The sequence below is a fragment of the Cellulosimicrobium sp. I38E genome (assembly GCF_001647255.1).
In the GTDB taxonomy this organism is placed as follows: domain Bacteria; phylum Actinomycetota; class Actinomycetes; order Actinomycetales; family Cellulomonadaceae; genus Cellulosimicrobium; species Cellulosimicrobium cellulans_E.
Window position 1 is genome coordinate 57672 of the sequence record NZ_LUAZ01000050.1, and the last position, 55800, is coordinate 113471.

At 74.5% G+C, this 55800-nt stretch carries 53 protein-coding genes and 1 pseudogene (2 of these 54 running past the window's edge); 36 read left to right on the forward strand and 18 right to left on the reverse strand.

The window, feature by feature from the left end:
• From A0J59_RS15640 to A0J59_RS15665, 6 genes are all read left to right on the forward strand, one after another.
• Positions 1–348 carry the final stretch of an amidohydrolase family protein gene (locus A0J59_RS15640; protein ID WP_064316720.1) on the forward strand. It extends 702 nt beyond the left edge of the window, so only the last 348 of its 1050 coding nucleotides appear in the window; its start codon lies beyond the left edge, outside the window; it ends in the stop codon at positions 346–348.
• A 125-nt stretch (positions 349–473) separates the two neighbouring features.
• Complete coding sequence (locus A0J59_RS15645) at positions 474–2024, forward strand: ABC transporter substrate-binding protein (protein ID WP_064316721.1); 1551 nt, start codon at positions 474–476, stop codon at positions 2022–2024.
• Between the two features lie 33 nt (positions 2025–2057).
• Complete coding sequence (locus tag A0J59_RS15650; RefSeq protein ID WP_064316722.1) at positions 2058–3002, forward strand: ABC transporter permease; 945 nt, start codon at positions 2058–2060, stop codon at positions 3000–3002.
• The gene (locus A0J59_RS15655) at positions 2999–4876 is read left to right on the forward strand and encodes a dipeptide/oligopeptide/nickel ABC transporter permease/ATP-binding protein (protein ID WP_064316723.1); all 1878 of its coding nucleotides are present in this window, start codon (positions 2999–3001) and stop codon (positions 4874–4876) included. The genes A0J59_RS15650 and A0J59_RS15655 overlap by 4 nt, the downstream gene beginning before the upstream one ends.
• A 7-nt stretch (positions 4877–4883) precedes the next feature.
• A complete protein-coding gene (locus A0J59_RS15660) occupies positions 4884–5738 on the forward strand; it encodes an ATP-binding cassette domain-containing protein (protein ID WP_064316724.1) in 855 nt (284 codons plus the stop codon).
• Positions 5739–5768: 30 nt separating this feature from the next.
• Complete coding sequence (locus A0J59_RS15665; RefSeq protein WP_082919085.1) at positions 5769–7082, forward strand: DUF3500 domain-containing protein; 1314 nt, start codon at positions 5769–5771, stop codon at positions 7080–7082.
• Here A0J59_RS15665 and A0J59_RS15670 read toward each other — a convergent pair.
• Positions 7053–8027: a YafY family protein gene (locus A0J59_RS15670; protein WP_255365263.1), complete on the reverse strand. Its 975-nt coding sequence runs from the start codon at positions 8025–8027 to the stop codon at positions 7053–7055. The two genes, A0J59_RS15665 and A0J59_RS15670, sit on opposite strands and share 30 nt — an antisense overlap.
• 148 nt (positions 8028–8175) lie before the next feature.
• Between A0J59_RS15670 and A0J59_RS15675 the strand changes: the two genes are divergently transcribed.
• A complete protein-coding gene (locus A0J59_RS15675; protein WP_064316726.1) occupies positions 8176–8577 on the forward strand; it encodes a RidA family protein in 402 nt (133 codons plus the stop codon).
• 10 nt (positions 8578–8587) lie between these two features.
• On the opposite strand, the gene A0J59_RS15680 is transcribed toward A0J59_RS15675, so the two are convergent.
• Both A0J59_RS15680 and A0J59_RS15685 read right to left on the reverse strand, forming a co-directional pair.
• Complete coding sequence (locus A0J59_RS15680) at positions 8588–9262, reverse strand: GntR family transcriptional regulator (protein ID WP_064316727.1); 675 nt, start codon at positions 9260–9262, stop codon at positions 8588–8590.
• 112 nt (positions 9263–9374) lie between these two features.
• A complete protein-coding gene (locus tag A0J59_RS15685; RefSeq protein WP_064316728.1) occupies positions 9375–10277 on the reverse strand; it encodes a LysR family transcriptional regulator in 903 nt (300 codons plus the stop codon).
• A gap of 155 nt (positions 10278–10432) precedes the next feature.
• Here A0J59_RS15685 and hpaD point away from each other — a divergent pair, with 155 nt between their 5' ends.
• From hpaD to A0J59_RS15710, 5 genes and pseudogenes are all read left to right on the forward strand, one after another.
• Complete coding sequence (hpaD, locus tag A0J59_RS15690; protein ID WP_064316729.1) at positions 10433–11428, forward strand: 3,4-dihydroxyphenylacetate 2,3-dioxygenase; 996 nt, start codon at positions 10433–10435, stop codon at positions 11426–11428.
• Positions 11429–11556: 128 nt separating this feature from the next.
• Positions 11557–12252, forward strand: a pseudogene (locus tag A0J59_RS15695) (hypothetical protein); the annotation flags it as partial.
• Positions 12234–12956 (forward strand): GntR family transcriptional regulator, encoded by a 723-nt coding sequence (locus A0J59_RS15700; protein WP_369799787.1) that lies wholly within the window; start codon positions 12234–12236, stop codon positions 12954–12956. The pseudogene A0J59_RS15695 and the gene A0J59_RS15700, both read left to right, overlap by 19 nt.
• Entirely contained in the window at positions 12956–13741 is a 786-nt protein-coding gene (gene hpaH, locus A0J59_RS15705; RefSeq protein WP_064316730.1) for a 2-oxo-hept-4-ene-1,7-dioate hydratase, read from the forward strand. The genes A0J59_RS15700 and hpaH overlap by 1 nt, the downstream gene beginning before the upstream one ends.
• A complete protein-coding gene (locus tag A0J59_RS15710) occupies positions 13726–14526 on the forward strand; it encodes an HpcH/HpaI aldolase/citrate lyase family protein (RefSeq protein ID WP_064316731.1) in 801 nt (266 codons plus the stop codon). Before hpaH ends, A0J59_RS15710 begins: the two co-directional genes overlap by 16 nt.
• A 62-nt stretch (positions 14527–14588) precedes the next feature.
• On the opposite strand, the gene A0J59_RS15715 is transcribed toward A0J59_RS15710, so the two are convergent.
• Genes A0J59_RS15715 through A0J59_RS15725 form a run of 3 tightly spaced genes read right to left on the reverse strand, consistent with a single transcriptional unit; the run spans position 14589 to position 17049 of the window.
• A complete protein-coding gene (locus A0J59_RS15715) occupies positions 14589–15038 on the reverse strand; it encodes a DUF6389 family protein (RefSeq protein WP_064316732.1) in 450 nt (149 codons plus the stop codon).
• Positions 15039–15042: 4 nt separating this feature from the next.
• Positions 15043–16326: a glycosyltransferase gene (locus A0J59_RS15720; protein WP_064316733.1), complete on the reverse strand. Its 1284-nt coding sequence runs from the start codon at positions 16324–16326 to the stop codon at positions 15043–15045.
• A 57-nt stretch (positions 16327–16383) separates the two neighbouring features.
• The gene (locus tag A0J59_RS15725; protein ID WP_156533091.1) at positions 16384–17049 is read right to left on the reverse strand and encodes a hypothetical protein; all 666 of its coding nucleotides are present in this window, start codon (positions 17047–17049) and stop codon (positions 16384–16386) included.
• A gap of 86 nt (positions 17050–17135) precedes the next feature.
• Between A0J59_RS15725 and A0J59_RS15730 the strand changes: the two genes are divergently transcribed.
• The 4 genes from A0J59_RS15730 (at position 17136) to A0J59_RS15745 (ending at position 21845) form a co-directional block, all read left to right on the forward strand.
• Positions 17136–17510, forward strand: a complete 375-nt coding sequence (locus tag A0J59_RS15730; RefSeq protein ID WP_064316735.1) for a PadR family transcriptional regulator — start codon at positions 17136–17138, stop codon at positions 17508–17510.
• Positions 17510–18886 carry a permease prefix domain 1-containing protein gene (locus A0J59_RS15735; RefSeq protein ID WP_064316772.1) on the forward strand — a complete coding sequence of 459 codons (1377 nt, stop codon included), beginning with the start codon at positions 17510–17512 and terminating at the stop codon, positions 18884–18886. The genes A0J59_RS15730 and A0J59_RS15735 overlap by 1 nt, the downstream gene beginning before the upstream one ends.
• A 40-nt stretch (positions 18887–18926) precedes the next feature.
• The gene (locus tag A0J59_RS15740; RefSeq protein ID WP_064316736.1) at positions 18927–20027 is read left to right on the forward strand and encodes a hypothetical protein; all 1101 of its coding nucleotides are present in this window, start codon (positions 18927–18929) and stop codon (positions 20025–20027) included.
• Positions 20028–20159: 132 nt separating this feature from the next.
• Positions 20160–21845 carry a carboxylesterase/lipase family protein gene (locus A0J59_RS15745; RefSeq protein WP_064316737.1) on the forward strand — a complete coding sequence of 562 codons (1686 nt, stop codon included), beginning with the start codon at positions 20160–20162 and terminating at the stop codon, positions 21843–21845.
• Between the two features lie 10 nt (positions 21846–21855).
• Here the strand turns inward: A0J59_RS15745 and A0J59_RS22555 are convergent, their stop codons facing one another.
• Complete coding sequence (locus A0J59_RS22555; protein WP_064316738.1) at positions 21856–24630, reverse strand: AAA family ATPase; 2775 nt, start codon at positions 24628–24630, stop codon at positions 21856–21858.
• 64 nt (positions 24631–24694) lie between these two features.
• Positions 24695–25153 (reverse strand): hypothetical protein, encoded by a 459-nt coding sequence (locus A0J59_RS15755; RefSeq protein ID WP_064316739.1) that lies wholly within the window; start codon positions 25151–25153, stop codon positions 24695–24697.
• A 212-nt stretch (positions 25154–25365) separates the two neighbouring features.
• Between A0J59_RS15755 and A0J59_RS15760 the strand changes: the two genes are divergently transcribed.
• From A0J59_RS15760 to A0J59_RS15770, 3 genes are read left to right on the forward strand one after another with little or no spacing between them, the layout of a single operon-like run.
• Positions 25366–26253, forward strand: a complete 888-nt coding sequence (locus A0J59_RS15760) for an SDR family NAD(P)-dependent oxidoreductase (RefSeq protein WP_064316740.1) — start codon at positions 25366–25368, stop codon at positions 26251–26253.
• A gap of 10 nt (positions 26254–26263) precedes the next feature.
• Entirely contained in the window at positions 26264–27121 is an 858-nt protein-coding gene (locus tag A0J59_RS15765; RefSeq protein WP_064316741.1) for an SDR family NAD(P)-dependent oxidoreductase, read from the forward strand.
• Positions 27118–28368 carry a low temperature requirement protein A gene (locus tag A0J59_RS15770; RefSeq protein ID WP_064316742.1) on the forward strand — a complete coding sequence of 417 codons (1251 nt, stop codon included), beginning with the start codon at positions 27118–27120 and terminating at the stop codon, positions 28366–28368. The genes A0J59_RS15765 and A0J59_RS15770 overlap by 4 nt, the downstream gene beginning before the upstream one ends.
• A 30-nt stretch (positions 28369–28398) precedes the next feature.
• Here A0J59_RS15770 and A0J59_RS15775 read toward each other — a convergent pair whose 3' ends face one another.
• On the reverse strand, positions 28399–29337 hold the full coding sequence (locus tag A0J59_RS15775) for a universal stress protein (RefSeq protein WP_064316743.1): 939 nt from the start codon (positions 29335–29337) through the stop codon (positions 28399–28401).
• 252 nt (positions 29338–29589) lie between these two features.
• Here A0J59_RS15775 and A0J59_RS15785 point away from each other — a divergent pair, with 252 nt between their 5' ends.
• From A0J59_RS15785 to A0J59_RS15805, 6 genes are all read left to right on the forward strand, one after another.
• The gene (locus A0J59_RS15785; protein WP_082919087.1) at positions 29590–30096 is read left to right on the forward strand and encodes a VOC family protein; all 507 of its coding nucleotides are present in this window, start codon (positions 29590–29592) and stop codon (positions 30094–30096) included.
• Positions 30097–30140: 44 nt separating this feature from the next.
• Positions 30141–30308: a hypothetical protein gene (locus A0J59_RS21690; protein ID WP_156533095.1), complete on the forward strand. Its 168-nt coding sequence runs from the start codon at positions 30141–30143 to the stop codon at positions 30306–30308.
• Entirely contained in the window at positions 30305–31642 is a 1338-nt protein-coding gene (locus A0J59_RS15790; protein WP_064316745.1) for an NAD(P)/FAD-dependent oxidoreductase, read from the forward strand. The genes A0J59_RS21690 and A0J59_RS15790 overlap by 4 nt, the downstream gene beginning before the upstream one ends.
• A gap of 77 nt (positions 31643–31719) precedes the next feature.
• Positions 31720–32442, forward strand: coding sequence for an alpha/beta fold hydrolase (locus A0J59_RS15795; RefSeq protein WP_064316746.1), 723 nt, complete (start codon positions 31720–31722; stop codon positions 32440–32442).
• Positions 32443–32568: 126 nt separating this feature from the next.
• Positions 32569–33222, forward strand: coding sequence for a response regulator transcription factor (locus A0J59_RS15800; RefSeq protein WP_082919088.1), 654 nt, complete (start codon positions 32569–32571; stop codon positions 33220–33222).
• A 38-nt stretch (positions 33223–33260) separates the two neighbouring features.
• Positions 33261–34829, forward strand: coding sequence for a histidine kinase (locus A0J59_RS15805; RefSeq protein WP_156533097.1), 1569 nt, complete (start codon positions 33261–33263; stop codon positions 34827–34829).
• Here A0J59_RS15805 and A0J59_RS15810 read toward each other — a convergent pair.
• Positions 34810–35169 carry a response regulator gene (locus tag A0J59_RS15810; protein ID WP_064316749.1) on the reverse strand — a complete coding sequence of 120 codons (360 nt, stop codon included), beginning with the start codon at positions 35167–35169 and terminating at the stop codon, positions 34810–34812. The genes A0J59_RS15805 and A0J59_RS15810 overlap by 20 nt on opposite strands.
• Before the next feature lie 214 nt (positions 35170–35383).
• Between A0J59_RS15810 and A0J59_RS15815 the strand changes: the two genes are divergently transcribed.
• Entirely contained in the window at positions 35384–38164 is a 2781-nt protein-coding gene (locus A0J59_RS15815; protein WP_064316750.1) for an AAA family ATPase, read from the forward strand.
• A 13-nt stretch (positions 38165–38177) separates the two neighbouring features.
• Here A0J59_RS15815 and A0J59_RS15820 read toward each other — a convergent pair whose 3' ends face one another.
• From A0J59_RS15820 to A0J59_RS15830, 3 genes are all read right to left on the reverse strand, one after another.
• A complete protein-coding gene (locus A0J59_RS15820; protein WP_064316774.1) occupies positions 38178–38960 on the reverse strand; it encodes an ABC transporter ATP-binding protein in 783 nt (260 codons plus the stop codon).
• Positions 38961–39082: 122 nt separating this feature from the next.
• Positions 39083–40132, reverse strand: coding sequence for an iron-enterobactin ABC transporter permease (gene fepG, locus A0J59_RS15825; protein ID WP_082140880.1), 1050 nt, complete (start codon positions 40130–40132; stop codon positions 39083–39085).
• Between the two features lie 53 nt (positions 40133–40185).
• Positions 40186–41280, reverse strand: a complete 1095-nt coding sequence (locus A0J59_RS15830; protein WP_064316751.1) for an iron chelate uptake ABC transporter family permease subunit — start codon at positions 41278–41280, stop codon at positions 40186–40188.
• A 232-nt stretch (positions 41281–41512) separates the two neighbouring features.
• Here A0J59_RS15830 and idi point away from each other — a divergent pair, with 232 nt between their 5' ends.
• A complete protein-coding gene (gene idi / locus A0J59_RS15835; RefSeq protein WP_047230875.1) occupies positions 41513–42109 on the forward strand; it encodes an isopentenyl-diphosphate Delta-isomerase in 597 nt (198 codons plus the stop codon).
• Positions 42110–42137: 28 nt separating this feature from the next.
• Here the strand turns inward: idi and A0J59_RS15840 are convergent, their stop codons facing one another.
• Genes A0J59_RS15840 through A0J59_RS15850 form a run of 3 tightly spaced genes read right to left on the reverse strand, consistent with a single transcriptional unit; the run spans position 42138 to position 44721 of the window.
• The gene (locus A0J59_RS15840) at positions 42138–42908 is read right to left on the reverse strand and encodes a hypothetical protein (RefSeq protein ID WP_220084499.1); all 771 of its coding nucleotides are present in this window, start codon (positions 42906–42908) and stop codon (positions 42138–42140) included.
• Positions 42905–43720 (reverse strand): hypothetical protein, encoded by an 816-nt coding sequence (locus A0J59_RS15845; RefSeq protein WP_064316753.1) that lies wholly within the window; start codon positions 43718–43720, stop codon positions 42905–42907. Before A0J59_RS15845 ends, A0J59_RS15840 begins: the two co-directional genes overlap by 4 nt.
• Positions 43717–44721, reverse strand: a complete 1005-nt coding sequence (locus A0J59_RS15850) for a hypothetical protein (protein ID WP_144425538.1) — start codon at positions 44719–44721, stop codon at positions 43717–43719. Before A0J59_RS15850 ends, A0J59_RS15845 begins: the two co-directional genes overlap by 4 nt.
• Positions 44722–44912: 191 nt before the next feature.
• Between A0J59_RS15850 and A0J59_RS15855 the strand changes: the two genes are divergently transcribed.
• A complete protein-coding gene (locus A0J59_RS15855; RefSeq protein WP_082919090.1) occupies positions 44913–45761 on the forward strand; it encodes a class I SAM-dependent methyltransferase in 849 nt (282 codons plus the stop codon).
• Positions 45762–45768: 7 nt separating this feature from the next.
• Here the strand turns inward: A0J59_RS15855 and A0J59_RS15860 are convergent, their stop codons facing one another.
• Positions 45769–46836: a LacI family DNA-binding transcriptional regulator gene (locus A0J59_RS15860; protein ID WP_047230872.1), complete on the reverse strand. Its 1068-nt coding sequence runs from the start codon at positions 46834–46836 to the stop codon at positions 45769–45771.
• Positions 46837–47053: 217 nt separating this feature from the next.
• Here A0J59_RS15860 and A0J59_RS15865 point away from each other — a divergent pair, with 217 nt between their 5' ends.
• Genes A0J59_RS15865 through A0J59_RS15900 form a run of 8 tightly spaced genes read left to right on the forward strand, consistent with a single transcriptional unit; the run spans position 47054 to position 55407 of the window.
• The gene (locus tag A0J59_RS15865) at positions 47054–48292 is read left to right on the forward strand and encodes an amino acid ABC transporter substrate-binding protein (RefSeq protein WP_172820070.1); all 1239 of its coding nucleotides are present in this window, start codon (positions 47054–47056) and stop codon (positions 48290–48292) included.
• Between the two features lie 7 nt (positions 48293–48299).
• On the forward strand, positions 48300–49184 hold the full coding sequence (locus A0J59_RS15870) for a branched-chain amino acid ABC transporter permease (protein ID WP_047230871.1): 885 nt from the start codon (positions 48300–48302) through the stop codon (positions 49182–49184).
• A complete protein-coding gene (locus tag A0J59_RS15875; RefSeq protein WP_231581645.1) occupies positions 49168–50391 on the forward strand; it encodes a branched-chain amino acid ABC transporter permease in 1224 nt (407 codons plus the stop codon). Before A0J59_RS15870 ends, A0J59_RS15875 begins: the two co-directional genes overlap by 17 nt.
• Positions 50388–51146, forward strand: coding sequence for an ABC transporter ATP-binding protein (locus A0J59_RS15880; RefSeq protein WP_047230870.1), 759 nt, complete (start codon positions 50388–50390; stop codon positions 51144–51146). The genes A0J59_RS15875 and A0J59_RS15880 overlap by 4 nt, the downstream gene beginning before the upstream one ends.
• Positions 51139–51921, forward strand: coding sequence for an ABC transporter ATP-binding protein (locus A0J59_RS15885; protein ID WP_237841047.1), 783 nt, complete (start codon positions 51139–51141; stop codon positions 51919–51921). The genes A0J59_RS15880 and A0J59_RS15885 overlap by 8 nt, the downstream gene beginning before the upstream one ends.
• Positions 51922–51929: 8 nt before the next feature.
• Positions 51930–53138 (forward strand): Gfo/Idh/MocA family protein, encoded by a 1209-nt coding sequence (locus A0J59_RS15890; RefSeq protein ID WP_197088703.1) that lies wholly within the window; start codon positions 51930–51932, stop codon positions 53136–53138.
• Positions 53135–54391: a dihydrodipicolinate synthase family protein gene (locus tag A0J59_RS15895; protein ID WP_082919091.1), complete on the forward strand. Its 1257-nt coding sequence runs from the start codon at positions 53135–53137 to the stop codon at positions 54389–54391. The genes A0J59_RS15890 and A0J59_RS15895 overlap by 4 nt, the downstream gene beginning before the upstream one ends.
• Positions 54388–55407, forward strand: coding sequence for a sugar phosphate isomerase/epimerase (locus tag A0J59_RS15900; RefSeq protein WP_082919092.1), 1020 nt, complete (start codon positions 54388–54390; stop codon positions 55405–55407). The genes A0J59_RS15895 and A0J59_RS15900 overlap by 4 nt, the downstream gene beginning before the upstream one ends.
• An 81-nt stretch (positions 55408–55488) precedes the next feature.
• Here the strand turns inward: A0J59_RS15900 and A0J59_RS21305 are convergent, their stop codons facing one another.
• Positions 55489–55800, reverse strand: partial view of a helix-turn-helix domain-containing protein gene (locus A0J59_RS21305; protein WP_255365269.1) — the 3' portion only. It continues 174 nt past the right edge of the window; 312 of the gene's 486 nt are visible here — the last part of the coding sequence; its start codon lies beyond the right edge, outside the window; the stop codon is at positions 55489–55491.

Consider the following 55800-nt stretch of genomic DNA (forward strand, 5'->3'; position numbering starts at 1 on the left):
GGCGGCAACTGGTTCGCGAACACGGCGCTCCTCACCCCGCACGCGTCGAACAAGGACGAGTCCCTCACGCGACTCGACCCGACGGGCGGCGAGAAGATCAAGAGCTACCTCGAGAACAACATCTTCTTCGACATGACCCACCCGCACTCGTGGGGCAAGGAGCAGGTGGAGGCGGCGCTGCGGATCAACGGTGCCGACCACTACCTCTTCGGCTCCTCGTTCCCCGTCTTCTACGGGTGGATGAGCCAGGGCGTCGACTTCGTGAAGAACGAGCTCGACATCAGCGACGAGGACCGCGAGCTCGTGCTCTCGGGGAACGCCGCCCGCCTCTTCAACCTCCCGATCTAGGGGCCTCCGGGTGCGCCCCGGACGCCTCGGCTCTCCCCCTCCGCACGGAGCACCCACCACCCGCCGGGCTCCTCCGTGCCCTCTCCCCTTCCCATGTGTTCGCCGGCGCAAGGAGGCGCCCCACCATGAAGAAGTCAACTCTCCTCGTCCGGAGCCTCGTCTCCGTGACGACCCTCGGGCTGGTCCTCGGAGCCTGCACGAGCACGAGCGGCGAGACGGACGACCCCGCCGCCACGCAGGCCGGGGACGTGAGCAGCGGCACAGTGCCCGGCTCGGTCCTGCGCGTCAACTGGGGCGGGTTCCCCGAGAGCTGGGCGCCCGGCGCCGAGATGGAGGCCGGCTTCCTGCGCGTGCCGTACGAGAACCTCGTGGCGTCCGGCCCGGACGGCGAGATCGTGGGTGTCCTCGCGACCTCCTGGGAGGAGACGGACGAGGCGCTCACCCTCACGTTGCGGGAGGGCGTCACGTTCCACGACGGCACGCCGTTCGACGCCGAGGCCGTGAAGGTCAACATCGAGACCATCAAGAACACGCCGGGGCCGTACGCGGGTCCGTTCCAGGTGGTCGAGTCGATCGACGTCGTCGACCCGCAGACCGTCCGGCTCAACCTGTCGGAGCCGACGCCGTCGCTCCTCACGACCCTGACGACGCGCGCCGCGCCGATGGCGAGCCCCGCCGCGATCGAGGCGGGCACGATCGCGCAGACCCCGGTCGGCACCGGACCGTGGGCGTACGACGCCACCGCCTCGATCCCCGGGACGCGCCTCGTGTTCGGTCCCGCCGACGGGTACTGGGGCGAGCCGGTCGGGTTCGAGACCGTCCAGCTCGTCTCGATCCCGGAGGACAACGCCGCGACCGCCGCGCTCGTCAACGGCGAGATCGACCTCACCGACACCGAGGTCAACCAGTTCAGCACGCTCGACGCCGCGGGCACCATCGAACGACTGTCGTACCCCGCGATCCGGAACAACCCGATCTTCTTCGACCGTGGGCCCGGGGGGATGTTCGAGGACGTCCGCGTGCGTCAGGCGGCGTGCTCCGCGATCGACACGGAGGTTCTCGCCGAGCTCGAGCCCGACTGGCAGGTGCGCACGCAGCACTTCGCCGAGGGCGAGCAGGGCTTCAACCCGGACCTCCAGGGCTACCCGCACGACCTCGCGAAGGCCCAGGACCTCTACGACGAGGCGGGCAACCCGCCCGTCGACGCCGAGATGCTCGCGACGGTGTTCAACGAGAACCAGATGAAGATCTACGCCGAGCAGATGGGTGAGATCGGCATGAACGTCACCGTCCAGAGCGCGCCGCCGCCGCAGTACTTCACGGAGTGGAACAGCGGCCGCTACCCGCTGGGCCTCGGCGGCAACGACGAGCTCACGCCGTTCGACTGGTACAAGGCGTGGTTCGCTGCCGACGCCCCGGGCAACCCGTCCGGCGTCGAGAGCCCGGAGCTCAAGGCCGCGGCCGACGCCGCGATCGCGGCGGGCAGCACCGAGCAGGCCGACCTCCTGTGGTCCGTGGTCACGAAGGTCATCCAGGACGAGGCGCTGACGTGCGCCCACGTCGCCGGCGAGGAGCTGCTCGCCTGGAACGCGGAGACCGTGACCGGCGTGGCGGAGCCCAGCGAGCGCTGGGAGACGAACCTCGTCAACTACCGCGACCTGCGCCCCGCCTCCTGACGCGCGCACCCCTCTCGAGACGAGGAGAACCCGATGGGCAAGCTCATCGCCTACCGCCTGCTCTTCGCCGTCCCGCAGCTCCTGATCATCTCGGTCGTCGTCTTCTCGCTGACGTACCTGATCCCGGGCAGCCCGGCGGCGGCGATCCTCGGCACCTCCGCGACGCCGGAGGCGATCGCGCAGCTCGAAGCCCAGATGGGTCTCGACCGGCCGCCGGTGGAACGCTTCGTGGAGTGGTTCGGTGGTCTGCTGCACGGTGACCTCGGCACGTCCTACCGTGCTGGGATCCCCGTGACGGACATGCTCGCCCAGCGGGTGCCCGCCACCGTCTCGATCGTCCTCGGCGGCATGGTCGTCGCGCTCCTGCTCGGGGTGGGTGCCGGTGTCTTCACCGGCACCCGCCCGGGCACGGTCGCCGACCGCGTCGTCACCGGGGGCACGGTGCTCGGTCTCGCGATCCCCGAGTTCTGGCTGGGTCTGCTGCTGACGACGGTCTTCGCGGTCAAGCTCGGCTGGGTGCCGATCCTCGCGTGGACGCCGTTCACGGACGACCCCCTCGGGTGGCTCCGCGGCATCGTCCTGCCGTCCCTCGCCCTCGGCGTGACCGGCGGGGCGATCATCGCCCGCCAGACGAGGGCGGCCACGGTCTCCTCGCTCGCCTCCCCCTACATCGACACCCTGACCGCCGCCGGCGTCCCGCGACGCGTCCTCGTCACGCGGTACGGCGTCAAGAACGCGCTCGTGCCGGTGCTCGCCTCGGCGGGCGTCACGTTCGCCATCCTCATCGGCGTGAGCTTCGTCGTCGAGAAGGTCTTCGCTCTTCCCGGACTAGGGAGCCTCATGCTCACCAGCGTCATCGGACAGGACTTCCCCGTCGTGCAGGGGATCGTCATGATCACGGCACTCATGGTCATCGCCGTGAACCTGCTCCTCGACATCGGCTACGGCCTCATCAACCCCCAGGCGAGGCCCCAGTGAGCGCCCCCGTCACGGTCGGCGCACCGGCCTCCTCGACGCCCACCCGCCGGCAGGCCACGAGCGCCGGCCAGACCTGGCAGCGCCTGCGCCGGCAGCCGTCGACCGTCTTCGCGCTCGTCGTGCTGGCCGTGCTCGCCGTCGTCGCGCTCGCGGCCCCGGTCCTCGCGCCCTACGCACCGGACGCCACCGACTTCGGCGCCCCGCTCTCGGGCCCGACGGCGGAGCACCCCCTGGGGACCGACGACCTCGGCGGCGACCTGCTCAGCCAGCTGATCTACGGCGCGCGGACCGCGCTGGTCGTCGCTGCCGGCTCGGTGCTCGTCGCGATGCTCATCGGCGTGCCGCTCGGGCTCGTCCTCGGGTACAAGGGCGGCTGGTACGACCGCATCGGGTCGCGCGGCCTCGACATCGCCGACGCCCTTCCCGGCCTCATGGTCGGGTTCGTGGTCATCGCGATCCTCGGCCGCGGCATGGCGGTGCTCATCCTGGCCATCGGCCTCGTGTTCTGCATGAACTTCGCGCGCATGACCCGTGCGATCACCCTCACCGAGCGCAAGAAGCTCTACGTCGAGTCGGCGCGGGTCTCCGGGCTGAGCAGCCGCCAGGTCCTGTTCGGCCAGGTGCTCCCGAACCTCGCCGGGCCGCTCGCCGTGCAGGGAGCGGTCTTCCTCGGGTCCGCGATCAAGGTGGAGGCGGCGCTGTCGTTCCTCGGCCTCGGGCTCGGCGACGACCAGCCGTCGTGGGGCGGCATGCTGGGCGTCGCCGCGCAGCACCAGGCGGACCGTCCGTTCATGGCGCTGGCGCCGGGCATCGCGATCGTCCTGACGGTGCTCGCGTTCAACCTCCTGGGCGACGGCATCAACGACGCGCTCTCCGGACGGCGCACCCGCGTGCGCCGCACGAAGGTCCTCGGTCGGGTGCGCCCCGCCACGGACGACGCCGTCCCGACGCTCGCGGCCGTGCGCGAGGCGGAGGCCGCCGCGGCTCGCGCGGGCGACGTCGTGCTCGACGTCCGTGGCGTCGAGATCGTCGCTGACCGGCCCGACGGCACGACGGTCACGCTCGTGCGCGACGTCTCGCTCACCGTGGGGCGCGGCGAGATCCTCGGCCTGCTCGGCGAGTCCGGCTCCGGGAAGTCCATGCTCGCCAAGTCCGTCCTCGGGATGCTCCCGCCCGGGGTGCGCGTCGCGGCCGGGTCGATCACGCTCGACGGCACCGACCTGACGGCGTGCTCCGAGCGCGAGCTGCGGGCGCTGCGCGGCTCGGCGCTCGGCGTCGTGTTCCAGAACCCGCAGGCGAACCTCTCCCCCGTGCACACCGTGGGACGCCAGCTCACCGACGTCCTGCGCGCCCACCACCGACTCACGCGCCGCCAGGCCCAGGACCGCGCGGCCGAGCTCCTCGACCTCGTCGGCGTGCACGACGCGCGGCGCCGCCTCGGCCAGTACCCGTACCAGTTCTCGGGCGGCATGGCGCAGCGCGTGGCGATCGCGATCGCGCTCGCCGGAGAACCTCGCCTCCTCATCCTCGACGAGGCGACGTCCGCCCTCGACGTCACGACGCAGAGCCAGGTGCTCGACCTCGTCCTCGACCTGCGCGAGCGGCTCGACATGTCGATCGTCAACATCACGCACGACCTCGGCGTCGCCGCCGAGACGTGCGACCGGGTGGCCGTCATGTACCGGGGCGACCTCGTCGAGGTCGACGACGTCACGGCACTCTTCGACCGGCCGGCCCATCCGTACACCGCGGCGCTGCTCGCCGCCCACCCGACGGCGGACCACGACCTCGGTCGGCTGGCCCCGGTCCTGGCCCCCTCCGACACCGAGGTCACCGACGCGGTCGCCGCCGACGGCGCGCTGACGGGGAAGTGAGGCACGCATGAACGACACCAAGCCCCTGCTCGACGTCCGCGACCTCCGCGTCGACTACGACGTGGCGGGCGCCGCGTCGTGGCGGCGGCGGACCCTGACCGTGGTCAAGGGCATCAGCTTCTCCATCGCACCGGGCGAGACCTACGGGCTCGTCGGCGAGTCGGGGTCCGGGAAGAGCACGACCGGCCGCGCCGTCCTGCGCCTCGCGGACGTGAGCGGAGGATCGGTGCGCTTCCGGGGGCGGGACCTCGCCGAGATGGGTCGTCGCACGCCGCTGTCCTACCGGCGTCAGGTCCAGGCCGTCTACCAGGACCCGGTGGCGTCGCTCAACCCGCGCCACCACGTGGGCCGCGCGGTGACGGAGACGCTCGAACGGCACAGCGTGGGCGACCGGCGCGAGCGGTACCGCAAGGCGGTGGAGTCGTTCGAGCAGGTCGGCCTCACCGAGGCGCACCTCGGACGATTCCCCGCCGAGATGTCGGGCGGCCAGCTCCAGCGTGTCGCCATCGCCCGGGCCCTCGTGCTCGACCCGCGGCTCGTGGTGTGCGACGAGGCGGTGAGCGCGCTCGACCTGTCCACGCAGAGCCAGATCATCAACCTCCTCATGGACCTGCAGGCGGCGCGCGGCGTCAGCTACCTGTTCATCACGCACGACCTGGGCGTCGTGCGCCACATCTCGCACCACGTCGGTGTGCTGCGGCACGGGGAGCTCGTGGAGCAGGGCCGCACGCGCGACCTCTTCGCCGCCCCGCAGCACGAGTACACGCGCAGCCTGCTCGCGGCGAGCCCCGCCTCGCACCCGGCGGGCCGCGAGCAGCGCCGGGCCGAGCGGCTCGCGCGGCGGCAGGACACGGCTGCCTGAGCGGTCGCCCCTCACGGAAGGAGTCCGCGCATGAGCGCCGACCAGGACATCGACGGGTTCTTCTCGACCGCCCGGGTCACCGGGCGCGAGGAGGTCGTCACCCTCACGGGCGAGGACTACCGCGCCCACGTGCCGGACCGCGACGACCCCGACGTCGCGCAGTGGCGGGGCCTCGACTACGAGGAGTTCTCCGCGCGCAAGCGCGAACCGGGCTTCGTGCAGCAGCTCCTCGCGTCGTGGCAGGAGCTGTACGACGAGCCGTTCGTCGGGGTCACGTCGGACGGGGTCGTGCGCGACGACGTCCACCGGCTCGTCCCCGTCGCGGCCCCGGACCCGGCACCGGCTCGTGCGGCCACGCGGGCGCTGGAGCTCCTCACGACGGCCGAGCGCGACGCCGTGCGCCACCCGGTCGACTCGCCGCTGTGGCGCGCGTGGAGCAACCCGGAGTTCGTGATCCACCGCGCGGGCCTCCGGCTCGAGGACGTCGCGCCCGCCGTGGCGGAGGCGCTGCTCGCCGTGGTCGAGGCGTCCCTCAGTGCCGAGGGCTACGAGCGCGTGCGCGAGGCCATGGCGCTCAACGGCTTCCTCGGCGAGCTCGTCGGGCTGCCGGAGGTCATGAACGACCGCAGCTACTGGTTCTCCCTCTTCGGGGAGCCGTCCCCGGACGGGGCCTGGGGGTGGCAGCTCTTCGGCCACCACGTCGCGGTGAGCTTCGTGTCCGTCGCCGGCCGGCACGTCGTCGCCCCCGTGTTCCTCGGCGCCGAGCCGGCGCTCACCGACGAGCGGCCCCCGCTCTTCGCCGCGCGGGAGGAGGTCGCGCTCGCGCTCGCGACGTCGCTCGACGCTGTACAGCGTGAGAGTGCCGTGGTGTACGCATCGGTTCTCGACCCCTCCATGCCCCCGGGGCGGCTGCATCCTGCGGACGAGCGGCACGTCGCCGGGGCGTTCCGCGACAACCGCGTCGTGCCGTACGAGGGGATCCGCGGCGCGTCCCTGACCGACGACCAATGGGCGCTGCTGCTCGCCGTCGTCGAGGACTTCCTCCTCCTGCTCCACGAGCCGCAGCGCCGCGCGCTGCTCGGGGAGGTCGACGCGCACCGCGACGAGACCTGGTTCGCCTGGTACGGCGCGACCGACGGTTCGCAGCCGTTCTACCTCCGGGTCCACAGCCCGGTCGTGCTCGCCGAGCTCGACCACCATGCCGGCGTCTGGCTCACGAACCGGCTGCCCGCGCGCTTCCACGTGCACACCACGCTGCGGCTGCCGAACGGGAACGACTACGGCCGCGCCTACGTCGCCCAGCAGCGAGGCGGGTCACGCGCGGGGAGCCACGTCCTGGACTGAACCCGCGTACCGGGACGCGACCGCGACGGCACGCTCCCGCAACGCTGCGCGCAGCGCGGGTGGGTGGAGCGCCTCGGCGTGCGCGCCGAGCTGCCAGACCGCCCAGACGGCGTGCCTCAGGTCCTGGAAGGTGACTGTCAGGACCAGCGCCCCGTCCGAGAGCTCCTCGGCGAGCACCGCGACCGCGGTGCCCACGAGCTCCTCCCGGCGGGCCGGGACGACCTCCACCCGCGCGGTGACCTGGGCGTCCCCCGCGCGGAACCGGGCGCTCCGCTCGCGCCACAGCTGCTCGAGGTCGACGCCGTCCGGCCGCAGCGCCGCGTCCGGGAGCGCCTCGGCCGCGTCGATCCGGGACAGGCGGTACGTCCGGTCCGCCCCGGCGACGGAAGCCAGGAGGTAGCCCGTGCCCCGGACGGTGACCAGGCCGACCGGGTCCACCGTCCGCCACGCGGGCGTCTTCCCGACCGCCGCGTAGCGGATCCGGAGCCGGCGCCCGTCGAGCACCGCGATGCGCACCTCGCGCAGGACCGCACCCGGGATCTGCTCTGTCACCCGCCGGCGCGAGAGCAGGTCCGCCTCCGGCTCGACGAGGATCCGTCGCGCGGCGTCCGTCGCGGTCGAACGATGGCCGTCCGGCAGCGCGTCGACGACCTTGCGCACGGCCGACGCGAGGGCCGGACCGAGCCCGAGCAGCTCCCCCGCGTGCCCGGAGGCGGCCGCGAGCACGGCGAGCGTCTCGTCGTGGTTGAGGCCCGTGAGCTCGGTCCGGAACCCGGGCAGGAGCGCGAACCCGCCGTGCCGCCCGCGCTCGGCGTAGACGGGGACGCCTGCGGCGGACAGTGCCTCGACGTCGCGCAGCACGGTCCGGGTGGACACCTCGAGCTCATGGGCGAGGGTCGTGGCCGACAGCCGGCCGCGCTGGCGCAGCAGGAGGACGAGGGACACCAACCGATCGGCGCGCACCCGAGCAACGTATCCGGATACCTGTCACAGGGTGTCGTGATTGATCGCCAGGCTCGTCCGGACGGGGGTGGAGGACGTCGGCAGAAGGTCGGCGCGCTCCCGTGCACGACGAGAAGGACGGAGACCGGACGTGGCAGCACGACGAACGGCGATCAACCCGGTGGCATGGTCGCAGGAGCTCGGCTTCGACCAGGGGGTGCTCGTCTCCGGGCATACCCGGACCGTGTACTGCTCGGGGCAGACGGCGACGGGCAGCGACGGCCTGCCCCGGCACGAGGGGGACATGGCGGCGCAGCTGGCGCTGAGCCTGGACAACCTGGAGGCGGTGCTGCGCGACGCGGGCATGACGCTGGCGGACGTGGTCCGGCTGACGGTCTGCTCGACCGACGTGGACCTGCTCCTGCGGCACTACTCCGTGCTGGGAGCGCGCCTGGCAGGGGCGGGTGCGTCGCCGGCGTCGACGATGCTCGGGGTGACGCGCCTGGCGGTGCCGGGACTGCTGGTGGAGCTGGAGGCGACGGCGGTCGCGTAGCGCGGAGCGGTCAGCGGGCGCGGGCGGCGTCGACCTCGGAGAGCTGCCGCTCGTGCTCGTGGATCGCCCCGACGGTGTTGAGCTCGTGCCGTCGCGCCGCGGTCTCGATGACGTCCGGGTCCGCGCCGCCCTCGATGAGGTCGATCAGGCCGTCGTGCTCGGCGAGGGACGCGAGCGCGCGGCCCGGTGCGTACCAGAAGGCGGACCGGCGGATGAGCTCGAGCCGCGTCCACTCCCCGTCCACGAGGGTGCTGAGCCGCTCGTCCCCGCAGCGCGAGCACAGGAGCTGGTGGAACTCGCGGTTGAGGAGCCCGAAGCGCGCCGGGTCGAAGGTCTCGAGCGCGCGCCCCATCTCCCGGTTGAGCGAACGGGCGTGGTCGAGGTCGTCCGAGGTGAGGTGGGGCGCGGACAGGGCGGTGGCGTAGCCCTCGAGACGGGCGAGGAGCTGCATGGTCTGCTCCCAGGATCCTGTGTCGAACGTCTTCACCACGGCGCCGGCGTGCCGCACGATGTCGACCCAGCCCTCGGCCTCGAGGCGGCGCAGCGACTCGCGCCACGGGACGGAGCTGATCCCGTACTCGCGCACGAGCTGGTCGATGACGAGCCGGTGCCCGGGGCCGAACGTGCCCTCCATGATCCCCTTGCGCAGGATCTCGTAGCACTGGTCGGTCTTGCTCGCGGCCACGGCCGCCTCCTCCGGGGTCGGGTGCGAGGGCGGGCGTTCCGCGTCGTCGCGGCTCGTCGGCGCCCTCGTCGAACGGCTCGATCATATCGAAGATCGCACAGGATCGCTGTCCTCAGCTCCCGGCGATGCGTGCGACGAGGCGCTCGAGACGGGGGTCCTCCTCCGCACCGGGCCGGGAGAGGACGAGCGCCCGCATGGGCCGCGGCGCGGGGTCGAGCCGGCGCACGGTGACGTCGAACCGGGTGAGGCTGGCGTGGTCCGGGTCGGGCAGGATCGCCCGCGCCATGCCCGCCTCGACCAGAGGAAGGCCCGACTGGATCGTCTCCACCGTCCGGACCGACGACGGAGCGACGCCGTGCTGGCGGAACGTCGCGTCCACCGCCTCGGGCAGGCTGGGGACGGCGGCGGTACGGCGCGGCAGGATCACCTGCTCGCCGTCGAACGCGTGCAGCGGCAGCGGGTCGGGCGCGTCGTGGGCGTCGGGCGGCAGCACGGCGACGAGCGGGACGTCGCCCCAGTCGACGACGTCGAGCAGGCCGCGGTGTCGGGCGGCGAACCGCCGAGGTTCCGCGACGACCACGGCGGCGAGGTCGACGGCGCGCTGCCGCAGCATCTCGATCGCGGTCCACGGCGGCGGGTCGACGAGGCGGACCTCGAGGTCCGGTGCCTCGGCGGCGTGCGCGCGCAGCAGCGCCGGCACGCGGTGCCACATGAGGACCGGGACGGCGGCGAGGGTGACGGACCCGGCGAGGCCCGACGCGTAGCGGCCGAGCGTCGCGACGATCTCGTCGACGTCTCCGAGCACGCGCGACGACGCGTCGAGGAGGTAGCGGCCGGCGCTCGTCGGCTCGACGCCGCGCGGCGTGCGGTCGAGCAGGCGCACGCCGACCTCGGCCTCGAGCTTGGCGACCGCGACGCTCAGGGGTGGCTGGGAGACGTGGAGCGCCGCGGCGGCGGCGGTGAACGACCCCGCCTCGACGACGGCGGTGAAGTACCGGAGGTGTCGCAGCTCCATATCTCCAGAGTACGAGGACCAGCCCTCCGGTATAGCGCTCGCGTATGGCAGGGAGAGCACATCGATAGTTCCCCGCGACCCGCTCGAGGGTGTCGGATGGGTACCGGGTCGGCACCGTCCGGCCCGCCCCACACCGCCGCGACCAGGAGCCGACGATGCTTCCGACGACCAACCCCGCGCCCCCGTTCACCATCACCCGTGCCAGCCACGTCGGCCTCGCCGTGACCGATCTCGAGCGGAGCCGCGACTTCTACCGCGACGTCATCGGGCTCGTCGTGACGGAGGAGACGGACGACACGGTCTACCTGCGCGGGCTCGAGGAGGACCAGCACCACAGCCTCGTGCTCGAGCGTGCGACCGCACCGCACGCGCTCTTCGTCGGGCTGCGCGTGCGCACCGACGAGGACATCACGGCCGCGGAGGAGTTCTTCGCCGCGCGCGGCGTGGAGCACGAGCGCGTGGAGCGCGCCCACCAGGGCTCGACGCTCCGCTTCCGCGACGCGGTGGGCACGCACATGGAGCTCACGTCGTCGATGGAGACGGTGCCGCGCAAGATGGCGGACTTCCACGACTTCGTCGCCGGCGCGCCGCAGCGGCTCGACCACTTCCAGGCGGTCACGCACGACGTGCAGACCGCGACCGACTTCTGGACCGGCCTCGGCCTGCGGATGTCCGAGTACACCGCGAAGGACGGCACGGACGAGCTGTGGGGCACGTGGATGGAGGCCAAGGGCAACACCCACGACCTCGTGTTCACGAACGGTCGTGGCCCACGCCTGCACCACTTCGCGTACACGGTGCCGGACGCGACGGCGCTCATCCACGCGGCCGACGTGACGGGCTCCCGCGGGTTCGGCGAGGAGATCGACCGCGGACCGGGACGGCACGGCATCAGCAACGCGCTCTTCCTCTACGTCCGCGACCCCGACCAGCACCGGGTCGAGCTCTTCACGACGCACTACCAGTTCATCGACCTGGAGAGCGAGCCGATCCGCTGGGACGTGAGCAACCCGCGCCGCGCCCAGCAGTGGGGCATGCCGGCGTCCCGGAGGTGGTTCTTCGAGGCCAGCGAGTTCCCCGGCGAGCCGGTGCACGAGCCCCTGCTCCAGGCCACGCCCGGAACGCTGGAGGACTACCTCGCCCTGCACTGACCGGACCGGCCCGCCGTCGCAGATCGTATACGATCCTTGATGGCGAACCGTTCGACGGACCGCCCGACGACGAGCGAAGGAGCTCGATGACGACGCACGACACCACCACCCCGACGGAGGGCGACCTCTCCCTCACCGACGCGCTGCGGGACAAGCTCGTGCGCGCACCCGTCGCCGCGCTCTCCGCGCAGCTCCGAGCGCTCGGCCTCGACGACGTGAGCATCGACGGCGTCCGGGCCCTCCGTCCGGGCGACAAGATGGTCGGCACCGCGCGGACGCTCCGCTACGTCCCGTACCGCCAGGACCTCTTCGCGCGGCACGGCGGCGGCTACAACGTGCAGAAGCGCACCTTCGACGCCGTCGCGCCCGGCGAGGTGCTCGTCATCGAGGCGCGCGGCGAGTCCGACGCGGGCACCCTGGGTGACATCCTCGCGATCCGCGCACGCACGCGCGGCGCCGCGGGCGTCGTCACAGACGGCGCGGTGCGGGACGTCGCGGCGGTCACCGCCGTCGGCATCCCCGTCTACTGCGCGGGCGCCCATCCCGCGGTCCTCGGCCGTCGGCACGTGCCCTGGGATGCCGACGTGGCCGTCGCGTGCGGCGGGACGACCGTGCTGCCGGGCGACGTCGTCGTCGGGGACGCGGACGGCGTGGTCGTGATCCCCGCGCACCTCGCCGAGCAGGTCGCGGACGCGGCGCTCGCGAAGGAGGAGGAGGACGCGTGGGTCGCCGAGCAGGTGGCGGCCGGGCACCCGATCGAGGGCCTGTTCCCCCCGGACGCGGTCTGGCGAGAGAGGTTCGAGGCGTGGCGCGCGGCGCGGTGACGGCCACCGCCGGTACCGAGGCGGGCGCCGCGGCGGCGGGCGTGAGCAAGGCCCAGCGCGCGTACCGCTGGATCCGGGAGCGCATCCTCGCGCACGACTACACCCCCGGGTACCGCCTCGTGCTCGCGACGGTCGCCGCGGAGCTCGACATGAGCGTCGTGCCGGTCCGCGAGGCGGTGCGCCGGCTCGAGGCGGAGGGGCTCGTGACGTTCGAGCGCAACGTCGGGGCGCGCGTCGCGATGCTCGACGACACCGCGTACCGCCACGCCATGGAGACCATCGCGGTCGTGGAGAGCGCGGCGACGGCGCTCGCGAGCCGCCACCTCTCGGCGTCCGACCTGCGGCGCGCCCGGGCGCTCAACGACGTCATGGCGGGCGGGCTGGACCGGTTCGACCCGCGCTCGTTCTCCGCGCTCAACCAGGAGTTCCACCACGTCCTGTACGCGGCGTGCCCCAACCCGCGCATGCTCGCGATCGTCGAGGCGGAGTGGGCACGGCTCGGGCGCCTGCGCGACTCGATCTTCGCGTTCGTCCCCGGCCGGGCACGCGAGTCGGTCCGCGAGCACACGGAGATCCTCGCGCTGGTCGAGGCGCGGGCCCCCGTCGCCGAGATCGAGCAGGCCGTGCGGCGGCACCGGGCGGGCACCCTCGCGGCGTTCCTCGGCCACCGACCGCACAGGGACCACGAGACGGAGGAGCACTGATGCTTCCCGCTGCGACCATCGCCGCGCTCGCCGCGGAGCTCGCCGAGGCAGGCCGCACGCGCGGCGTCGTCCCGCGGATCACCGCCCGCCACCCCGAGGCGACCGTGGAGGACTCGTACGCGATCCAGGGCGTCTGGCGCGACGCGCGTCTCGCGGCGGGGCGGCGCCTCGTGGGGCGCAAGATCGGGCTGACCTCGCGGGCGATGCAGGCCGCGACGGGCATCACCGAGCCCGACTACGGCGTCATGTTCGACGACACGGTGTGGGAGAACGGCGCCACCATCCCGTTCGACGATTTCTCCAACGTCCGCATCGAGGTCGAGCTCGCGTTCGTCCTCGGCGCGCCGCTCGAAGGCCCTCGGTGCACCCTCTTCGACGTCCTACGGGCGACCGAGCACGTGACCCCGGCGCTCGAGGTCCTCGACTCCCGGGTCGCTCTCGAGGGACGCACGATCGTCGACACGATCGCGGACAACGCCGCGTACGGGGGCATGGTGCTCGGGGGGAACCCGACCGCACCCGACCGGGTGGACCTGCGCTGGGTGTCCGCGCTCCTCTACCGCAACGAGACGATCGAGGAGACGGGCGTCGCCGCCGGCGTCCTCAACCACCCTGCGACCGGCGTGGCCTGGCTCGCGAACAAGCTCCACCAGCACGGAGCCCGGCTCGAGGCAGGAGAGATCGTCCTCGCCGGGTCGTTCACGCGGCCGATGTGGGTGTCCCGCGGGGACAGCGTGCTGTGCGACTACGGACCGATGGGGACGATCACGTGCCGCTTCGACTGAGCCCGACCCTGCGACACGCGCTGGCCGGTGCCGACCGCCCCCTCGCCGGGATGTGGGTGTGCACGGGCAGCCCGTTGGTCGCGGAGATCTGCGCGGGCGCCGGCCTGGACTGGCTGCTGGTGGACATGGAGCACGGGCCCAACGGCCTCGAGTCCGTGCTCGCCCAGCTCCAGGCGGTCGCCGCGTCGCCGACGCTCCCCGTGGTCCGCGTCCCGAGCGGGGACCCCGTGGTGCTCAAGCAGGTCCTCGACCTCGGGGCGCAGAACGTCCTCGTGCCCATGGTCTCGTCGGCAAACCAGGCGCGAGCCGCCGTCGAGGCCGTGCGGTACCCGCCCCGCGGCCGTCGCGGCGTCGGCTCGGCGCTCGCCCGCTCGGGCCGCTGGAACCGGGTCGACGGGTACCTCGCCGACGGCGACGAGCACGTCGCGCTGTTCGTGCAGGTCGAGAACGTCGAGGGGGTCGAGGCGGCGGGCGAGATCGCCGCCGTGGACGGGGTCGACGGCGTGTTCGTCGGGCCGTCGGACCTCGCCGCCTCGATGGGTCTGCTCGGGCAGCAGACGCACCCGGACGTCACGGCGGCGGTCCTGCGCGTGTTCGACGCCGTCCGTGCGGCGGGCACGCCCGTGGGCGTCAACGCCTTCGATCCCGCGGTGGCCGACGCCTACCTCGCCGCCGGGGCGTCGTTCCTCCTCGTCGGCGCCGACGTCGCGCTCCTGGCCCGAGGGTCCGAGGCGCTCGCCGCCCGGTACGGCGGCCCGCCCGACCCGGGTCGGGCCGGGTACTGACGCGACGCTTCGGTCCGTCCTGCGACCGCGTCCCGCCGGGGGCTGACAGGCAGGCCGCCGGGTCAGGGCTCGAGGGCGAGCGGGACGCGGGTGCCGTACCCGTCGTGCCCCTCGACCCGGCCGGGGAGGCGCGAGCGTCCCCGCGCCGCGGCGTCCCACACCTCGACGACCCACGCGGCGGCCGTGTCGACGACGAGGTCGCGCGCGTCGTAGGCCGCGCGCCCGGGAGCGACGAGCGGCACGGCCGGGACGGGGCCGCCCTCGCCGTGCACGACCTCGAAGAGCGTGCGGAACGGCTCGACCGCGCGGTCGAGGACGAACGCGTCGGGACCGTCGAGCGAGACGACGACGTCGAGCGTGCCCTCGCCGTCCTGGTTGGGGAACACCGTCACCACGACCGCCTCGGCGGCGTCGGGCAGCGCGTCGACGAGGGCGCTCAGGCGACGGACCGCGTCCGGCGTCGCGGCGTCGAGGTGGTCGCGCAGTCGACGGGCGTGGGTCTCGGCGTCCATCGGGTCACCGTAGCGGCGGTGCGGACCCCCGGGGGCCGAGGTCCTCGAGCTCGGCGACGAGCGTGCTGTGCTCGGCGTCGCGCCGGACCGCGTCGCCGAGCGCGGTGGCCCGCCGCGTGTACGCGGGATCGTCGAGAACCTGCCGGACGGCGCGCGCGACCCGCTCGGCGGACGCCTTCCGCGAGAGCGCGACGCCCGCGCCGCGCAGCGTGACGCGCACGGCGTTGTCGCCCTGGTCGCGCCCGTGCGGCAGGACGACGACGGGGCAGCCCGCCGCGAACGCCTTGAGGAGCGTGCCGTGGCCGCCGTGCGTGACGACGAGCGCGGCGTCGCGCAGCACCTCGTGGTGGGGAGCGGACGCGACCACGGCGACGTTCGCCGTGCCCGGCACCGCGTCCGGCGCGAGCCCTTGCCCGGTCGTGACGACGCCGCGCACGGGCAGCGTCGCGAGCGCCGCGACGATCCGCCGCAGCAGCGCGGCCTGGTCCTGGAACGTGGACGACAGCGCGACGAGGACGAGCGGGTCGTCGCCCGGCGGCGCGGTCCAGGAGGCGTCGTCCGCCCACGCCGGGTCGTCGAGCACGGGCCCCACGTACCGAGCGTTCGCCGGGAGCGGGCCGGGGAGGTCGAACGCAGGGCTCGTCATGACGAGCTGGCGGCGCGCGGCGCTCATCTGCTCCCACGAGCGCGCGAGCGGGTCGAGGCCCAGGTCGGCGCGCAGGGCGTTGAGCCGGTCGCGCGTGTACCGGTCGAACACGCGCGTCGAGAGGCCGGTGATCATGCGGTCGCGCAGCCGGCCGAGCGGCCCGCGCGCGGGCGTGAGCCCCGCACCGAACGGCGTGCGGCCCGGCGTGGGCAGCGCGTAGACGTTGGGGACGAGGACGTCGAACGGGACGCCCCGGGACTGCGCCGCGATCATCGCGCCGAACGCGAAGACGGACGTCACGACGAGATCGGGGCGCTCGTCGTCGACGGCCGCGAGGACGTCGCGCGCGTAGTCCGGCGCGGGCCCGGCGATCACGTGGTCGCCGATGTCGCGCGCCTGCGTGAGCAGGCTCGACGCCTCCCAGTCCTTCAGGGGGTCGTGCGCCGGGTCGCGGTCGGGGCGGTTGGGCGCCGTGCGCCACGGGACGAGCGTCGCGCCCGTCGCGCGCACCTCGGGCGCCATCGAGTCCTCGGCGAGCACGCGCACGCGGTGCCCGCGCTCCACGAGCCGACGCACCGCCCCCACCTCGGGCGGGACCGTCCCGCCGCCGTCGGTCAGGGCGAAGAGGTACGTGCGAGGCATGAGCCCTCCCCCGTCGTTCCGCGGGCCGGCCGGGCGGCGCGCGTCCGTGGGACCACGCTAGCCCTGAGGCTGCTCCGCGACGCGGCCCGGCCGACCCCGCTTCGCGTCGGCCGTGGGCCGGATCGCGTAACCGAGGGCGCGGAGCACCTCGTCGAGCCCTTCGAGAGCACCGCGGTGGCCCCACGAGCGCGAGCCGACGAGTCCCTGCACGGCGACCTCGAGGCAGGTGTCACCTCGCGTGAGCCGGAGCGTCAGCAGCTCCTCCACCTCGAAGAGGTCGAGGGCCACGAGCTCGACGGAGAGGCCCTCGCGCTCCACCCGGAGGAGGAAGGTCGGCGGGTCCACGGTGCTCCAGAGGTCCACCTCGTCGCGTCGGACGACGAGCAGGCACGGCATCTGCCGCTTGCGTTGCTTCAGCGGGATCTGGTCGAGCAGGGCCGTGGAGCGACGGACCGGTCGGACGAGGGCCACGGTCGCGCCGGGGTTGGCGGCGACAGCCCGGTCGAGCTCTCGTCGGACCCGCGAGCGGACGACGACACCCACGACGGCAACCACGACGACGACCCCGACGCCCATCCACAGGAGTCCGGTCACGGAGAGCTCCCCACGGTCGTGCATCCGCCAGGACCGCACGGTTCCCTGGACGGCGACCGGGAACACCGCGACCAGCGCGAGGGCGACCGTGGTCCCCCAGTCCCGCTTCCAGGCCCGTCGTCGCGCCATCGCCTCCCCGTCCGTCGCCGCCGACCGCATCCAACCCTAGATCTGCTAGGGTCAATATCCCTAGAAGAACTAGGCATAGGAGTGCCATGCGTATCGACAAGGACCTCGTGGCCGCGTCGGCCACCCCGCTCGTGCTCGGGATCCTCGCCGACGGCGAGTCGTACGGCTACGCGATCCTCAAGCGCGTCGACGAGCTCTCGGGCGGCCGCATGCAGTGGACCGACGGCATGCTGTACCCGCTGCTGCACCGGCTGGAGCGGCTCGGGCTCGTCGAGGCGTCGTGGGGCACGTCCGACGTCGGGCGGCGCCGCAAGCACTACGCGATCACCCCGGCGGGGCACGAGGCGCTCGTCGAGCGGCAGGCGCAGTGGGACGTCGTCGCGCACGCGCTCCACCAGGTCTGGCGCACGGCGCAGGACGGGCTCCAGAGCCCGCCGCGCGTCGCGGAGGGGTGGGCCTGATGGGCGCCGCGACCGCGCCGACGGACGGCGCGAGCCCCGGCCCGCACGCCGCGCTCGAGGCCCAGATCGACCAGTGGCGCGGGTACGTGCGCGGCCGCGAGGCCATCTCCGCGGCGGACGTCGACGAGATGGAGGACCACCTGCGCGAGCGGGTCGAGGACCTGCGCGCGACCGGGCTCGACGACGACGAGGCGTTCCTCGTCGCGGTGAAGCGCATGGGCACGCTCGACGACCTGTCGCGCGAGTTCGCGCAGGAGCACTCCGAGCGGCTGTGGAAGCAGCTCGTCCTCGTCGGCGAGCAGCCGGGCCGAACGCGGTCGTGGCGCGAGCTCGCGGTCGTCCTCGCGCTCGCCGTGGCCACGGGGATCACGGTCAAGGTCGCGACCGCCGTCCTCGACCCGGAGACCGTCGGCCTCAACGTCGGGCTCCTCGTGCTGCCGTTCCTCACCGCCTACCTCGCGTGGAAGCGCCAGGTCACGGCGCGCGTCGTCGGGGCGCTGGCCGTGCCGTTCGTGGTGCTGGGCGTCGTCCTCAACGTGTACCCGTTCGAGCCCACGGGCTCCACCCTCGTCCTCGCGGCGCTCGCCGCCCCTGTGACGCTGTGGGCGGTCGTCGGGCTCGCGTACGTCGGCGGGCGCTGGCGCTCGGACGCGCGCCGCATGGACTTCGCGCGCTTCACCGGCGAGCTCGCCGTGTACTACACGCTCCTCGCGCTCGGCGGCGGGGTCCTGCTCGGCCTCACCGCGGGCGTCTTCTCCCTCGCCGACGTCGACCTCGAGCCCTACCTCGAGGACTGGATCCTGCCGCTGTGCGTCCCGGCCGCGCTGATCGTCGCCGCGTGGCTCGTCGAGGCCAAGCAGAACGTCGTCGAGAACATCGCGCCCGTGCTCACGCGCGTCTTCACGCCCCTGACGCTCGTCATGCTCCTCGCCGTGTTCGTCGTCCTCGCGACCGCGGGGAACCTCGCCGCCGTCGACCGCGAGCTGCTCATCCTCATGGACGCGATCCTCGTGCTGGTCCTGTGCCTGCTCCTGTACTCCGTCTCGGCGCGCGACCCGCTCGCGCCCCGGTCGTTCTTCGACGGGCTCCAGGTCGTCCTCGTCGTCGCGGCGCTCGCGGTCGACGCCGTCGCCCTCACCGCGATGCTCACGCGCATCGCGGAGTTCGGCGTGAGCCCGAACAAGGCCGCGGCGCTGGGGCTCAACCTGCTCCTCCTCGTCCACCTCGTGTGGTCCGCGGTGCTCGCGACGGCGTTCTTGCGCGGGCGTCGCCCGTTCGCCGACCTCGTGGCCTGGCAGACCCGGTTCCTGCCCGTGTACGCGGTGTGGGCCGCGATCGTCGCGATCGTCTTCCCGCCCGTCTTCGGGTTTGTCTGACGGGCTGACGCCGGCTGCGGCCCGGGCGTAGCGTGACGGGATGGCCGATGCCGCTCCCGGAGGGCCGCCCGACGGCGGGCTGGTCGACTGGCTCCTCGAGGCCGACCCTGCGCTGCGCTGGCGGGTCGAGCGGGACGTCGTGCGCGCGCCTCCCGAGGTGTGGGAGGCGACGCGGGCGCGCGTCGCGACCGAGGGCTTCGGCGCACGCCTGCTCGCGCTGCAGGACCCGGACGGGCAGTGGGCGGGCGGCGCGTACTTCCCCGCAGACGTGGGCGCGGTCGACGCTGCGACCGACGCCGCGTACGACGCCGGGGGCAGGCCCGAGGAGGGTCAGCCGTGGACCGCGACGACGTGGTCGCTCGTCGCGCTGCGCGAGTGGGGTCTCGACCCGGGCGTGCTGCGCGCGCGCCGCACGCCCGAGCTGCTCGCGGCGCACAGCCGCTGGGAGTACGACGACCTGCCCTACTGGGGCGGCGAGGTCGACTGGTGCATCAACGGGTACACGCTCGCGGCGGGTGCGTGGCTCGGGGTCGACGTGTCGGAGCTGCTCGCCGCGGTGCTCGCCGGACGGCTGCCCGACGGCGGGTGGAACTGCGAGTGGGTGGAGGGCGCCACGGTGTCGTCCTTCCACTCGACGCTCAACGCGCTCAAGGGTCTGCTCGCGTACCAGGAGCTCGCGGGCGGGGACGACGAGCTGCGCGCGGCGCGACGGTCCGGCGAGGAGTACCTGCTGCGCCGGAACCTGTTCCGCCGCCTGAGCACGGGCGAGCCCGTCGGCGACTGGATGTTCCGCCTCGCGTACCCGTTCCGCTGGTACTACAGCGTGCTCAACGCGCTGGTCTACCTCCGCGAGGCGTCGCTGCTCGACGGGACGCCACCCGACCCGCGCGCGGCGGACGCCGTCGAGCACGTCCGCCGCGCCCGGCGCCCGGACGGCACCTGGCTCCAGGGCCGGCGCCACCCGGGCCGGGTGTGGTTCGAGGTCGACGCGCCCGCGGGCGAGCCGTCGCGCTGGCTCACCTACCACGCGACCGTCGTCCTCGACTGGTGGGACGGGGCAGGTCGTCAGGACGCGGGTGCGCCCGACACGACCTCCGCGTCGTCGAGCACCCCGATCGGCTCGTCGGACCGCTCGACGTAGCCCGCGGCGGTCGAGAGGGCCGTGCGGCGCCGCCGACGAGCGACGAGCAGGTGCGCGCCCGTGGACCCCCGGGGCGGCCACCAGGGTGCGGCACGGGCGCTTTCGCGGTGGGCGAGCCGACAGCGTGGGGTCATGAACACTCACCCCGCACACCGAGCTCCGCGCAGCCGGGCGCACGTCGTCCGTCCGGCCCTCGCGATCGTCGCCGCGATCGTCGTCCTCGTCGCCTGCTGGGCGTCGATCGTCCCCACCGCGCACGCCGCCACGACCGGACCGACGGCGTCGAGCCGCGTCGGCACGGCAGCACCGCCTCCGGTCGTGCAGACCGCCGACGGAGCCGTTCGCGGCGTCGTGACCTCCACGGGAGTCGAGTTCCGCGGCCTCCCGTACGCGGCGCCGCCCGTCGGCGAGCTCCGCTGGACGCCGCCGCAGGCTCCCGCGCGCTGGTCCACGACCCGTGACGCGACGACCTTTCCCCCGGTCTGCCCGCAGGCTCCGCCGAGCCCGTACGGCCAGAGCGAGGACTGCCTGTACCTCAACGTCACGGTGCCGCATCGCGACGCCGGGGCATCGGGTGCTCTGCCCGTGATCGTCTGGTTCCACGGTGGCGGGCTCTCGATCGGCGAGGGCGGCGACTACGACGCGTCGAAGCTCGCGGGCGAGGGCGCCGTCGTCGTGACGGTCGACTACCGGCTCGGGCTGCTCGGCTTCCTCGCCCACCCGGCGCTCGCCGGCACGCCCGGCGGTCCGACCGGGAACTTCGGGTACCAGGACCAGCAGGCGGCGCTCCGGTGGGTCCGGGAGAACGTCGCGCAGTTCGGCGGCGACCCGGGGAACGTGACGATCGCCGGCCAGTCCGCCGGGGGGCTCTCGGTGCTCGCGCAGCTCGCGTCGCCGGGGGCGAAGGGGCTCTTCCACCGCGCGGTGATCCAGAGCGGGGCCTTCGCGCTCGAGCAGCAGACGCTCGCGGAGGCGGAGGAGGCGGGTCGCGCCAGCGCCGTCGCCGTCGGGTGCGCCGACCAGTCGGCGGACTGCCTGCGACAGGTTCCTGTCGACGTGCTGGTCGCCAACGCCCCGGTCTCCATCACCCCGGGATACGTCGACGGGGCTGTCCTGCGCGAGTCGGTCGGTACGGCCGTCGCGAGCGGTCGCTTCCACCGCGTGCCGATCGTCAACGGGTCGAACACCCAGGAGGAGCGGATCTTCACGACCCTGGGGCTCAGCGTCACGCAGGGTGCGACCGTCCCGCTCGCGGGCCCGGTCGACGCGTCGAACTACGTGTCGACGATCGCGACCAACTTCGGCATCAGCCGGTCGAAGGCGAGTCTCGTCGCCGCCGCGTACCCGCTGTCGCGGTACGCCTCGCCGGCCCACGCGTTCTCCACGCTGAACTCGGACGCGAACTTCTCCTGCCCCGCCTACGCGCTCGACGTCGCGGCGTCGCGGTACGTCCCGACGTTCGCCTACGAGTTCAACGACGCGGACGCTCCCGAGCGGTTCGTCCCGGACGCGCTCGGCAAGCCGCTCGCGGCCACGCACCAGTCGGAGCTGCAGTACCTGTTCGACCTTCCCGCGGCGCCCCTGCCCGGGTCGCTGTCGCCGGAGCAGGAGCAGCTCGCGTCGACGATGCGGGCCTCCTGGGTGCAGTTCGCCGCGTCCGGTGACCCGTCGACGGCGGAGACGCCGTGGGCGAGGTTCCGGCCGCTGACGCCGCGGGTGCTCTCGCTCGAGACCCCGGCGACGCAGGTCGAGAAGGACTTCGCGCTCACGCACCGGTGCGGTGTCTGGGCGGCTGTCGCCGTGCTCGGGAAGCTCTGAACGTCCGGGCTCACGGCCCCGTGGTCTCGCGCGTCTGCCGCGGGAGCACGGGGCCGATCTCGGCGCGCGTCGCGATGCCGAGCTTGGTGTAGACCTTCCGCAGGTGCCACTCGACCGTGCGGGGGCTGAGGAACAGCCGGCCGGCGATCTGGGGGTTGGAGAGCCCGTCGGCGGCCAGGCGGGCGATCTGGGCCTCCTGCTCCGTCAGGCCCACCGGCGCCTCGACGGAGCGTCGACGGGCCGTCGCGCCGGTCGCCGCGAGCTCGCGGCGGGCGCGCTCCGCGAACGCGTGCGCGCCCATCGAGTCGAGCAGCTCGTGGGCCGGGCCGAGCTGGGCGCGCGCGTCGACGCGACGGCCCTCGCGCCGCAGCCACTCGCCGTACACGAGGCGCGTGCGGGCCGTGAACCACTCCATGGGCGTCCGGGACAGGTGCTCCAGAGCCGCCCGGAAGTGCGCCTCGGCGTCGTCACCGTGCGTGAGCAGGCCGCGGCTGCGCGCCGCCGTCCCGAGCGCCCAGTCGGTGCCGGACGCGTCGGCGATCGCGGCGACGCGTGCCATCGCGGCGTCGGCACGCCCCGGAGCGCCGCTCCGGGCGGCCGCCTCGACGAGCTCCACCATCGCCCACGTGGCGATGCCGAGCTCCTCGGGATGGGCCACGGCGCGCTCGGCGGCGACGAGCGCCTCCTCGTAGCGGCCGTGACCGTTCTGGAGGACGGCGCTCGCCCAGGCGCACGCGGAGATCCACTGTCCCTCGTGCCGCCGGGCCGCCTCGCGTTCCAGGTCCGCCACCAGCTCGGCGAGCGGCCGCTCCTGACCGCGCCACGCTGCCAGGACGAGCGGACCGTACGGGGGCATGATGTCGCCGGTCGCGTGGACCAGGACCGCGCACTCGTCGGACATGGCCTCGGCGCGGGGCAGCCGGCCCGCGAAGAGCTGCAGCGCCAACCCCGACATGAGCGCGGCGCGGAGCATCCGGAGCCGCCCCTGGTCCCGCGCGACCTCGATCGTCCGTTCGGTGACGGCCTCCCACGCCCGGTCGTCCCACACGTCGTGGGCCACGCGCGCCGCGAGCGGGTGCCAGTGCATCGCCGCCTCCGACGGGTCCGGGTCGGACAGCACCCCCAGGAGCCCGTCGCGGAGCAACGGTGCACCGTGCGCAGGGCCGTCGACGAGCAGGGCGGCGAGCCCGGAGAGGAGGAGGTCCGTGGGCGCGGAGGGTCGCGCGCGGAGCACGCCGGACTCCCGCACCGCCCGCGCGACCTGGAGCATCCCGTCGCCGCGGGCGAGGCGCCCGGCTGTGCCCGCGGCGTAGAACGCGTCGCGGTAGGTCTCGCGCGCGAGCTCGGCGTCCACGGGTTCCAGCCGTCGTGCGGCGTCGAGGAGGGACGCCTCGGCACCGTTGCCCGTCGCCGTCGCGATCTGCGCGCGGAGGAGCTGCGCCCGGGCCACGGCCCGCTCGTCGAGCGCCCCGGTCTCGGCGACGGAGAGGAGCCGGAGCGCCGTCTCGGGGGCCCCGGCGTGGAACTTGGCCTGCGCGGCGGCCAGGGCACGTTCGACGCGCGCTCGCGGATCGGCGGTCAGCTCGGCGGCCCGTTCCCAGAACGCCGCGGCCGCGGCGAGGCCGCCGCGGGCCTGTGCCCGCCCCGCGGACCGTTCGAGCTCCTCGGCCACCTCGTCGTCCAGCCCGTCGGCGGCGTGCGCGAGGTGCCAGGCGCGCCGGTCGGAGTCCGCCGTGGCGTCCGTCGCCTCGGCCAGCACGCGGTGCACGAGGCGACGGTCAGGCGCGGCCGCCGAGGCGTACACGGCCGAGCGCACCAGGGGATGCCGGAACCGCACCTCGCCGGTGAAGTCGACGAGCTCTGCCGCCACGGCGGGAGCGGCGTCGGCGACGGAGAGCCCCAGGACCGTCGCGGCCCGCCAGATCAAGGCAGGGTCCTGCCGTGGCTCGGCCGCGGCGACCAGCAGGAGCCGGCGCGTGCGTCCGGGCAGCGCGGCGACCCGGCGCGCGTAGCTCTGCTCGATCCGCCCGCGCAGGGAGCGGACGTCCGGGACGTGGTACCCGCCCGCGAGCCGGTCCGGGGAGAGCTCGCGCGGCAGCTCCAGCAGCGCCAGCGGGTTGCCGTCGGCCTCGGCGAGCAGCCGCCGCACGACGTCCTCGTCGAGGCGGCCCGGGACGACGGAGCGGAGCAGGACCCGGGCGTCCCGGTCGTGCAGCCGGCCGAGCCGGAGCTCGGGCAGGCGATGCTCCCCCGCGTCGCCCGGCGAGGTGCGGCTCGCGGTGACGACGCCGACGGGCTCCGCGTCGATCCGCCGTACGACGAAGGCCAGCACCTGGCCCGACGCGTCGTCGAGCCAGTGCACGTCGTCGACGAGGCAGACCAGCGGTCGCTCCCTCGCCGCCTCCGAGAGCAGGCCGAGCGTCGCGAGGCCGGTCAGGAACCGGTCGGGCGGAGGGCCCGCCGTGAGCCCGAACGCCGAGCCGAGGGCCTGCTGCTGCGGTGAGGGCAGTCTGGTGAGGAGGTGCAGCAGCGGCGCGCAGAGCTGGTGGAGGCCGGCGTACGCCAGCTCCATCTCCGACTCGACGCCGGTGACACGGACCACCGTGCAGCCGGCGGCCCCCGCCTCGGCGTACGCCAGCAGGGACGTCTTCCCCGACCCCGCCTCGCCGCGGACCGCCAGGGTCCGGCCGTGGCCCGCGCGGACGTCCGCGAGCAGGGCGTCGAGCTCGGCGCACTCCGACTCACGACCGACCAGACCTGCCGCTGCGGGGAACGCTGTGCTCATCGGGGTGCGTCCTTCCGGGATGGCTTGCCCCGATCGTACGCAGTGCTCTCCCGCCGGGCGCCCCTCAGTCCCGCGGCGCCCGGGCGGCGCCGGAGGGCACCGCCTGGAGGGGCCCGCTGAAGGCCTTCCGCAGCGACCGCGGGGCGACCAGGGGCAGGAGCAGGGCAAGCAACCGTGCCTTGAGCGCGGCGGGTTCCCGCGTGAGCTCGACGTCGACGCGCGTCGCGTCGGCCTCGGGGGTGAGCTGGAACACCCAGCCACCCCCGGGCCCGAACACCTTCGAGTCGAGGGTGGAGACGGTGACCCGGTACGCGTCGTCGTCCCACTCGTAGCGGGCGCGCTCCCACGCGGAGGCGGTCCCCTCGGTCACCTCGGCCCAGTGGTCGCCGCGCGCGTGGAGCTCGAGGTGGTCGGCGTCGATCGTCGGCCAGAGCTCGGCGCGGGCCGGACCGAAGTCGGTGAGCACCGCCATGAGCTGCGGTGCTTCGAGCGTGGACCTCAGGTCGAATCGGACGGTCGTCATGGCACTTCCTTCTCTCGGGGGGACGGGCTGGTGCGCCGCCGGGCGGCACCTGGCCAGCCTCGCAGGGGCGGCTCGGCGGACGCGCCCGGGTGTGTCACCGGTGCACCCCCGGGTCCGACCCCAGGCATGCGCACGGGCGCGACGGACGTCGGCCCGGAGACACGATCGACAGGAGCGTCGGAACCGGTCCGACGCGGGAGAGGGGCAGGATCATGACGCGTACGGACGGCACCCTGGTGTGGCTGGTGACCGGGAGCTCGCGGGGCTTCGGGAGACGGATCGCCGAGGCGGCCCTGGACCGTGGCGACCTGGTCGTCGCGACCGGGCGCCGCGCGTCGGCGCTCGACGACCTCGTCGAGCGGTACGGCCCGGAGCAGCTCCTCGCCGCCGACCTCGACGTCACCGACGCCGAGGCGGCGCGCGACGTCGTGCGGCAGACGGTCGACCGGTTCGGACGGCTCGACGTGGTGGTCGACAACGCCGGCTACGCGAACAGCGGGTCGATCGAGGAGATGCCGGAGGACGACTTCCGGGACCAGGTCGAGACCAACTTCTTCGGCGTCGTCAACGTCACGCGGGCTGCGCTCCCCGTGCTCCGGGCCCAGCGCTCCGGGCTGTTCCTGCAGTTCTCGTCCGTGGGCGGCCGGATCGGCGGCACGCCCGGGCTCGGCGCCTACCAGGCGGCGAAGTTCGCGGTCGAGGGCTTCTCCGAGGTGCTCGCCGCCGAGGTCGCGCCGCTGGGGGTCCGGGTCGTGATCGTCGAACCGGGTGCGTTCCGCACGGACTGGCAGGGCGGCTCGATGACGATGCACCCGGTCGGGGCCGACTACGAGGAGACGGTCGGCGCGTTGCACGCGCTGCGCCGGGAGGGCGACGGGCGCCAACCGGGCGACCCGGTCCGCGGCGCGCGCGTGCTCGTCGACATGGCGCACGGCGACCTCGCCCGCGAGGGTGCCGACCTGCCGCTCCGGCTGCCCCTGGGGAGCGACGCCGTCGCACGCGTGCTGGACGGCGAACGGCGTCGTACGGACGAGGCGCGGGACTGGGCCGACGTCAGCCGGTCGACCGACTACGCGGCGAGCCTCGCCGAGACCGCCTGAGGAGCCGAGCATGGACGAGAAGCTGACCTGGTTCGTCACCGGCGCCGCCACGGGGCTCGGCGCGGCGCTCGCGGAGCACGCGCTCGAGACCGGTGACCGCGTGATGCTCGCGGCGCGGCGCTCGCACGACCTCTCGGGCGTGCGCGCCCGGTACCCGGAGACCGCCCTGACGGTCGAGCTCGACGTCGTCGACCCGGAACAGCGCGCCGCGGCCGTTGCCGCGGCCGAGGCGTGGGCCGGCGGGATCGACGTGCTCGTGAACAACGCGGCCGTCGACTTCCTCGGTGCGATCGAGGAGCAGGAGGAGGCCGACGTCCGGGCGCAGTTCGAGGTGAACGTCTTCGCACCGGTCGAGCTGATCCGCCTGGTGCTGCCCGGCATGCGGGCCCGCGGACGCGGGACGGTCGTCAACGTCTCCTCGATGGATGGCATCTCCGCCCTCCCCGCGAACGGCTACTACTCGGCGACGAAGTTCGCGCTCGAGGGACTCACGGAGTCGCTCTGGCAGGAGATCGAGCCGATCGGCCTGCGGGCCTTCCTCGTCGAGCCCGGGTCCTTCCGCACGGGCATCGAGAGCCGGACGCACGTGTCCGGCCGCCCGATCCCGGACTACGACGCGACGGCCGGGGCGTTCGTGCGGGCGGTCTCGGCCGTCCGGCCCGAGCAGTTCCCCGGCGACCCGCAGCGCGCCGCGGCGGCGATCGCCCGCAACGTGCGTGCCGCCGACCCGCGACGCTGGCTCGTCCTCGGCAGCGACGCCTACCGGCGCATCGGCGACCGGCTCGCGCGGTTCCACGCCGAGTTCGACACGGGTCGTGAGCTCGCGGCGTCGACCGACTTCCCGGACAGCGGACCGGCCGTGCTGTGAGCGCCAAGCCGGCCGTCCGGGTCCGCCCGCCCCGTGAGCCCGCCCCGCGCGGGGGCAGCGGGGCGCGCGGGCCCGCGCGCGCGTTCCGGCGCGAGGGCGATCGCGTGACGATGTTCGAGATCTTCTTCGACCTCGTCTTCGTCTTCGCCCTCATGCGGGTGATCGCCCTCATGGAGGAAGGCCCGGGGCCGGTGTCGCTGGGTCGGGGCCTCCTGCTCCTGCTCCTGCTCTGGTGGGCGTGGAGCGCGTTCATCTGGCTGGGCAACCGGGTGCGCCTCGACCGGGGCGCCGTGGTCGGGGCGGTGCTCACCGCGATGACGGCGCTGTTCGTGGCCGCGCTCGTCATCCCGTCGGCGTGGGACGCGCACCGCGGCCCGTGGGGCCCCGCGCTCGTCCTCGCGCTCGCCATCACCGTGGTCCGGGCGGCCTACGTCTCGGCGTTCCTGTGGAGCGCGCGGGGCGACGGCCGGCTCCGCACCCAGGTACTGATCGACCTCGCCCCGCAGAGCGCGTCGTGCGTGCTGCTGGTCGTCGGGGCGGTGCTCGGCGGGACCGCGCAGGGCCTCTGCTGGGCGCTCGCGTTCGCGCTGGACTTCGGGGTCGGCTGGCTCGGCTCGCGCTACAACGGGTGGCGGGTCGCGAGCCCCGCCCACTTCGTGGAGCGGCACGGCCTGGTGCTCATCATCGCCCTGGGCGAGACCGTGCTCTCGGCCGGCGCGGGGGTCCCGACGGCGGGTGGCGGCCCCGGCGTCCCATCGCTCGGCGTCGCGTCCCTCGCGTTCGCCGTCGTGGTCGGGCTCTGGTGGACGTACTTCCGCGGGCCGTCGGCCTCCGCCCACGAGGCGCTGACGCGTGCCGACGCCGCCCGGCGGCCCGCGCTCGCGCGCGACGGCTACACGCTCGGCCACCTCCCCCTCGTCGCCGGCGTGGTCTACGTCGCGCTCGGGACCCGCCTGCTGCTCGACGACGTGCTCGCCGCCCCCGGTGCGCCCGCCCGCGCGGTCGCCGTCCTGGCCCTGGCCGGTGGGCTGGCCTGTTACTACGGCGGGCTCGGTCTGTTCTCCCGGGTCATGGTGGGCCGGTGGGACCGGGCACCGGTCGTCGCCGTGGCCGGGGTGGTCGTCCTCGGCGTCGTCGCCCTCACCGCTCCCGCGCTCGCGACGCTCGTCCTGGCCGCCGTCCTCGTCGGCGCGGCGGCGCTGGCCGTCCAGCACGGCGAGGGCGTCGGGGCGCGCGCCCGTCCGTGAACCCCGCGGTGCGTGCGGCGCGCGGCACCGTCACCGTGGCCGAGGCGCTCGCGTCCGTCGGAGCCGGGCGCCCTCCGCGGGGACGAGGACGACCGGGCCCGCGACCGCCCGCACCACCCGGCGGCTCACGACCTGCCCGACGACGTCCGTCGGCCGCCCGGAGGCCGCGACGACGACGAGCGCGGCGCCCCGCGACTCCTCGGCGAGGGCGCGCACGAGCGACGTCACCGGTCGCGCGCGCACGCCGACCTCGGGGAACACGTCCCGGTACGGGCCGAGCACCTCGTCCACGACGTCGGGGACGATCCCGCGGCCCCACGCGTGGAGGAGCGTGAGCCCGACGCCACGCCGGGTGGCGGCGCGGAAGGCCGCTCCGAGGACGGGCGCCGGGTCGTCACGTGCGTCGACCGCCACGACGACACGTCCGGCGGACGGGCCCTCCACGCCGTAGCCGGCCAGGTCGACGACCACGACGGGGAGCCCGCGCGTCCCGCGCCGCCCTCGGAGCGCCGAGCGCACCGTCGCCGGCAGCCTCCGCACCCCCCGCCGGCGGCCGACGACGACCAGGGCGGCACCGCCCGCGCGCCGGAGCCCGGTCGCGAGAGCGGCCCCGGCCACCAGGTCGGTGGAGACATCGAGCGCGGGCGCGACCTCCTGCGCGGCCTCGACGGCCGCGGTCAGCTCGTCCTGGCCCGCCGCGAGCGCCGCCTCGGCGACGTCCGGCTGGTAGGTCCACAACCACGGGCTGTGGTGCGCCCATGCCCAGGGGCTGACCGCGAGCAGCGGTGACGGCACCGACCGCCGGACGTGCAGCGCGCTCCCCCGGACGGCGGACTCGGCCGCGGCCCACTCGAGCGCGGGCCGCCCGGCGGGGTCGCCGTCGAGGGCGACGAGCACCGCTCCGGGCGCCTCCGTGCGCGACGGCAGGGGGGCGGTGCGCGCGAGCGCGCGCAGGTCGTCCGTGGACATGGGGCACCTCCGGGTGGGGGACGTCGTGCCCGCCCGCACCGCGGTCCGGGGGGACACCACCACGCTGGGCCCGGCGTGCACGGCGCCGAACCAGGGAGGGTCCCGGGCAGGGCCACGGGCCGCCCCCGGGCCGGCGGTGGTCCCGGGGACGACCCGGGTCCCCGGGGGCAGCACCCGTGACACCCACGGGCGCGACGAGGCCCTCGCGGCGGCGACGGTGGACCCGTACCCGTCCCACAGAGGAGGACCATCATGAGCACGACCACCCCGCAGCAGGCAGCGACCACCGGGCAGACGCCCCCGCCGCTGGACGGCGAGCTCCGGATCGAGGTCGTCGTCGTCCCCGTGGCCGACGTCGACGCGGCCAAGGAGTTCTACGCCGGGACGCTCGGCTGGCGGCTCGACGCCGACTTCACCCTTCCCGACGGCCTGAGCGTGGTCCAGGTGACGCCCCCCGGCTCGCCGACCTCCGTGATCTTCGGGCGCGAGATCTCGGCCGCCGCGGCCGGCGGCACCGACGGCCTCGTCATCGCGGTCCGCGACGTCGAGCGCGCCCGCGCCGACCTCGCCGAGCGGGGCGTGGACGTGACCGAGGTGTTCCACGACGCCGTCGGCGCGTTCCACCGTGCCGACGGGGAGGGCCGCGTCGCGGGCCCGGACCCGGAGCGTCGCAGCTATGCGTCGTGGGCGGCCTTCCAGGACCCGGACGGCAACCGCTGGTACCTCCAGGAGGTCCGCGAGCGGCGGCCCGGCCGCTGACCGGCGCCGAGCCCGCGAGCACGAGTCGAGCACGAGGAGGAACAGTGGTCACGACGTACGAGTCCCCGGAGGACCTCGAGGCGGCGCTGCGCCGCGCGGCGGCGGCGCACGGCGAGCACGAGCGCCGGCTCGGCGCGCCCGACGCCGACTGGCCGGTCTGGTACGCGGCGTACATGGTCCGCGAGCGCAGCGGCGAGGAGCTCCCCCGATGACCGGGCGCCGAGGGGACGGGGCGGCGTTCGACGTCGTCGTCCTCGGTGGTGGCCCCGCGGGCGAGCACTGCGCCGCCGCGGCCGCCGCCGGTGGTGCGCGCGTGGCGGTGGTCGAGCGCGAGCTCGTCGGCGGGGAGTGCTCGTACTGGGCCTGCATCCCGTCCAAGACGCTGCTGCGACCCGGCGAGGCGGCGCGCGCCGCCACGGCGGCGGCCGTCAAGGCGCGGGTCGATGTCGCCGAGGCGCTGGCCTGGCGGGACGCGGTGGTCTCGGGCTACTCCGACGTCGGCCAGGAGAAGTGGCTGGCCGAGGCGGGCATCGAGCTCCTGCGGGGCGACGGCCGGATCACGGCGCCGGGCACGGTGGAGGTCGACGGGGTGGTGGTCACCGCGGAGCACGTGGTGGTCGCGACCGGGTCGGAGCCCTATCTGCCGCCGTTCCTGCGCGAGGTCGACGGGGTGTGGACGACCCGTGAGGTCACGGCGCTCCGGGAGGTACCGGGGCGCCTCGTGGTGCTCGGCGCGGGACCGGTGGGCGTCGAGATGGCGCAGGCGGTGCGGCGTCTGGGCGCGGAGGTCGTCCTCGTGAGCGACGCGGACCGCGTCCTGCCCCGCGAGCCCGCCGTGGTGGGCGACGTCGTCGGTGCGAGCCTGCGCCGCGACGGGATCGAGCTCGTCCTGGCGGCGACGACCGTCTCCGCGCGGCGCGACGGGCGGGAGCTCGTGCTGTCGCTCGCTGACGGCCGGGAGCTGAGGGGCGACCGCGTCCTCGCGGCGACGGGCCGCCGTCCCCGGGTCCAGGGCCTCGGGCTCGAGGCGGTCGGCGTCGCGCCCGACCCACGAGGGCTCGCGGTCGACGCGCGGATGCGCGTCCGCGACGGGCTCTGGGCGATCGGCGACGTCACGGGGCTCTGGGCGTTCACGCACGTCGGCAAGTACCAGGCCGACGTGGCCGCCGCGAACATCCTCGGCGGCCACCGCAGGGCCTCCTACGGCGCGGTCCCCCGCGTCGTCTTCACCGACCCGCAGGCGGCGGCGGTGGGGGCCGCGCAGGACCGGTACAGCGGCACGGCGCGTCTGCGGGACGGCGCCCGGCTCGCCACGTACACCCGCGCCCCCGACGCCGACGGGTACCTGACGCTCCTGAGCGACGGCACCCGCCTCACGGGTGCCCACGCCGTGGGGCCCGAGGCCGGCGAGTGGATCCAGCAGGCCACGCTCGCGGTCCGGGCGCAGGTCCCGCTCGAGGTCCTGCGCGACACCATCCAGCCCTTCCCGACCTTCTCGGAGGTCTACGTCGCGGCGCTCGACGCGCTCGCGCACAGCGTCGGCTGACGCTCCGTCGCCACGCCCGCCCGGGACGCCCGGTCACCCGACCGGCGCCGCGTCACCCTCGACCGAAGGAGAGCACCATGTCCGTCCCCACCGTCGTCCTCGTCCACGGCGCGTTCGCCGGCTCGTCGAGCTGGAACGGCGTCGTCGACCGGCTGCGCCGTCGCGACGTGCCGGCCGTCGCCGTGGCCAACCCCCTGCGATCGCTCTCGGGCGACGCGCGCTACGTCCGCGAGGTCGTCGACGCCGTCGACGGGCCGGTCGTCCTCGTCGGCCACTCGTACGGCGGCAGCGTCATCACGGAGGCCGCCGCCGACGCTCCGCAGGTCGTGGGGCTGGTGTACGTCGCCGCCTTCGCGCCCGACACGGGCGAGAGCGCGCTCGAGCTGTCGGGCCGGTTCCCGGGCAGCACGCTCGGCGACACGCTCACCATGTACCCCGTCGAGGCCGGGACCGAGCTCGCGATCCGCCAGGACCTGTTCCGGGCCCAGTTCGCCGCCGACGTCGACCCCGACACCGCGGCGCGCATGGCGGTGACCCAGCGCCCGGTGCTGGAGGCCGCGCTCACCGAGGGGCTCCCGACGGCCGACCCCGCCTGGCGGCGGGTCCCGTCGTGGTTCGTCCTCGCCGGCGCCGACCGCAACATCCCCGCGGACGCCGTCCGGTGGATGGCCGCGCGCGCCGGCGGCGACGTGCTCGAGGTCGCCGGTGCGTCGCACGCCGTCGCGGTGTCCCACCCCGCCGCGGTGGCCGACTCGGTCCTCACGGCGGTCTCCGCCGCCGCGAGCGTGACGACCGCGTGACGGACCGCGCGCGGGGGCGGCGCGCACGCTCGACCAGCCGGTCTCGGGAGGAGGAGCGCGCCGCTCGCCGCCGCGCGCCGGTGCGATACTCGGCGCCATGCGGACATGTGCAGTGACGGAACGCCCGTGAGCGGGCTCCGCGTGGTGGTCGCCGACGACGACGTCCTGCTCCGCGAAGGGCTGGCGAGCCTGCTCGCCGCACCGGACTACGAGGTCGTCGGCCAGGCCGCCGACGCGGACGAGCTCCTGCGGCTCGTCCGGGAGCACCGGCCCGACCTCGTGCTCGTCGACATCAGGATGCCGCCCACGTTCACGACGGAGGGCCTGGACGCCGCGGCGGCGATCCGCGAGGAGCTCCCGGAGACGGGGATCCTGGTGCTCTCCGCGTACGTGGAGGTGGACCACGCGATGACCCTGCTCGGGAGCGGCCGCCGCGTCGGGTACCTGTTGAAGAGCCGCGTCGTCGACCTCGAGGACTTCCTCGACTCGATCGAGCGGATCGCGCGCGGCGGGTCGGTCGTCGACCCGGCGCTGGTCCAGGAGCTCGTGTCCGCCCAGCACCGGGAGGACCCCCTCGACGCCCTCAGCAGCCGGGAGCGGGACGTCCTGGCGCTCATGGCGCAGGGGCGCTCGAACGCCGGCATCGCCCAGCAGCTCTGGGTGACCGAGGGAACGGTCGAGAAGCACGTCCGGAGCATCCTGCTCAAGCTCGACCTGCCGGAGGCCGAGACGGACAACCGCCGGGTCCTGGCGGTCATGCGGTTCCTCGAGAGCCGGTGACGGTCGGGGACCGGCTCGCGACGGCGGAGGGTGCGGCGATGTCGACGACGGACGGGACGGCGGTAGACCGGGCGATCCGGCGCGGGGCGGGGTGGCGACGCCTGCTGCTGCCCGGCGACCCGCGGCGCGCGGACGCCGCCTGGCCGGTGCCCGTCCTGGCGCTGGTCGCGGTCGGTCTGGCGCTGCTGCTCTTCGGCGTCGTGTCGGCGGTCCTCGTGCTCGTCGGGGGGCCGGTCGTCGCGGTCCTGCTCGCGCTGGCCTGCGTGGCGCTGATCCTCCGGACCGCCCACGCCGGCCTCGACCTCTACGCGGTCCCGCTCGCGCTCGGCACGATCCTCGCCTTCGACTTCTTCTACCTCAAGCCGCTGCGGACCTTCCGCCTCAGAGACTACGAGAACTGGGGCGCGCTCGCGCTGTACCTCGTCGTGATCGTCCTGGTGTGCGCGGTGAGCGCGCGGACCCGGCGTCGTCTGGGATCCCTCGACCGCGCGCAGGTCGCCCTCTCCGACGAGCTCGCGGCGCTACGGCGGATCGCGCGGCTGTCCACGGCCGACGCGTCGCCGGCGGAGGTCTTCGCGACGACGGCCGAGGAGGTCGGGCGGCTCGGCGCCGTGGACGCGGTGCGGGTACTGGAGTACGGGCCCGACGGGACGGCGACCGTCGTGGCGGCCTGGGGTGACCCGGGCCTGCTCGACGTCGGCGAGCGGCTGCCGCTCGACGGCGACAGCGTGACGCGCCGGGTGCTGCGGACGGGCGAGCGGGCCCGGCTCGACCGGTACGTGGCCCCGCGCGGCGCGATGGCGGAACGGGTCACGTCCGGCGGCATCAGCGCGGCCGTCGGGTTCCCGGTCTACCTCGGCGGTCGCCTCTGGGGCGTCCTGGCCGTCGGGTCCCGGCACGGCACGCCCGTCTCGGACGCCTTCGAGAAGCGTCTCGCCGACCTCACCGACCTGGTCGCCATGGTGTTCTCCAGCGCGCGCGACCGCGCGGCGCTCATGGCGTCGCGCACGCGGATCGTCGTCGCGGTGGACGAGACCCGGCGACGCCTCGAACGAGACCTGCACGACGGCATCCAGCAGCGCCTCGTGTCGCTCGCGCTCGACGTGCGGCGAGCGCAGTCGCGGGTCCCCGCGGAGCTCACGGAGGTGCACGGGGAGCTCGCGGCCATCGGTCGGAACCTCTCGGAGGCGGTCGACGAGCTGCGCGAGCTCGCGCGCGGCATCCACCCGGCGATCCTCGAGACCGGAGGGCTGCGGGCGGCGCTCCGGTCCCTCGCGAGACGCTCGGCGGTGCCCGTCGTCCTCGAGGTCGACCTCGACCGGTCGCTCCCGGCGAGCGTGGAGGTCGCGGCGTACTACCTGGTCTCCGAGGCCCTCACCAACGCCACCAAGCACGCGCGGGCCACCGAGGTGCACGTCCGGGTCGCGCACGACGGCGAGGAGCTCGGCGTCGCCGTGTCGGACGACGGGGTGGGCGGTGCCGACCCCCGGCGCGGGTCCGGTCTCGTCGGCATGGAGGACCGTGTGCACGCCCTCGGCGGCCGGATGGACGTCACGAGCGCCCCCGGGGCCGGCACGACGCTGGAGTTCAGCCTGCCGACGGCATGAGGGAGCGGATGACGTCCGCCGAGAGCGCGGACTTCGTCACGAACCCGGCGGCGGGCGACGCGTCGAGCAGCTCGTCGACCTCGTCCGCGGTGCGGGTCGAGATGAGGACCAGGGTCGGCCCACCCTCGCGCGCGAGTCGGCGCACGACGTCGAACCCGCTCTCGTCCCCGAGCGCGACGTCGACGAGCACGACGTCGGGCTGCACCCGCGCGCAGAGGTCGACGGCCTCGGCGGTCCCTCCCGCGCGTCCGACGACCCGCATCCCCTCGCGCTCGAGCAGTGCCTGCGCGGCTGCGATGTAGACCGTGCTGTCGTCCACGATCACGACTGTGGTCTCCATGGGCCCAGCATGCGGCCACCGCCGGTCGCGGCGCATTGCGGGTAGCCGGAATGGCGCGCGCGGTGGCGGCGACGGACTACCGGCTACCCGGTAGCGGGGCTGGTGGCTGACTACGGCCACGGGACTGCCGGTGACGGCGACGCGCGACGGGACGGGCCGGCGCGATGCTGGCACGACCGGGGACTGGCCCGGTCACGGAGGACGGGAGCACGCGATGGTGACGCGGACCGCGGAGGTGCTGGGTCAGGATCTGGTGGGCCGAGAGCGTGAGGTGCACGTGCTCGACGACCTCCTCGCCGGTGCGCGTGCCGGTCACGCCCAGGTCGTCGTCCTGCGCGGCGACGCGGGGGTGGGGAAGACCGCCCTCCTGCGGCGCCTCGAGGCCGCCGCGCACGGCTGCACCGTGCTGAGGGTGACCGGCGCGCGCTCGGAGTCGGGACTCGCGTACGCCGGGCTGCACCAGCTCGTGGCGCCGCTCGCGGACCGGTTCGACCGCCTGCCCCGGCCGCAGGCGACAGCGCTGCGCGCCGCCCTCGGTCTCGGGGACGACGGCCGGGCGCCCGATCCTTTCCTCGTGGGTCTCGCCGTCCTGCGGCTGCTCACGGAGTCGAGCGCGCGGCGTCCGACGGTCTGCCTGGTCGACGACGCCCACCGGCTCGACCCGGCGTCGTGCGACGTCCTCGCGTTCGTGAGCAGGCGGCTCGCCGGGGAGGCCGTCCTCGTCGCCTTCGCGACGTCGCCCTGGCCCGAGTCCGACGTGCTCGAGGGCTTCCGCGAGCTGGAGGTCTCGGGGCTCGCGGACCGCGACGCCCGGCGGCTGCTCCAGACGGTCGTCCCGGGCCCGCTCGACGACGGGGTCCTGCGCCGGGTCGTCTCCGAGGCCGGCGGGAACCCGCGCGTCCTCCTCGACGCCTCGCAGGGGCTGACCGTCGACCGGCTGGGAGGCGGCATCGCGACGCGGGCGCCGGCGACGGGTCCCCGCGACGTGCCGACGGCGCTGCTCGACCGGGTCGACCGCCTGCCGGAGACCACCCGGCGGCTGCTCCTCGTCGTCGCCGCGGAACCGCGGCAGGACCCCGTCGCGATCTGGCGCGCCGCGTTCTCGCTCGGCCTCGGCCCGGCGGACGCCGCGCCCGCGGAGGCCGACGGGCTGCTCGACGTCGCCGAGGCGCGGTTCGACCACCCCCAGGTCCGGTCGGCCGTCTACCGTCGGGCCTCGGCCGACGAGCGTCGGGCAGCCCACCGGGCGCTCGCGGGGACGACGGACCCCGCGCTCGATCCCGACCGGCACGTCTGGCACCTCGCGCACGCGACCACCGGGTATGACGAGGACGTGGCGGTCGCGCTGGAACGGTCGGCGGTCCGGGCCGTCGCGCACGGCGGTCTCGCGGCGGCGGCGGCGATCCGCGAGCTCGCCGTCGGGGTGACGCAGGATCCCGGGCTGCGCGCCGAGCGGGCGCTGCGCGCGGCCGAGGACATGCTCCGGTCCGGGGCGCTCGGGCGGGCGCAGCAGCTCCTCGCGATCGCGGAGGCGACCGAGCCGGGACCGCGCTGCGCCGCGGACGTGTACCGCCTGCGCGCCCACCTCGCCGCCTCGCGCGGCGACCAGGAGGCGGAGTCGCTGCTCGCCGCCGCGCGTCGCCTCGAGCCCGCCGACCCGACGGGGGCCCGCACGGTCTACCGCGACGCGTTCACGGCGGCCCTCGTCCGGGGGCGCCTCGCGCGTCGGGACGGGGTGGTCGCGGTCGCGGAGGCGGTCCAGGCCGCGCGTGGCCGGACGACGACCGGCGACGGCCCGGCGGGCGCGCTGCTCGGCGGGCTCGCCTCGACCGTGGTCGACGGCCCGGTCGGGGGCGCGCCGGAGCTGCGGGCCGCGGTGGGCGCGTTCGTCGGCGGTGCCGAACCGTCGGAGGACCCGGCCGGGTGGCTCGCCCTCGCGACGCTCGCGGCCGGTGCCCTGTGGGACGACGCGGCGTGGCGCGACCTGTCCGCACGGACCATCGCGGTCGCCCGGGAGAACGGCCGCCTCCCCGTGCTCCTCGACGCCCTGACGTCCCGCACCACCCTCGAGCTCCTGTCCGGGGACCTGCCGGCGGCCGAGCTCCTGGCGCGCGAGGCCGCGGCCGTCGCGACCGCCACCCACGGCGAGCACCCGTCCTCCGGGGACCTCCTGGTGGCCGCGTGGCGCGGCGACGAGCACGAGGTGGGTGCGCTCGTCGTGGACGGTGCGGGGCGGGCGGCCGCGTCCGGCGACGGTGCCTGGTCGACGCTGCGGGCCTGGTCCTCGGCCGTGCTGCACAACGCCCGTCGCGACCACGATCGGGCGCTGACGGCCGCCGCGGAGGGCAGCGCGCACCCGGAGGAGCTCGCGGTCGCCTCGTGGTCCGCGGTCGAGCTCGTCGAGGCGGCCGCGCGCTCGGGCGAGCCCGCGCGCGGGCTCGAGGCGGCGCGTCGCGTCGCCGAGGTCGCCGCGGCGTCGGGCACCGACTGGGCGGTCGGCGCGGCGGAGCTGTGCCGCGCGCTCGTCTCCGGCGGGACGGACGCCGAGAAGGGCTACCGGGGGGCGATCGAGCGGCTCTCGCGGACTCCGCTGCGCTTCGTCCTGGCGCGCGCCCACCTGCTCTACGGCGAGTGGCTGCGCGGCGCGGACCGTCGCACCGACGCCCGCGAGCAGCTCGGCCGTGCCCACGAGATGTTCGCCGAGATGGGCGCCCAGGGCTTCGCCGACCGCGCCCGCCGCGAGCTCGTCGCGTCCGGTGTGCACGCGTTGCGCCGTTCCGGCGGGGCCGCCGCCGATCTGACCGAGCAGGAGGCGGAGATCGCCCGGCTCACGGCGCTCGGCCACACGAACCCCGAGATCGCGGCTCGCCTGTTCCTCAGCCCGCGGACCGTCGAGTGGCACCTGCGGAAGATCTTCTCCAAGCTCGGGGTCGGCTCGCGCAAGGAGGTCCGCCAGGCCATCGGCTGGGCCGTCGAGGAGCGGATGGCCGGCTGAGCCCGACCCCGGGTCAGGCGCGGCGCGGGCGACCCTCGGGCACGACGAGCGGCGTTCCCGTCACGGGGTCGGCGATGATGCGGCACGGCAGGCCGAACACGTCCTCGACCAGCTCGGCCGTCACGACGTCGGCCGGCGCACCCTCGGCGACGACCCCGCCGTCCTTCATGGCGATGAGGTGCGTCGCGTACCGGCACGCGTGGTTGAGGTCGTGCAGCACCGCGACGAGCGTGTGCCCGCGGTCGCGGTTGAGGTCGGCGCACAGCTCCAGGAGCTCGATCTGGTGCGCGATGTCGAGGAACGTCGTCGGCTCGTCGAGCAGGAGGATGGGGGTCTCCTGCGCGAGGACCATGGCGACCCACACGCGCTGGCGCTGGCCGCCGGAGAGCTCGTCGACGAGGCGGCCCGAGAGCTCGGTCGTCCCGGTAGCGGCGAGCGCGCCGACCACGGCGGCCTCGTCCTCGCGCGACCACTGGCGCAGGAGCTTCTGGTGCGGGTAGCGCCCGCGCGCGACGAGGTCGGCGACGGTGATGCCCTCGGGCGCGATCGACGTCTGCGGCAGGAGGCCGAGGCGGCGCGCGACCTCCTTCGCGGGGATCGAGGAGATCGAGCGGCCGTCGAGCACGACCTGCCCCCGCGACGGCTTGAGCAGGCGCGACAGCGCGCGCAGCAGCGTCGACTTGCCGCACGCGTTCGGCCCGACGATCACCGTGAACGACCCGTCGGGGATGCTCACGTCGAGGTCGGAGGAGATGACGCGGTCGTCGTAGCCGACCGTGATCCCCTCGGCGTGCAGGCGGTCCGCGGGCGGGACGCGGGCCGCGCGCGCGTCGGTCGACGCGGCGGCGACGGTGTCGCTCGGGGCGGCCGCGAGGTTCGTGAGAGCCACCGGGGTCCTTCCGGTCTGCGGGTTGGTGGTCACTTGCGGGCCTCGCGCACGAGGAGCCAGACGAGGTAGGCGCCGCCGACGCTCACGGTGACGACGCCGACCGGGAGCTGGGTGGGCGCGAACGCGCGCTGGGCGACGAGGTCGCTCGCCGCGAGCAGGACGGCGCCCATGACGGCGGCGGGGAGGATCCGCACGCCCGCGGCGCCCGTGAGGCGGCGCGCGAGCTGCGGGGCGGCGAGCGCGACGAACGCGATGGGCCCGGCCGCCGCGGTGACGAGCGCTGTGAGCGCGACGCCGACGATGACGAGGGCGAGGCGCACCCGCTCGCTGCGCAGGCCGAGGGCGGCCGCGGCGTCGTCCCCGAGCTCCAGCAGCCCCATGCGCGGCGCGAGCCACACGAGCGGCAGCGCGAGGAGCGCCGCGAGCACGCACGCGGGCACGGCCTGCGCCCAGGTCATGCCGTTGAGCGACCCGGCGCCCCACACGGCGGCCGCCATCGCGGTCTCGAGGTCCGCCTTGATGATGAGCCACTGGTTGACGGACGCGAGCATCGCGGACACGGCGATGCCGACGATGATGAGCCGGAACCCCTGGACCCCGCGCCGGTACGCCAGGAGGTACACGACCCCCGCGGTGACGATGCCGCCGACGAGCGCGCCCGCCGCGACACCGACGTACCCGCCGCCGAGCAGCATGATGACGACGAGCGCGCCCGTGTACGCGCCGGTGTTGAACCCGATGACGTCGGGGCTGCCGAGCGGGTTGCGCGTGAGGGACTGGAAGATCGCGCCGCTCGCGCCGAGCGCCGCCCCGAGCACGAGCGCCATGAGCGCGCGCGGCAGGCGCCACTCCACGACGACCATGTGGACGGGACCGTCGGCCGCCCCCACGAGCGCCTGGAGGACCTGCGGGACCGTGAGCGGGTAGTCGCCGGTGGTCAGCGCGACGACGCCGATCGCGAGCGCGACGAGCAGCAGCACCGCGCACACGCCGAGCGTGCGCAGGTCGAGCCGGAGGCTCGCGCGGCCGCCGAGTGCGCGCACCACCCGCGTGGGGCGGCCGAAGTCGACGCGGTGCACGCCGCCGCCGCGCACGGACGGGCCTACGGGCGCGTCGTCCCGGACCGGGGCGCTCACAGCCCGCTCGCCTTCGAGCGGCGCACGAGCGCGATGAGGACGGGGGCGCCGACGAACGCGGTGACGATCCCGACCTGGAGCTCGCCGGGCATGACGACGACGCGGCCGACGACGTCGGACACGAGCAGCAGGACCGGCGCGAGCACGGCCGAGTACGGGAGGATCCAGCGCTGGTCGGGGCCGACCGTCCAGCGCGCGACGTGCGGCACCATGAGCCCGACGAACGCGATCGGCCCGGCGGCCGCCGTCGCGGCGCCGCACAGCAGCATGACCGCGGCGCCGACGAGGATGCGCGTGCGCCCGACGTGGGCGCCGAGCGAGCTCGCGAGGTCGTCGCCGAGCGCGATGGTGTTGAGCGGGCGGGCGACGACGATCGCGATGACGAGCCCGACCACGACGAACGGCGCGATCGTGCCGGCCATCTCCATCGTGCGCCCGGCGAGCGAGCCGGCACCCCAGAAGCGCATGCGGTCGAACGCCGCGGGGTCGAGCAGCGTGATGCCCTGCGAGATGCCGCCCAGGACCGCCCCGAGCGCGACGCCCGCGAGGGTCAGGCGCACCGGCGTCGCTCCCCCGCGCCCCTGCGACCCGATGGCGTAGACCGCGACGGTCGCCACGACCGCCCCGGCGAACGCGAACCAGATGAAGGACTGGATGTCCGTGAACCCGAGGAACGCGACCGCGAGCACGACGGCGAACGCGGCTCCGGCGTTGACGCCGAGGATGCCCGGGTCGGCCAGCGGGTTGCGCGTCATGGCCTGGATGAGCCCGCCCGAGACCCCGAGCGCGGCGCCGACCAGGAGGCCGACGATCGTGCGCGGCAGCCGCAGGTCGCGGATGATCACGTGGTCGCCCGAGCCGTCGTACCCGGTGAGCGCGTCCCAGACGGTGCCGAGCGGGACCGGCTTGGAGCCGACGACCAGGCTGAGCACGATCGCGAGCACGAGGACCACGACGGCGACGAGGAGCCCGAGGCTGCGCCCCGCGTTGGTGCGGGCGACCCCGGCCGGTCGGTCGTCGCGGTCCGTCGCGGGCCGGAGCGTCCCGTCGGGGACGCCGGCCGGCGCGTCGGCGGTCGCGGGCGAGGTCATGGTGCTCGGATCTGCTCGGGGGCGCGTGCCCGGTCGGTCGTCTGCGAGTGAGGTTACCCTCACCTTAATTCACTCCGGGGTGGGCTCGGCAAGACGGTGCGACGAGCCGTCGGGGTGACTCCCCTCACGGCCGCGCCGCGCCCGGCCCTCCCCCCCGGGCCCCGCCACGGGCGTCCCACCGACTCCTGACAGCGTTTCCCCGTCCCGGACCGGCGTGTGCGAGAGTGGCCGCATGACCTCGCACGTCCCCGTCGCCGCCGACCACGTCGTCACCGTCGACGACCAGGGTCGACGGACCGGCACCTTCGAGCGCGCCGCGGTCCACACGACCGAGACGCCCCTCCACCTGGCCTTCTCCTGCTACGTGCTCGACGACGCGGGCCGCCTCCTGCTCACGCGGCGCGCGCTCGCGAAGCGCACGTGGCCGGGGGTGTGGACCAACTCCTTCTGCGGGCACCCGCGCTGGACCGAGACCACCGAGGAGTCGATCGTCCGCCACGCGCGGCACGAGCTCGAGCTCGAGATCGCGGGCCTCGAGGTCGCGGTGCCGGGCTTCCGCTATCGCGCCGTCGACGCCTCCGGCGTCGTGGAGAACGAGATCTGCCCGGTCTACGCGGCGCGCGCGGCGGGCACGGTCGAGCCGAACCCCGACGAGGTCATGGAGACCGCCTGGGCGGACCCGCGCGACGTCGCGCGCGCGGTCGCCGCCACCCCGTGGGCGTTCAGCCCGTGGATGGTGCTCCAGGTCGCCGCTCTCGGCGCCGCGAGCACCGAGGGCGACGGCCCGACGGCGCGCCTCGCCGCGGCGTTCGGACCCACCTCCGCCTGACGCCGGCGGTCGACCGCCCGCGAGGCGCTCAGCGCGTCGTCTGCGGGTGCCGCGCCCGCGCGCTGCGCAGCCGCTCCGGGACCGCGAGACGGTCCGCGCCCTGCGGCGACACCTGCACGGGCTGCGCGGGCAGGGCGAGCGCCTCGACCTGCTCCGCGCCCGGCACCCCGGCCGCGCGCGTGGCGTCGCCCAGCGCGCGGACGACCTGCTCCTGGCGACGCGGGTCGCGGGCCGAGAAGACCCAGAGGTCGACGGCCGTCGCGGTCGCGAGGTCGACGTGCAGCCCCCGCGCGCGCGCCTGCCGGAGCTGGCTCGGCGCGACCCCCACGAAGGTCACGGTGCGGCGCGACCAGAGCACGGTGCGCGACGCCGTCGACACGCCGCGGTCGGTGAGCAGCAGACCGAGGGTGCGCGGGCTCGCGACGGCGGCGCGCACGGTCCGCACGTCGAATGCCGCGAAGGGCACCGCGACCGGACGCAGGAACGGGGCGAACGAGCCGACGAGGATCCCGTGGTCGAGCACGACCAGCTTCTCGGACCCGAGGAACCAGAGGATCACGGCGGCGATCGCCGCGAACGACGGCAGGAGGTAGCCGATCGCGGCGGGCCCCGCGTTCCCCACGAGCGCCGGCCCGACGGAGAACACGAGCACCACGACCACCGTCACCGCCCACGCCGGGGCGTTCGGCGTCGCCGCCGACACGTGCCGGACCGTGCCGAGGCCCGACAGCTCGGCGTGGTGGCGCACCTTGCGCGTCGCGCGCGCACCGGTCACGGTCCCCGCCATCGGCCCGCTCATCGGCCGAGCAGCTCGAGCGGGAGACGGCGGACCGTGGCCGCCCCGACCTCGGAGAGCGTGAGCGACGTCGGTGCGCCGTCGGCCCCGTGCTCGCCGCCCCGGACGGTGTACACGCCGTCGGGGGTCGCGTAGACGCTCACCTGCTCCAGGACGTCGGAGCCCGCGTGCACCGCGCCGAGCGTCGTCACGGCCAGCGCTCCCGCGAGCTCCGGCAGGCTCGACGCCCGGGCGGCGAAGTCGTCGGGCGTGAACGTCTGGGAGCGACCGTCGAGCAGGGCCTGGGAGGCCGGGTCGACGAAGACCGCGAGCCGACCCGCGAGCTCGGACAACGGGTAGACGCTGAACGCGTGGTGGCCGCTGGGGGCGACCTCCTCCTCGAGCACGCGGTCGTCCTCGTGGAGGTAGACGTACACCCAGTGCCGGCCGAGCGACGTCGTGCGCTCGACGGACAGGATCGCGTGCGCCGTGCGGCGCAGGACGAGCGGACCCGTGATCTCCGGGACGGCCTCGATGCCGACGGCCGGCCGGCCGTCCACGGGCTCGGCCGCGGCCGCGTCCTCGCTCGGCACGACCATGCCGCGGGCGAGGAGCGAGCGGAGCGCGACGCGGCCCACGAGCGCGCGGTCCGCGCCCTCCTGCGCGTCGAGCCACGGGACCGCCACGAGCTGGGGGTTCTGGAGCCCGTCGAGGATGACGATCTCCTCGTCGGTGAGCGTGACGACGTGCGTGACCTCGCCCGCGACGGCCCGTTCCAGCGCGCTCTCGGCCGCGGCGATGTCCGACGCGGACCACCGCATGGTCTGCTGGGTCACGAGAAGAGCCCTCCGACGAAGTCACCGGCGGCGGAGAGGCCGTCGCCGATCGCGTCCCCGACGTCGGACGCGACGTCCCCGATCGTATCGACCGCGTCGCCCGCGAAGTCCGTCACGGTGTTCCACCCGTCGGCGAGGTACGGGCCGGGGTTGGTGGCGAACCCGGAGATCGCGTCCCAGTTGTCGACGACCAGGTTCCCCAGCGCCCAGGCGCCCGCGACGACGCCCGCGCCCACCACGATCCCGATGCCCACGGGATTGGTGAGCATGCCCGCCATCATGAGCATCGTCCCCGCGCCGCCCACGACCGACAGGCCGCCCATGACGCGGTCGACGCCGCCCCGGACGCCGTCGTACTCGGTGTTGAACATCTGGTTGACGCCGCCGATGACGCCGAACAGGCCGCCGACGCCGCCCACGAGCCGGCCCGCCGTCCCGAGCCCGCCCAGGAACCCCATCGCGTCGTCGAGGACCATGCCGCGCGCGAAGACCGACGCGCTCGCGGCGGCGTCGGACAGGTCGGCGAGGCGGCTGGCCTGGAGGAACGCGGTGAGGGACTGGCCGACCTTCCAGGCCTTCAGCCCGTCGAGGACGTACGTCCCCGCCTCCACGAGGGTCTCACCGACGTCCCAGATCGACCCGGCGAGCGGGGTCCCGCCACCGAGCGGCCCGCCGCCGGGGCCCGTGGGCACGCCCGGGCCGGGCACGCCGGGAGACGGGATCGTGCCGCCCTCGGTGCTCGTCAGGTACTGCTCGTCGGCGTTGCGCAGCACCGCCTGCGACGCCTCGGCGAGCGTCTGGCTCACCCCGCGCAGGAGCGCCACCGAGGACCCGGTCCACTCGCCCCGGAACTGGTCGGCGTCCCCACCCTGCCACCGGCCAGCGGCCTCCACGAGGCCGCTGACCTCGGACGTCGTGCTCACGAGCTGGTCGGAGGCGGAGCGCAGCGACTGCGCGAGCCTCCTCAGCTCAGTGACGTCGGCGCCCCACATCCCGCTCACGTCGTCCTCGTCCCCTCGTCGGTCGATCCGTGTCCCCGCCGCGCCCCGTGCGTCACGGAACGCACGAAACGGGCATCGGGGAGGCTACCGCGCGCACGCGCCTCGCGGCGATGGGGAGGACTCCCCGTCGGGTCTCTGCCGGCTCGGCGTGCGCGTTCGGCGTCGGCGCCGGGGCGGGTGACAATCGACCCATGCCTGCCGCGGTCCCCGACACCCCCGCCACCTCCGACCGGGCGGCCGACGTGCCCGTCCCCGCCCGGGACGCCTCGTTCGAGGAGCACGTCGCCTGGGCCCGTGCCGTGCCGGTGGTCGGGTTCGACCTCTCGCCCGTGGCGGAGCGCGTCGTCGAGGACCCGCTGCCGTGGGACTACGCCGCGCTCGCGCGCGAGCTGGTCGGCAGCGGCCGCGGCCCGGTGCTCGACCTGGGGACCGGCGGCGGCGAGCTCCTGTCCACGTTGGGACCGCTGCCCGCCGGGTCGGCGGCGACGGAGGGCTGGGCGCCCAACCTGCCCGTGGCCCGACGCCGGCTCGAGCCCCTGGGCGTCGAGGTGCGGTCCGTGGAGGGCGACGACGAGCAGCTCCTGCCGTTCTTCGACGGCCAGTTCGCGGTCGTGCTGGACCGGCACGAGGAGTTCGACCCCGACGAGGTGCTGCGTGTGCTCGAGCCGGGCGGGGTGTTCCTCACCCAGCAGGTCGACACCCGCGACGGCCTGCGGCTCAACACGGCGCTCGGCGTCGAGCTGCCGTGGGACCCGGACTCGGTGACGCTCGAGGCCGCGGTCGAGGTGCTGCGGGACGCGGGCTTCGTCGTCGACGTGGCGCGTGAGCACGAGGGGCTGCGCCGCTTCCGCGACCTGTCGTCCGTGCTCTGGTACCTCAAGCTCATCGCGTGGCAGGTGCCCGACCTCGCCTCGCTGTCGCCCGAGGCGGTCGCCCGGTACGAGGCTCCGCTGCGGGCCCTGCACCTGCACCTCGCCGCGGGCCACGAGTTCGTCGACGAGGCCCCGCGCTTCCTCGTCGTGGCCCGCAAGCCCTTCTGAGACGCCCTCACCCAGCCCACAGCGGGCCGGGGCGGGGTGGGGCCGTGGAGTCGCGGACCACGAGCTCGTGGTCGGTGCGCTTGCGGCGCGGTCGGCCCGACGGCGGCCGGAGCGCCAGCTCGAACGCCGTCGCGCCCATCTCGCTCATCGGGAGGCGCACCGTGGTCAGCGCGGGTGCGAGGTCCTGGGCGACCTGGATGTCGTCGAACCCGGTGACGGACATGTCGCGCGGCACGACGACGCCGCGCTCGCGCAGGAGCGAGAGCACCCCGGTGGCCATGGCGTCGTTGAGCGCGAGGATCGCCGTCGTGTCCGGGCGCTGGGCGAGGATCCGCTGCGTGGCGTCGCGCCCACCCTCGCGCGTGAAGGGCGCGTGGACGACGAACAGGTCGTCCGGGTCGAGGCCGTGGGCCGCGACCGCGCTCCGGATGCCGGCGGTGCGGTCGGCGACGGTGGTGAGCCGCTCGGGCCCGGCGGCGATGGCCAGGCGGCGGTGGCCCAGCCCGAGGACGTGGTCCGTGAGGCTCGCGGCCGCGGCCTCGCTGTCCGGGAGCACGGCGTCGCTGTGCAGGTGGTGCCGCCCGATGACGACGACCCGCCCCCCGGCCTCCTGGAACGCCTCGAGCTCGCGCGCGGCGTCGGCCTCCATCGCGGGCTCGACGTACCCGGACCCGGCGACGAGGATGACGCCCACGCGGTGCGCGCGCATGAGCCGGATCTGCGTGACCTCGGCGCTGGGCTCGCGCTCGGTGTGGCTGATCTGGACGCTCCAGCCGTGCTCGGTCGCGACGCGCACGACGCCGCTCGCGATCTCGGAGAAGTAGGGGTCGCCGATCTCGTAGACGAGCAGGCCCGCGACCGACGTGGTGCCCCCGGCGAGCGTGCGCGCGTGCGGGTTGGCGATGTAGCCCATCTCCGTCGCGACCTCCCGGACGTGCTCCGCGAGCACCTCCGAGACGCCGTCGCTGCCCGACAGCGCGCGCGACGCGGTCGCGAGCGACACGCCCGCGCGCTCGGCGACGTCGACCAGCCGCAGCGCGCTCCGGCCCTTCGTGGTCCGACCCTCTCGACGCACCCCTGCTCCGCTCGTCCGTGCGTCGCCCGGTCGGCGGCCCGAGGGCCCTCCCCGACGTGACGCTTGCCACATCCGCTGTCCGCACCGTACTCTAGCGGAAGCGCTTACGAAAGCGCTTTCGCAAACAGGCAGTCTCGTACGGAGCAGTACGGCCTCAGGTCTTCACTACGACGAAGTAGGGAGAGTCACGTCCATGCATTCTCGGTCGACTCCACGGATGTCCACCCGCCCCCGTTCACGCCGCGCGCTCGCCCTCGCGGCCGGCGTGTCCGCGACGGCGCTCGTCCTCACGGCGTGCTCCGGCGGGTCCGACGGCGAGGGCGGAGGCGGCGGGTCCGACGACCCGATCGTCATCGGTATCTCCCTCCCGCTCACCGGCGACTTCTCCGAGCCCGGCAAGGGCGTCCAGCGCGGGTACGAGGCCTGGGCGCAGTTCGTCAACGAGGACGGGGGCCTCCTCGGGCGGCAGGTCGAGCTCAAGATCCTCGACGACCAGTCCAACGCGGACCGCGTGGTCCAGGACTACGAGGCGCTCATCGCCCAGGACGAGGTCGACCTCGTGTTCGGGCCGTTCTCGACGCGCCTCGTCGTGCCGAGCGCCCGCGTCGCCGAGGAGTACGGGATGCTCTTCGTCGAGCCGGCCGGCGCCGCGAACGAGGTCTTCGAGCAGGGCTTCGAGAACCTCTTCTACGCCGCCCCCGCCGTCGCCGACGACCACTACAACTACCTCGCCGACCACATCCTCGACATGCCCGAGGGCGAGCGTCCGCAGACGGTCGCGGTGGCCTCGATGGACGACCCCTTCGCCCAGGGCACGGCCTACGGCCTGCGCGACAAGCTCGCCGACGCCGGTCTCGAGATCGTCGTCGACGAGGTGTACCCGCCCAACACGACCGACTTCTCCTCTATCGCCGCGAAGATCAACGACTCGGGCGCGGACATGGTCATCGGCGGCACGCAGTACCAGGACGCGGTGAACCTGATCGTGGCCCTCCAGCAGCTCAACTACCAGCCGCAGCTCGCGGCGTTCTCCACCGCGCCGACCAACCCGGAGTTCTCCGCGGCGATCGGCTCCAAGACCGAGGGCATCCTCTCGCCCACCGGCTACACCGAGACCGCGAGCTGGCCGTCCAACGTCGACTTCGTCGAGCGGTACACGGAGCTGCACGGCAACCCGCCCGGCGAGGACGAGGCCAACGCGTACACGACCGGCCAGGTCGTCGCCGCCGCGGTCGAGGCCGTGGGCTGCGCCGAGCAGGGCGAGTGCCAGCAGGAGCTCATCTCGTGGCTGCGCAGCAACGAGGTCGAGACCGTCGTCGGGCCGCTGACCTGGGACGAGACGGGCAAGCCGCAGGGCGCCCACCTCATCCAGCAGTACGTGGACGGCGAGATCCAGATCGTCCTGCCGCAGGACGCCAAGGAAGCCGAGTTCGTCTTCCCCAAGCCGGCCTGGTGATCGCCTCGTGACAGGAACGCTCCTCTTCCAGAGCCTCGTGCTCGGCGTGCTGCTGGGAGGGCTCTACGCCCTCCTGGCAGCGGGCCTCACCCTGTACTTCGGCGTGATGCGCGTCGTGATGATCGCCCACTCGGCGTTCCTCATCCTCGCCGCGTACCTCGCCTGGTTCTTCAACCAGCAGACCGGCATGGACCCGCTGCTGTCGCTCGTCGTCACCGTGCCGCTGTTCTTCCTCGTCGGCGTGGGCATGCAGCGCCTGCTCATCACGCGCCTGCGGCCCGCGACGCTCACGATGATGTCCGTCCTCCTCACGTTCGCCGTCGCGCTCTTCATCGAGGGCATGATCGGCTTCGTCTGGAGCGGCACGCAGCGGCGCATCCAGCTTCCCTACTCGGGCGCGAGCATCGAGTTCTTCGGGGCGCGGATCGCCGTCGTGAAGCTCGTCGCCTTCGGGCTCGCGGCGCTCTCGCTCGCGCTGCTGTACCTGCTCATGAAGCACAGCCGGTTCGGCCAGGCGCTGCGCGCGACGATCCAGCACCGCGAGGCCGCGCAGCTCGTCGGCATCAAGACCGACCGCGTCGCGGGCTACGGCTTCGGCCTCGGCCTCGCGACCGCCGCGATCGGCGGGACCGCGCTGTCGCTCGACGCGACGATCTACCCGTCGCTGCACTGGCACTGGATCGGCCCGCTCATGGCGATCATCGTCGTCGGCGGCCTGGGGTCCATCCCGGGCGCCGCGATCGCCGCCATGGTGCTCGGCATCGGCCAGAGCCTGCTCCAGGTGCCGCTCGGCACCACGTGGGCGCAGACCATCTTCTACGTCGCGCTGTTCGCGACGCTGATGCTGCGGCCCCAGGGATTCTTCGGAGGTCGCCTTGCCCAACGCTTCTGACACCCGTCCCGCGAGCCGCCGCGCGGCCGCACGCACGGTGCCCGACGGCGCAAGCACGGCCTCGGCCGTCGTCGCACCCACCGCACGCCGCCCCTGGGGCCGCGTCGTCCGCCTCGCCGCGCTCGTCGTCCTCGCCGTGCTCGTCCTGGCCTTCCCGACGATGGCGCCCAACGCGTACATCCTGTCGGCCGGCATCGTCGTCCTCAGCTACGCGTGCACCGCGACCGCCTGGAACTTCATGGGCGGCTTCACGGGGTACGTCTCGCTCGGCCACGCCGCGTTCTTCGGGCTCGGTGCGTACGGCACGGGCCTGCTGATCCGCGACGTCGGGCTCCCGAGCTTCGTCGCGTGGCTCGTCGCCGGCGCGCTCGTCCTGCTCGTCACCATCCCCGTCGGGATCGCGGCGCTACGCGTGCGCGGCGCGTCGTTCGTCATCGTGTCCATCTCGTTCGTCCTCATCCTGCTGCTCGTCTTCCAGGCGTGGGGCTCCTTCACGGGCGGTTCCGACGGCCTCGTCGTCCCGCGCCCGTTCCCGGACCTGCTGCGGCCCGAGCACCACCGCACGTTCTTCTACCTCTTCGCCGCGCTGCTCGTCGTCATGCTCGTCGCGTGGTGGGCGATCGACCGCTCGCGCTTCGGCACCGGGCTCAAGGCGATCCGCGAGGACGAGGACAAGGCCCAGGCGCTCGGCGTCCCGACGCGCAACTACAAGCTCGTCGCCTACGTCGTCTCGGCGACGTTCACCGGCCTCGCGGGCGGCATGTACGCCCTGTGGTTCGGCGACCTCGACCCGATCTTCCAGTTCTCCATCATGCTCGGCTCCTACATGGTGCTCATGGCCCTCTTCGGCGGCGTCCGGCACCTCTTCGGCCCGCTCCTCGGCGCCGTCGTCGTCGGCACCGGGCTGGAGTACTTCAAGCTCGAGTTCGGCGACACCCAGTTCCACCTCGTCGCCACCGCCCTGCTGCTCGGGGTCGTCGTCCTCTTCATGCCGGACGGGATCATCCCCGCGGCCCAGGCCCTCTTCAAGCGCTTCGGCCCGCAGGACTCCTCGATCCGCGAGATGACCGCGGCCGAGCTCCTCGAGCGCAACCGCGCCGCGGCCGCCGAGCCGACGGCCGAGCCGACCGCCGCCGTCACGCAGCAGGGACAGCACGCGGACGGCGAGCCGACCGCGGAGGGCACGGGAGAGGAGAAGGACCGATGAGCACGACGACCGCACCCCCGACGACCCGCAACCTCGAGACCGTCGGCCTCACCAAGTCGTTCGGCGGCGTCCACGCCGTCCGCGACGCGACGGTCACGTTCCAGCACGGCAAGATCAACGCGCTCATCGGCCCGAACGGGTCGGGCAAGACGACGTTCTTCAACTGCGTGACGGGCATGATCAAGCCGGACTCCGGCACGGTCACGTTCCGCGGCGAGGACATCACGCGGCGCGCGCCGCACAAGATCGCGCGCGCCGGGATCGGGCGCAGCTTCCAGCTCTGCCGCGTGTTCCCCCGCATGACCGTCCTCGAGAACATGCTCGTCGCGGTCCGGCGCACGACGGTGCGCGAGCTGCTCGCCGGGGCGCGCAACCCCGAGGAGATCGACAAGGCGCGCGCGCTGCTCGTGCGCGTCGGCATCGACCACCTGGAGAACGTCGAGGCGCGCAACCTGTCCTACGGGCAGCAGAAGCTGCTCGAGCTCGCGGGCGTCCTCATGGGCGACCCCGACACGATCATGCTCGACGAGCCGGCGGGCGGCGTGAACCCCGCGCTCATCGGGCGCATCGGGACGCTCGTGCAGGAGCTCAACGCCGAGGGCAAGACGTTCCTCGTCGTCGAGCACAACATGGACATGGTCATGAGCCTGTCCCACCACGTCATCGTGTTCGACCGGGGCCGGCCGATCGCCGAGGGCACCCCCGCCGTCGTGCAAGCCGACCCGCGAGTGCTGGAGGCCTACCTTGGTGTCTGACCCGACCCCCGGGACGGGGGCGAAGCAGGAGTACCTCCTCGAGCTGGACGACATCCAGGCCGGGTACGGCCGCGCGGCGATGGTGCTGCGCGGGCTGACCATCAAGGTCCCGGCAGCCACGGTCGTGTGCCTCGTCGGGCCCAACGGCGCGGGCAAGTCGACGGTGCTCAAGGTCGCGAGCGGGCTGCTCAAGCCGCGCTCGGGCCGCATCCTCGTCGGTGGGCGCGACGTCACGGGCCAGGGGCCGCAGGAGATGCTCACGTCCGGACTGGCGCACGTGCTCCAGGGCCACAGCGTGTTCCGCGAGATGACGGTCGCGGAGAACGTGCTCCTCGGCGCGTACACCCTGCGCGACAAGCAGAAGATCGCGGAGCGCGTGGCGTTCGTGCAGAACCTCTTCCCCATCGTGGGCGAGCGGTGGAAGCAGCTCGCGGGCCTGCTGTCCGGCGGACAGCAGAAGCAGGTCGAGTTCGCGCGCTCGCTCATGGTGAGCCCGGAGGTCGTGCTGCTCGACGAGCCGTCGATGGGCCTCGACCCCAAGACGACGTCGACCGTGTTCGAGCAGGTCGTGCGCATGCGCGACGCCGGCGTCGCGGTCCTGCTCGTCGAGCAGAACGCGCGCCGCGCGCTCGAGACGGCGGACATCGGGTGCGTGCTCGACCTCGGCCGCGTCCACATCACCGGACCCGCGCCCGAGCTCCTCGCCGACCCCCAGCTCTCCGAGCTCTACCTCGGCGGCCGGCCCGCCGAGCGCTCGCTCTCGCAGAACGGATGACCGCCAGCATGACCAGCCAGACCACGGACGCCGCAGGGGGCGACCGACCGACCACCCGTACCGTGCGCATCGTCATGAACGGCGTGACCGGGCGCATGGGGTACCGCCAGCACCTCGTGCGCTCGATCCTCGCGATCCGGGACGACGGCGGCGTCGAGCTCGACGACGGCACGCGCCTCCAGGTGGAGCCCGTGCTCGTGGGCCGCAACCGCGCCAAGCTCGCGGAGCTCGCCGCGCGCCACGGCGTCGCCGAGTACACGACCGACCTCGACGCGGCGCTCGCGGACCCGACGGCCACGATCTACTTCGACGCGCAGGTCACGTCGGAGCGGACCAAGGCGATCCTCAAGGCGCTCGCGGCGGGCAAGCACGTGTACACGGAGAAGCCGATCGCGGAGTCGGTCGCCGAGGGCGAGGAGCTCGCCGAGGCGGCGCGCGCGGCCGGGGTGATCCACGGCGTCGTGCACGACAAGCTGTACCTGCCCGGCCTGCTCAAGCTGAAGCGGCTCATCGACGGCGGGTTCTTCGGCCGCATCCTGTCCGTCCGCGGCGAGTTCGGGTACTGGGTGTTCGAGGGCGACTGGCAGCCCGCGCAGCGCCCCAGCTGGAACTACCGCGCCGAGGACGGCGGCGGGATGGTCCTCGACATGTTCTGCCACTGGAACTACGTGCTGGAGAACCTGTTCGGGCCGGTCGAGGCGGTCATGGCGAAGGCCGTGACCCACATCCCCGAGCGCTGGGACGAGCACGGCAAGCCCTACGCCGCGACGGCCGACGACGCGGCGTACGGGATCTTCGAGCTCGCCGGGGCGGACGGCCCGATCCTCGCGCAGGTGAACTCGTCGTGGGCGGTGCGCGTGGACCGGGGCGAGCTCGTCGAGTTCCAGGTCGACGGGACGCACGGGTCCGCGGTGGCAGGGCTGTTCGGGTGCCGCATCCAGTCCCGGGCCCGCACGCCCAAGCCCGTGTGGAACCCGGACCTGCCCACCGACCAGGACTTCCGTGCCCAGTGGGAGCAGATCCCGGACAACCAGGAGTTCGTCAACGGGTTCCGCGCGCAGTGGGAGGAGTTCCTGCGCGACGTCCACGCCGGGCGCCCGCACCCCTACGACTTCGACGCCGGCGTGCGCGGCCTGCGCCTCGTGGACGCGGGGTACACGTCGTCGCGCGAGGGGCGGCGGGTCGAGCTGGGCGCGGCGTCCGGGGCGGGGGCGTGAGCGGCGCGGGCGGGGTGCGGATCCCGCTGGCCGACGGCGGTACGCGGTTCGTCGAGCTGCGTGCGCCCCGCCAGTGGGCGGACCACCCCGGCCCGTACGCCTCGCGCGTCGCGTTCGCGGCGGCGCACGTCGTCGCGGACCCGCGGGGCGAGAACGTCCTGGGCGCGCCCGCCGTCGTCGACTGGGACTCGACCCTCGCGTTCCGGCGGCACCTGTTCCGGTACGGGCTGGGCGTCGCCGAGGCGATGGACACCGCGCAGCGCAACATGGGTCTCGACTGGCCCGCGGTCCAGGAGCTCGTGTCGCGCAGCGCGGCGCAGGCCCAGGAGCTCGGCGCGCGCATCGCGTCGGGCGCGGGGACCGACCACCGGTCGCCCGAGGACCTGCGGACCGTGGACGACGTGATCGGCGCGTACGCCGAGCAGGTCGAGTTCGTCGAGGGCACGGGGTCGCAGGTCATCCTCATGGCGTCGCGGCACCTCGCGCGCGTCGCGACGTCGGCCGACGACTACGTGCGCGTGTACGACGCGATCCTGTCCCAGGTGCGCGAGCCGGTCGTGCTGCACTGGCTCGGCGAGGCGTTCGACCCGAACCTGCGCGGGTACTGGGGGTCCGGGGACGTCGACACCGCGACCGCGACGTTCGTCGACCTCGTGCGGGCGCACGCCGACCGCGTCGACGGGGTCAAGGTGTCCCTGCTCTCGGCGGCGCACGAGGTCGGTCTGCGCGCCGTACTTCCCGAGGGTGTCCGGTTGTACACGGGCGACGACTTCCACTACCCCGAGCTCATCCGGGGCGACGGCGAGCGGCACTCCGACGCGCTCCTCGGCGCGTTCGCGGCCGTCGCGCCCGCCGCCTCGGCCGCGCTGACGGCGCTCGACGACGGCGACCTCGACCGCTACGACGCCGAGATGGCCCCGACGCTCGCGCTCTCCCGGCACGTCTTCGAGGCGCCGACGTACTACTACAAGACCGGCATCGCGTTCCTCGCGTGGCTGTCGGGTCATCAGCCCGGCTTCACGATGGTGGGGGGCCTCCAGTCGGCGCGGAGCGTCGTCCACCTCGCGCGGGCCTTCGAGCTCGCGAACGAGGCACGCCTCCTGCCGGACCCGGACCTCGCCGCGCACCGCCTCGGCCTCGTGCTCGCGGCGGCGGGCATCGAGGTCGGCACCGAGGTCGGTTCCGCAACGAGTCCAGCGGCGTCCGCCACTGCCGCGTCTGCCCGGGCGGACCTCGACGAGGTGGTCGCATGAGCACCGAGATCTCGGAGTTCCCGTCCTCCGGCCCCCGGTCTTCCGCCGACCAGGTGGTCTTGGCTCGTGCTGGTGGCGGGACGGACCAGGACCACCTGTTCGGCGGGGCGGGCCTCGTGGACGTGCCGAGCGGGGTGGCCGCGCGGGTGCCGACGCCGGAGCCCGGCGATCCTCGGCTCGCGCGGCTCTCCCTGAACCAGCGGACGACGGCGCACTGGTCGCTGCGCGAGGCGATCGACGGGTGCGTCGCCGCGGGGCTCCCGGCGATCGGCGTCTGGCGCGAGCCGGTCGCGGAGGTCGGGCTCGACACCGCGGTGCGGTGGGTGCAGGACGCCGGGCTACGGGTGTCGTCCGTGTGCCGCGGCGGCTTCTTCACCGCGAGCGACCCGGACGCGCGCGCCGCGGCCCACGCGAGCAACCTCGCCGCGATCGCCGAGGCGGCTGCGCTCGGGGCGCCCACGCTCGTCCTCGTCCCGGGCGGCCTGCCCGACGGCGACCGCGACCTGATGGGTGCACGGGCGCGCGCGGCGGAGGCGATCGCCGCCCTCGTCCCGGCGGCGCGCGACGCGGGCGTGACGCTCGGCATCGAGCCGATGAACCCGATCTTCGCGGCGGACCGCGGCGTCGTCTCGACGCTCGAGCAGGCCCTCGACCTCGCGGAACCGTTCGCACCCGCGGAGGTGGGCGTCGTCGTCGACACCTACCACCTGTGGTGGGAGCCGAAGGTCCACGAGCAGATCGCCCGGGCGGGCGCCGCAGGACGGATCGTCAGCTACCAGGTGTGCGACTGGATCACGCCGCTGCCCGCGGACACGTTGCTGGGCCGCGGCATGATGGGCGACGGCCACGTCGACTTCACCGCGTTCACGCGCTCGGTCGCCCAGGCGGGCTACACGGGCGACGTGGAGGTCGAGATCTTCCACGCCGACGTCTGGGCCGCACGCGGCGCGGACGTCGTCGCGACCCTCGCCCGCCGCTACGTGGAGCTCGTCGAACCCCACCTCACCACCCCGTGAGTGCAGGAGGCGGTCGCGTCCGGACGTGCCGGGCGCGACCATTTCCGCACTCGACGGGTGTGCATGCCCTCACGGGGTGGGTCAGAGGTCCTGGAGCGACGCCTCGCGCTCGTCGTAGGCGCTGCGCGCTGCCGCGATGCGCTCCTGGTGCGCCTCGGTCCACACCACGAGCGCCTTGGTCGTCGCGTGGAGCGAGCGGCCCATCTCGGTGAGGGCGTAGTCGACGCGCGGCGGGACGGTCGGGTAGACCGTGCGCTCGACGATGCCGTCGCGCTCGAGCTGGCGCAGCGTGCGCGACAGCATGCGCTGGCTGATCCCGTCGATCTCCCGCTTGAGCTCCGTGAACCGCATGACCCGGCGGTCGAGCAGCGCGATGGCGAGCAGCGACCACTT

Bases quoted from the DNA above. Each gene is read 5' to 3' on its own strand.
- A0J59_RS15865 (WP_172820070.1), top strand. From the start codon at position 47,054: ATGTCCACCCGCCCCCGTTCACGCCGCGCGCTCGCCCTCGCGGCCGGC.
- A0J59_RS15650 (WP_064316722.1), top strand. From the start codon at position 2,058: ATGGGCAAGCTCATCGCCTACCGCCTGCTCTTCGCCGTCCCGCAGCTC.
- A0J59_RS15645 (WP_064316721.1), top strand. From the start codon at position 474: ATGAAGAAGTCAACTCTCCTCGTCCGGAGCCTCGTCTCCGTGACGACC.
- A0J59_RS22555 (WP_064316738.1), bottom strand. From the start codon at position 24,630: ATGAGCACAGCGTTCCCCGCAGCGGCAGGTCTGGTCGGTCGTGAGTCG.
- A0J59_RS15840 (WP_220084499.1), bottom strand. From the start codon at position 42,908: ATGAGCGGGCCGATGGCGGGGACCGTGACCGGTGCGCGCGCGACGCGC.
- A0J59_RS15760 (WP_064316740.1), top strand. From the start codon at position 25,366: ATGACGCGTACGGACGGCACCCTGGTGTGGCTGGTGACCGGGAGCTCG.
- A0J59_RS15775 (WP_064316743.1), bottom strand. From the start codon at position 29,337: ATGTCCACGGACGACCTGCGCGCGCTCGCGCGCACCGCCCCCCTGCCG.
- A0J59_RS15880 (WP_047230870.1), top strand. From the start codon at position 50,388: ATGAGCACGACGACCGCACCCCCGACGACCCGCAACCTCGAGACCGTC.
- A0J59_RS15805 (WP_156533097.1), top strand. From the start codon at position 33,261: ATGTCGACGACGGACGGGACGGCGGTAGACCGGGCGATCCGGCGCGGG.
- hpaH (WP_064316730.1), top strand. From the start codon at position 12,956: ATGCTTCCCGCTGCGACCATCGCCGCGCTCGCCGCGGAGCTCGCCGAG.
- A0J59_RS15810 (WP_064316749.1), bottom strand. From the start codon at position 35,169: ATGGAGACCACAGTCGTGATCGTGGACGACAGCACGGTCTACATCGCA.
- A0J59_RS15660 (WP_064316724.1), top strand. From the start codon at position 4,884: ATGAACGACACCAAGCCCCTGCTCGACGTCCGCGACCTCCGCGTCGAC.
- A0J59_RS15730 (WP_064316735.1), top strand. From the start codon at position 17,136: ATGCGTATCGACAAGGACCTCGTGGCCGCGTCGGCCACCCCGCTCGTG.
- A0J59_RS15855 (WP_082919090.1), top strand. From the start codon at position 44,913: ATGCCTGCCGCGGTCCCCGACACCCCCGCCACCTCCGACCGGGCGGCC.
- A0J59_RS15890 (WP_197088703.1), top strand. From the start codon at position 51,930: ATGACCAGCCAGACCACGGACGCCGCAGGGGGCGACCGACCGACCACC.
- A0J59_RS15830 (WP_064316751.1), bottom strand. From the start codon at position 41,280: ATGACCTCGCCCGCGACCGCCGACGCGCCGGCCGGCGTCCCCGACGGG.
- A0J59_RS15900 (WP_082919092.1), top strand. From the start codon at position 54,388: ATGAGCACCGAGATCTCGGAGTTCCCGTCCTCCGGCCCCCGGTCTTCC.
- hpaD (WP_064316729.1), top strand. From the start codon at position 10,433: ATGCTTCCGACGACCAACCCCGCGCCCCCGTTCACCATCACCCGTGCC.
- A0J59_RS15815 (WP_064316750.1), top strand. From the start codon at position 35,384: ATGGTGACGCGGACCGCGGAGGTGCTGGGTCAGGATCTGGTGGGCCGA.
- A0J59_RS15685 (WP_064316728.1), bottom strand. From the start codon at position 10,277: ATGGAGCTGCGACACCTCCGGTACTTCACCGCCGTCGTCGAGGCGGGG.
- A0J59_RS15740 (WP_064316736.1), top strand. From the start codon at position 18,927: ATGGCCGATGCCGCTCCCGGAGGGCCGCCCGACGGCGGGCTGGTCGAC.
- A0J59_RS15720 (WP_064316733.1), bottom strand. From the start codon at position 16,326: ATGCCTCGCACGTACCTCTTCGCCCTGACCGACGGCGGCGGGACGGTC.
- A0J59_RS15765 (WP_064316741.1), top strand. From the start codon at position 26,264: ATGGACGAGAAGCTGACCTGGTTCGTCACCGGCGCCGCCACGGGGCTC.
- A0J59_RS15755 (WP_064316739.1), bottom strand. From the start codon at position 25,153: ATGACGACCGTCCGATTCGACCTGAGGTCCACGCTCGAAGCACCGCAG.
- A0J59_RS15715 (WP_064316732.1), bottom strand. From the start codon at position 15,038: ATGGACGCCGAGACCCACGCCCGTCGACTGCGCGACCACCTCGACGCC.
- A0J59_RS15790 (WP_064316745.1), top strand. From the start codon at position 30,305: ATGACCGGGCGCCGAGGGGACGGGGCGGCGTTCGACGTCGTCGTCCTC.
- A0J59_RS15735 (WP_064316772.1), top strand. From the start codon at position 17,510: ATGGGCGCCGCGACCGCGCCGACGGACGGCGCGAGCCCCGGCCCGCAC.
- idi (WP_047230875.1), top strand. From the start codon at position 41,513: ATGACCTCGCACGTCCCCGTCGCCGCCGACCACGTCGTCACCGTCGAC.
- A0J59_RS15795 (WP_064316746.1), top strand. From the start codon at position 31,720: ATGTCCGTCCCCACCGTCGTCCTCGTCCACGGCGCGTTCGCCGGCTCG.
- A0J59_RS15785 (WP_082919087.1), top strand. From the start codon at position 29,590: ATGAGCACGACCACCCCGCAGCAGGCAGCGACCACCGGGCAGACGCCC.
- A0J59_RS15725 (WP_156533091.1), bottom strand. From the start codon at position 17,049: ATGGCGCGACGACGGGCCTGGAAGCGGGACTGGGGGACCACGGTCGCC.
- A0J59_RS15665 (WP_082919085.1), top strand. From the start codon at position 5,769: ATGAGCGCCGACCAGGACATCGACGGGTTCTTCTCGACCGCCCGGGTC.
- A0J59_RS15745 (WP_064316737.1), top strand. From the start codon at position 20,160: ATGAACACTCACCCCGCACACCGAGCTCCGCGCAGCCGGGCGCACGTC.